The organism is Paenibacillus sp. FSL H7-0357 (assembly GCF_000758525.1).
In the GTDB taxonomy this organism is placed as follows: domain Bacteria; phylum Bacillota; class Bacilli; order Paenibacillales; family Paenibacillaceae; genus Paenibacillus_AQ.
In genome coordinates, this window is record NZ_CP009241.1 from 519,044 (window position 1) to 576,714 (window position 57,671).

At 51.3% G+C, this 57,671-nt stretch carries 52 protein-coding genes and 3 pseudogenes (2 of these 55 running past the window's edge); 36 read left to right on the forward strand and 19 right to left on the reverse strand.

Annotated features, from left to right (window positions below):
• From H70357_RS02300 to H70357_RS37010, 4 genes and pseudogenes are all read right to left on the reverse strand, one after another.
• Positions 1 to 508, reverse strand: partial view of a hypothetical protein gene (locus tag H70357_RS02300; protein WP_038585307.1) — the 5' portion only. Its footprint begins 41 nt before the window's first position; 508 of the gene's 549 nt are visible here — the first part of the coding sequence; its start codon is at positions 506 to 508; its stop codon lies beyond the left edge, outside the window.
• Between the two features lie 67 nt (positions 509 to 575).
• Positions 576 to 1,133, reverse strand: coding sequence for a DUF4367 domain-containing protein (locus tag H70357_RS02305; protein ID WP_197073645.1), 558 nt, complete (start codon positions 1,131 to 1,133; stop codon positions 576 to 578).
• A gap of 27 nt (positions 1,134 to 1,160) precedes the next feature.
• Complete coding sequence (locus H70357_RS02310; RefSeq protein ID WP_038585310.1) at positions 1,161 to 1,682, reverse strand: hypothetical protein; 522 nt, start codon at positions 1,680 to 1,682, stop codon at positions 1,161 to 1,163.
• 426 nt (positions 1,683 to 2,108) lie between these two features.
• Positions 2,109 to 2,237 (reverse strand): annotated as a pseudogene (locus tag H70357_RS37010) (hypothetical protein); the annotation flags it as partial.
• Between the two features lie 165 nt (positions 2,238 to 2,402).
• Here H70357_RS37010 and H70357_RS35620 point away from each other — a divergent pair.
• The 10 genes from H70357_RS35620 (at position 2,403) to H70357_RS02360 (ending at position 12,592) form a co-directional block, all read left to right on the forward strand.
• Positions 2,403 to 2,576, forward strand: coding sequence for an alpha/beta hydrolase (locus H70357_RS35620; RefSeq protein WP_197073646.1), 174 nt, complete (start codon positions 2,403 to 2,405; stop codon positions 2,574 to 2,576).
• A 503-nt stretch (positions 2,577 to 3,079) separates the two neighbouring features.
• Positions 3,080 to 4,612: an HD domain-containing phosphohydrolase gene (locus tag H70357_RS02320; RefSeq protein ID WP_052092416.1), complete on the forward strand. Its 1,533-nt coding sequence runs from the start codon at positions 3,080 to 3,082 to the stop codon at positions 4,610 to 4,612.
• A 215-nt stretch (positions 4,613 to 4,827) separates the two neighbouring features.
• On the forward strand, positions 4,828 to 5,211 hold the full coding sequence (locus H70357_RS02325) for a NusG domain II-containing protein (RefSeq protein ID WP_038585316.1): 384 nt from the start codon (positions 4,828 to 4,830) through the stop codon (positions 5,209 to 5,211).
• The gene (locus H70357_RS02330; protein ID WP_038585320.1) at positions 5,195 to 5,758 is read left to right on the forward strand and encodes a Gx transporter family protein; all 564 of its coding nucleotides are present in this window, start codon (positions 5,195 to 5,197) and stop codon (positions 5,756 to 5,758) included. The genes H70357_RS02325 and H70357_RS02330 overlap by 17 nt, the downstream gene beginning before the upstream one ends.
• 18 nt (positions 5,759 to 5,776) lie before the next feature.
• Positions 5,777 to 6,643, forward strand: a complete 867-nt coding sequence (locus H70357_RS02335) for an ATP-binding cassette domain-containing protein (protein ID WP_038585323.1) — start codon at positions 5,777 to 5,779, stop codon at positions 6,641 to 6,643.
• The gene (locus tag H70357_RS02340) at positions 6,619 to 7,518 is read left to right on the forward strand and encodes an energy-coupling factor transporter ATPase (RefSeq protein ID WP_038585325.1); all 900 of its coding nucleotides are present in this window, start codon (positions 6,619 to 6,621) and stop codon (positions 7,516 to 7,518) included. Before H70357_RS02335 ends, H70357_RS02340 begins: the two co-directional genes overlap by 25 nt.
• Complete coding sequence (locus tag H70357_RS02345; protein ID WP_038585328.1) at positions 7,511 to 8,302, forward strand: energy-coupling factor transporter transmembrane component T family protein; 792 nt, start codon at positions 7,511 to 7,513, stop codon at positions 8,300 to 8,302. The genes H70357_RS02340 and H70357_RS02345 overlap by 8 nt, the downstream gene beginning before the upstream one ends.
• An 18-nt stretch (positions 8,303 to 8,320) precedes the next feature.
• Complete coding sequence (locus H70357_RS02350; protein ID WP_038585331.1) at positions 8,321 to 10,246, forward strand: peptidase U32 family protein; 1,926 nt, start codon at positions 8,321 to 8,323, stop codon at positions 10,244 to 10,246.
• Positions 10,247 to 10,390: 144 nt separating this feature from the next.
• Complete coding sequence (locus H70357_RS02355; RefSeq protein ID WP_038585334.1) at positions 10,391 to 11,689, forward strand: aspartate aminotransferase family protein; 1,299 nt, start codon at positions 10,391 to 10,393, stop codon at positions 11,687 to 11,689.
• Between the two features lie 18 nt (positions 11,690 to 11,707).
• Positions 11,708 to 12,592: a UbiA-like polyprenyltransferase gene (locus H70357_RS02360; protein WP_038585336.1), complete on the forward strand. Its 885-nt coding sequence runs from the start codon at positions 11,708 to 11,710 to the stop codon at positions 12,590 to 12,592.
• Between the two features lie 992 nt (positions 12,593 to 13,584).
• Here H70357_RS02360 and H70357_RS02365 read toward each other — a convergent pair.
• The 4 genes from H70357_RS02365 to H70357_RS02380 form a co-directional block, all read right to left on the reverse strand.
• On the reverse strand, positions 13,585 to 14,565 hold the full coding sequence (locus H70357_RS02365) for a polyprenyl synthetase family protein (RefSeq protein WP_038585338.1): 981 nt from the start codon (positions 14,563 to 14,565) through the stop codon (positions 13,585 to 13,587).
• A gap of 17 nt (positions 14,566 to 14,582) precedes the next feature.
• Positions 14,583 to 15,035: a hypothetical protein gene (locus H70357_RS02370; protein WP_052091770.1), complete on the reverse strand. Its 453-nt coding sequence runs from the start codon at positions 15,033 to 15,035 to the stop codon at positions 14,583 to 14,585.
• A 244-nt stretch (positions 15,036 to 15,279) separates the two neighbouring features.
• A complete protein-coding gene (locus H70357_RS02375) occupies positions 15,280 to 17,160 on the reverse strand; it encodes an FAD-dependent oxidoreductase (RefSeq protein ID WP_038585341.1) in 1,881 nt (626 codons plus the stop codon).
• A gap of 49 nt (positions 17,161 to 17,209) precedes the next feature.
• Positions 17,210 to 18,118 carry a hypothetical protein gene (locus H70357_RS02380; RefSeq protein ID WP_038585344.1) on the reverse strand — a complete coding sequence of 303 codons (909 nt, stop codon included), beginning with the start codon at positions 18,116 to 18,118 and terminating at the stop codon, positions 17,210 to 17,212.
• Between the two features lie 446 nt (positions 18,119 to 18,564).
• Here H70357_RS02380 and H70357_RS02385 point away from each other — a divergent pair, with 446 nt between their 5' ends.
• The 3 genes from H70357_RS02385 (at position 18,565) to H70357_RS02395 (ending at position 21,886) form a co-directional block, all read left to right on the forward strand.
• Positions 18,565 to 18,768 carry a CsbD family protein gene (locus H70357_RS02385; RefSeq protein WP_038585347.1) on the forward strand — a complete coding sequence of 68 codons (204 nt, stop codon included), beginning with the start codon at positions 18,565 to 18,567 and terminating at the stop codon, positions 18,766 to 18,768.
• 327 nt (positions 18,769 to 19,095) lie between these two features.
• Positions 19,096 to 20,493 (forward strand): ATP-binding protein, encoded by a 1,398-nt coding sequence (locus H70357_RS02390; protein WP_038585350.1) that lies wholly within the window; start codon positions 19,096 to 19,098, stop codon positions 20,491 to 20,493.
• Positions 20,494 to 20,611: 118 nt separating this feature from the next.
• Positions 20,612 to 21,886 carry an MFS transporter gene (locus tag H70357_RS02395; RefSeq protein ID WP_081965654.1) on the forward strand — a complete coding sequence of 425 codons (1,275 nt, stop codon included), beginning with the start codon at positions 20,612 to 20,614 and terminating at the stop codon, positions 21,884 to 21,886.
• Between the two features lie 194 nt (positions 21,887 to 22,080).
• Here the strand turns inward: H70357_RS02395 and tnpB are convergent.
• Positions 22,081 to 23,168: pseudogene (gene tnpB / locus H70357_RS02400) on the reverse strand (IS200/IS605 family element RNA-guided endonuclease TnpB).
• A gap of 154 nt (positions 23,169 to 23,322) precedes the next feature.
• Here tnpB and H70357_RS02405 point away from each other — a divergent pair.
• Both H70357_RS02405 and H70357_RS02410 read left to right on the forward strand, forming a co-directional pair.
• On the forward strand, positions 23,323 to 23,985 hold the full coding sequence (locus H70357_RS02405) for an oxidoreductase (protein ID WP_038585354.1): 663 nt from the start codon (positions 23,323 to 23,325) through the stop codon (positions 23,983 to 23,985).
• Positions 23,986 to 24,086: 101 nt separating this feature from the next.
• Complete coding sequence (locus H70357_RS02410) at positions 24,087 to 24,467, forward strand: RidA family protein (RefSeq protein WP_038585356.1); 381 nt, start codon at positions 24,087 to 24,089, stop codon at positions 24,465 to 24,467.
• Positions 24,468 to 24,612: 145 nt separating this feature from the next.
• Here H70357_RS02410 and H70357_RS02415 read toward each other — a convergent pair.
• Positions 24,613 to 25,260 (reverse strand): annotated as a pseudogene (locus H70357_RS02415) (tryptophan-rich sensory protein); the annotation flags it as partial.
• A 186-nt stretch (positions 25,261 to 25,446) separates the two neighbouring features.
• Here H70357_RS02415 and H70357_RS02420 point away from each other — a divergent pair.
• The 4 genes from H70357_RS02420 to H70357_RS02435 all read left to right on the forward strand — a co-directional run bounded on the left by H70357_RS02420 (position 25,447) and on the right by H70357_RS02435 (position 33,404).
• Complete coding sequence (locus H70357_RS02420; RefSeq protein ID WP_038585359.1) at positions 25,447 to 27,921, forward strand: glycoside hydrolase family 31 protein; 2,475 nt, start codon at positions 25,447 to 25,449, stop codon at positions 27,919 to 27,921.
• Positions 27,922 to 28,247: 326 nt separating this feature from the next.
• Entirely contained in the window at positions 28,248 to 31,337 is a 3,090-nt protein-coding gene (locus H70357_RS02425; RefSeq protein WP_038585361.1) for a DEAD/DEAH box helicase, read from the forward strand.
• A 33-nt stretch (positions 31,338 to 31,370) separates the two neighbouring features.
• The gene (locus tag H70357_RS34100) at positions 31,371 to 32,162 is read left to right on the forward strand and encodes a hypothetical protein (protein WP_052091772.1); all 792 of its coding nucleotides are present in this window, start codon (positions 31,371 to 31,373) and stop codon (positions 32,160 to 32,162) included.
• Between the two features lie 120 nt (positions 32,163 to 32,282).
• Complete coding sequence (locus H70357_RS02435) at positions 32,283 to 33,404, forward strand: WD40/YVTN/BNR-like repeat-containing protein (protein WP_038585365.1); 1,122 nt, start codon at positions 32,283 to 32,285, stop codon at positions 33,402 to 33,404.
• A 93-nt stretch (positions 33,405 to 33,497) separates the two neighbouring features.
• Here H70357_RS02435 and H70357_RS02440 read toward each other — a convergent pair whose 3' ends face one another.
• Together H70357_RS02440 and H70357_RS02445 are read right to left on the reverse strand one after the other, a co-directional pair.
• Complete coding sequence (locus H70357_RS02440) at positions 33,498 to 34,202, reverse strand: GTP pyrophosphokinase (RefSeq protein ID WP_038598433.1); 705 nt, start codon at positions 34,200 to 34,202, stop codon at positions 33,498 to 33,500.
• Between the two features lie 293 nt (positions 34,203 to 34,495).
• Entirely contained in the window at positions 34,496 to 34,870 is a 375-nt protein-coding gene (locus H70357_RS02445) for a hypothetical protein (protein WP_231578367.1), read from the reverse strand.
• A gap of 201 nt (positions 34,871 to 35,071) precedes the next feature.
• Between H70357_RS02445 and H70357_RS02450 the strand changes: the two genes are divergently transcribed.
• From H70357_RS02450 to H70357_RS02465, 4 genes are all read left to right on the forward strand, one after another.
• Entirely contained in the window at positions 35,072 to 35,845 is a 774-nt protein-coding gene (locus tag H70357_RS02450; RefSeq protein WP_038585371.1) for a zinc ribbon domain-containing protein, read from the forward strand.
• 35 nt (positions 35,846 to 35,880) lie between these two features.
• On the forward strand, positions 35,881 to 36,765 hold the full coding sequence (locus H70357_RS02455) for a TrmB family transcriptional regulator (RefSeq protein WP_231578368.1): 885 nt from the start codon (positions 35,881 to 35,883) through the stop codon (positions 36,763 to 36,765).
• Between the two features lie 63 nt (positions 36,766 to 36,828).
• Positions 36,829 to 37,134 (forward strand): hypothetical protein, encoded by a 306-nt coding sequence (locus H70357_RS02460; RefSeq protein ID WP_038585374.1) that lies wholly within the window; start codon positions 36,829 to 36,831, stop codon positions 37,132 to 37,134.
• Positions 37,135 to 37,179: 45 nt separating this feature from the next.
• A complete protein-coding gene (locus H70357_RS02465) occupies positions 37,180 to 37,773 on the forward strand; it encodes a xanthine phosphoribosyltransferase (protein WP_038585377.1) in 594 nt (197 codons plus the stop codon).
• 516 nt (positions 37,774 to 38,289) lie between these two features.
• On the opposite strand, the gene H70357_RS02470 is transcribed toward H70357_RS02465, so the two are convergent.
• From H70357_RS02470 to H70357_RS02480, 3 genes are all read right to left on the reverse strand, one after another.
• Complete coding sequence (locus H70357_RS02470; RefSeq protein ID WP_038585380.1) at positions 38,290 to 39,237, reverse strand: diacylglycerol/lipid kinase family protein; 948 nt, start codon at positions 39,235 to 39,237, stop codon at positions 38,290 to 38,292.
• Between the two features lie 104 nt (positions 39,238 to 39,341).
• Positions 39,342 to 39,680 (reverse strand): DUF4870 domain-containing protein, encoded by a 339-nt coding sequence (locus H70357_RS02475; protein ID WP_038585383.1) that lies wholly within the window; start codon positions 39,678 to 39,680, stop codon positions 39,342 to 39,344.
• A gap of 141 nt (positions 39,681 to 39,821) precedes the next feature.
• Entirely contained in the window at positions 39,822 to 40,841 is a 1,020-nt protein-coding gene (locus H70357_RS02480; RefSeq protein ID WP_038585386.1) for a serine hydrolase domain-containing protein, read from the reverse strand.
• 457 nt (positions 40,842 to 41,298) lie between these two features.
• On the opposite strand from H70357_RS02480, the gene H70357_RS02485 reads away from it, so the two are divergent.
• The 7 genes from H70357_RS02485 to H70357_RS02515 all read left to right on the forward strand — a co-directional run bounded on the left by H70357_RS02485 (position 41,299) and on the right by H70357_RS02515 (position 47,414).
• Positions 41,299 to 41,487 (forward strand): hypothetical protein, encoded by a 189-nt coding sequence (locus H70357_RS02485; RefSeq protein WP_038585388.1) that lies wholly within the window; start codon positions 41,299 to 41,301, stop codon positions 41,485 to 41,487.
• Between the two features lie 396 nt (positions 41,488 to 41,883).
• On the forward strand, positions 41,884 to 42,927 hold the full coding sequence (gene coxB, locus H70357_RS02490) for a cytochrome c oxidase subunit II (RefSeq protein WP_038585390.1): 1,044 nt from the start codon (positions 41,884 to 41,886) through the stop codon (positions 42,925 to 42,927).
• A gap of 128 nt (positions 42,928 to 43,055) precedes the next feature.
• On the forward strand, positions 43,056 to 44,894 hold the full coding sequence (ctaD, locus tag H70357_RS02495) for a cytochrome c oxidase subunit I (protein WP_052092420.1): 1,839 nt from the start codon (positions 43,056 to 43,058) through the stop codon (positions 44,892 to 44,894).
• Positions 44,895 to 44,900: 6 nt separating this feature from the next.
• Positions 44,901 to 45,527, forward strand: coding sequence for a cytochrome (ubi)quinol oxidase subunit III (locus H70357_RS02500; protein ID WP_038585391.1), 627 nt, complete (start codon positions 44,901 to 44,903; stop codon positions 45,525 to 45,527).
• Positions 45,528 to 45,529: 2 nt separating this feature from the next.
• Entirely contained in the window at positions 45,530 to 45,853 is a 324-nt protein-coding gene (locus H70357_RS02505; RefSeq protein WP_038585393.1) for a cytochrome C oxidase subunit IV family protein, read from the forward strand.
• A 14-nt stretch (positions 45,854 to 45,867) separates the two neighbouring features.
• Positions 45,868 to 46,794 carry a cytochrome c oxidase assembly factor CtaG gene (gene ctaG, locus H70357_RS02510; protein ID WP_052091774.1) on the forward strand — a complete coding sequence of 309 codons (927 nt, stop codon included), beginning with the start codon at positions 45,868 to 45,870 and terminating at the stop codon, positions 46,792 to 46,794.
• Positions 46,795 to 46,949: 155 nt separating this feature from the next.
• Positions 46,950 to 47,414, forward strand: coding sequence for a DUF420 domain-containing protein (locus tag H70357_RS02515; protein WP_038585395.1), 465 nt, complete (start codon positions 46,950 to 46,952; stop codon positions 47,412 to 47,414).
• Positions 47,415 to 47,504: 90 nt separating this feature from the next.
• On the opposite strand, the gene H70357_RS02520 is transcribed toward H70357_RS02515, so the two are convergent.
• The 3 genes from H70357_RS02520 to H70357_RS02530 are packed head-to-tail and all read right to left on the reverse strand — an operon-like array spanning position 47,505 to position 51,576.
• A complete protein-coding gene (locus tag H70357_RS02520; RefSeq protein ID WP_038585397.1) occupies positions 47,505 to 49,094 on the reverse strand; it encodes a methyl-accepting chemotaxis protein in 1,590 nt (529 codons plus the stop codon).
• Between the two features lie 29 nt (positions 49,095 to 49,123).
• Entirely contained in the window at positions 49,124 to 51,118 is a 1,995-nt protein-coding gene (locus tag H70357_RS02525) for a chemotaxis protein CheA (RefSeq protein WP_038585399.1), read from the reverse strand.
• A 29-nt stretch (positions 51,119 to 51,147) separates the two neighbouring features.
• Positions 51,148 to 51,576, reverse strand: coding sequence for a chemotaxis protein CheW (locus H70357_RS02530; protein ID WP_038585402.1), 429 nt, complete (start codon positions 51,574 to 51,576; stop codon positions 51,148 to 51,150).
• 204 nt (positions 51,577 to 51,780) lie between these two features.
• Here H70357_RS02530 and H70357_RS02535 point away from each other — a divergent pair, with 204 nt between their 5' ends.
• Positions 51,781 to 52,746: a tyrosine-type recombinase/integrase gene (locus H70357_RS02535; protein WP_038585405.1), complete on the forward strand. Its 966-nt coding sequence runs from the start codon at positions 51,781 to 51,783 to the stop codon at positions 52,744 to 52,746.
• A gap of 376 nt (positions 52,747 to 53,122) precedes the next feature.
• Here the strand turns inward: H70357_RS02535 and H70357_RS02540 are convergent, their stop codons facing one another.
• Complete coding sequence (locus tag H70357_RS02540; RefSeq protein WP_038585408.1) at positions 53,123 to 53,905, reverse strand: MBL fold metallo-hydrolase; 783 nt, start codon at positions 53,903 to 53,905, stop codon at positions 53,123 to 53,125.
• Between the two features lie 228 nt (positions 53,906 to 54,133).
• Here H70357_RS02540 and H70357_RS02545 point away from each other — a divergent pair, with 228 nt between their 5' ends.
• The 5 genes in view from H70357_RS02545 to H70357_RS02565 are tightly spaced (at most 17 nt apart) and all read left to right on the forward strand, a layout consistent with a single transcriptional unit that may run on beyond the window.
• Entirely contained in the window at positions 54,134 to 54,862 is a 729-nt protein-coding gene (locus tag H70357_RS02545) for a hypothetical protein (protein WP_038585411.1), read from the forward strand.
• 17 nt (positions 54,863 to 54,879) lie between these two features.
• Positions 54,880 to 55,275: a GntR family transcriptional regulator gene (locus H70357_RS02550; protein ID WP_038585414.1), complete on the forward strand. Its 396-nt coding sequence runs from the start codon at positions 54,880 to 54,882 to the stop codon at positions 55,273 to 55,275.
• A gap of 16 nt (positions 55,276 to 55,291) precedes the next feature.
• Positions 55,292 to 56,221: an ATP-binding cassette domain-containing protein gene (locus tag H70357_RS02555; protein ID WP_038585416.1), complete on the forward strand. Its 930-nt coding sequence runs from the start codon at positions 55,292 to 55,294 to the stop codon at positions 56,219 to 56,221.
• Between the two features lie 3 nt (positions 56,222 to 56,224).
• Positions 56,225 to 57,127, forward strand: a complete 903-nt coding sequence (locus tag H70357_RS02560) for an ABC transporter ATP-binding protein (protein WP_038585420.1) — start codon at positions 56,225 to 56,227, stop codon at positions 57,125 to 57,127.
• Positions 57,120 to 57,671: the 5' portion of an ABC transporter permease gene (locus H70357_RS02565; RefSeq protein ID WP_038585422.1), read on the forward strand. The gene runs 738 nt beyond the window's last position; 552 of the gene's 1,290 nt are visible here — the first part of the coding sequence; it begins with the start codon at positions 57,120 to 57,122; its stop codon lies off the right edge, out of view. Before H70357_RS02560 ends, H70357_RS02565 begins: the two co-directional genes overlap by 8 nt.

Genomic DNA, 57,671 nt, shown 5'->3' on the forward strand with positions numbered 1-57,671 from the left:
CGAATTGTTTGTCTTTGGTGTATTTATTTGTTATTTGAGCTTCATAAGTGTACGAGAGCCCATTATGACGAGCGTAAATTAATAATGAATCATTAATTTCTGTATAGAGAAGCTCGAGACCATTTACAGTTTTTGTGTTCATGTTATTAGCAAATTCTACTTCAATGTCGCTTACAGAAAGTGTAGCTACTTTGTCGCCCTCATATGGACCATAAAGCAACTCAATGCTTTTATCATAGGCTTCTGCGTTCTCTTTTTCACCCTTATTGTCGGTGTAAGTTAGTATAACTGTATTTTGAGGGAGTTTATCGGTTTCCAATCCTTTTTTAACAATTATTTCCTTAATATCCAAATCAGCAATTTTGGGTGTTTCGGTGAGAGGACTAAGTTTCTTAACTTTTTCGTTAGCTTTCGCGAGATCAGCATCTCCAGATGAGGAACATCCTAAAATTGAAGCCAGTGTAAGTACCAAAAAAATGAATGCTATTGTTTTGCTTTTTTTAATCATATGCCCTCCTTAGAGTCAATAAAGATTTTATCAGGACCTTTATCGAGGTCCTGATAAAATCTTAAACTTATTTAATTGAATTTACAAAATCCCAAAGTTGTGACTCATCAATCCCTGATTTTGCAATTACAAAATGACTTGCTCCCTTAAAGTGCCAATTAAATACCTTAATGCCTTTTTCTTTGCTTTCTAAATATTGTCCCAGTACTCCATTAATTTCAATTTGTTTTACATTTTCATCAACAAGATCAATCTCCATTTTTTTTGTAGTGTAATCTATCCAATTACTTGGTTCAGTTTGATCTCTATAACGTATGGTAACTTCTTTAACGGAATCTTCATTTAGATTTCGAAGTGATTTACTGATTTTTTCTGGTGGTGTGTTATAAATAACACTTTCTTGTTTGAAGTTATCAGGCAGAACTGATGGCAAATGAAGATCAATATTATCCATAAGTGTTTCAGCCTCTTTTAGATCAATTGTTTCGGCAGATGAAATAATTCCATGCCCACCTGATACAGGATTATTATCTGGGGTAGTTTCAGGAGATGCTAAGACTGTTCCAAATGCTGTTGTAAGTACGAGAAGTGAAATCAGAGTAATTAAATATCTCTTAATAATCATAAGCATAAACAACTCCTTTTAATTTTATTAATTAGTTGTATAAGCAAATCTATCATATCGAACATTCATCTGAGCACCATCAAGACCCGATGGATCAGCATAAACTGTCATCTCTGTATAGAGGCTCCCCATGTTTGCTGTATAATCCATATTTACAGAAATCTGTGTGCCATTAATAGTTCGTGTATACCAGTCTAAGAATCTCTTTTCCCTTAAATCTACAATTTTATAAAGTCCAAATTGAGCTCCAGTTGGATTGCTGGCTCCATTACTTGTTGTTACATTGAAAAATCTCAACGTAGTGGGTGTATTGCTATTTCCTTGCGCTGTTTCTGACCTCCAATATGAATAAGCTAAGTTAGGGTAACCTGAGCCATTGAGTGCATCCCCATAAGCTTTTTTTGTGGAATTAGGATAAAAAATACTTTGTAGATCAGCATATGCATTAGTTGAATAAAAAATTCCTGCTATTAGAAAAGTTGTTAAAAAGGCAAGCATATATGCAACTAAATTTTTCATTTTAAACTCATTTCTAATTGTTTTCATCATGCTAATTTACCTCCAATTTTTAATTTTAAAAAAACATGAATTTCCTATTTTCTTGATAATCACCTCTATTATTATATATTTGTTAAGTTTTACTATTTCTAGTATATCACAAGTATAGGAAAAATATGTCGATTCTTCGGAAGCTTTACAGGGTCTAAAGCCCTTTCTTTTCGACAAAATTCTATTTTTTGTAGGAAAAATAACATTTTTTTGTAAAATATATTATTGCAAATTGAATTTTAATAATATGTGAATTGGTATATATTTTACACAAATTCACTTGTGGAAGTAGTAAAATGTAAAAAACTAAGGCGCCTTGAATCGGGGGTTCAATTAAGGATATCAATAAACTTTTTGACATAAGACTTATTAATTGAAGAAGATGCTTTTTTTATTCTTAGTCCTAAGGTTTCTTCAGGCATTTGTTCAAAGCACCCTAAGTAGGAAATGCTTTTCTCCCAGAATCTCGGAGAGCCTTCTTAAAGTCGGAAAAGAAGCAGAGATTTCATTTCGTTCAATGTAAACGATCGATGTAAGGCTAACCTCAGCGACCTGGGCGAATTCTTCATCGTCAGCTCCTTTTTACCGGGCATATTATACGAGCTCCAGGAGAATTAAGCAGCTTTTCGAACTGAACGACGTTGGACAACGACTTCCTTCTTATAATTTATGCGCCAGAGGTACTAACTGCACGGACAACCCTGGCAGCGTCTCACGGCGATGCAGACAAATTTATTCGTGCCTTTCCACATGAGGAATGAGCTGTATGAGGCATGTAACAGCCCAAAAGAGAAATTCGTGGTTCATGGCGCAGGGCATGGACTTGCGTATGACACGGATAAGGCCGGATACATCGGCAAAGTAAGCCAGTTTGTTGCCCGTTATGTACATTAGTTCCGGATAAACCCCTAGAAAGTAGACGCGCCCGATCTCCGCAAGCTGCGGATATCGGGCGCTTATATGTTCCACATATGGCGGCGTTCCTTGCAACGGGGAACGGTACGTCCATATCTTCTCGTATATTTAATCCCCCGCCGTTTGTGAGCGAAACGGGTGTCGTAATTCCCTGTTATTTCCAGCAGCCGTATGGCGAGAATAATCCTTCCAAAACGACAAAAGCCCTACCTCTCTTTTGTCCTTGCGGCTCCGTGGCCGCGCCAGTGTGAATCGGAATGCTATGTTCGAATTTAGTCTCATAAAAAGGAAGAGTCATGCAAGAAAACGTAAGATTTTGTGTCCAAAATGCCGATAATAAATAGAAAGTAACCAATCGGCCTGACATCTTCTTGATGGGGATGTATATACACGAAAACAAATATTACTTTATTATATCACGGAGTATATAGTAATGCAAGTAGAACATAAGCAGCAGGGTAAGGCTGGAAATGGGGGAACAGATGAATATATACGGGGTGTTTTTGAAGAAGCAAATCAGAAATTATTTTTTTGGCTCCGTGATTGCCGTGCTGGCGGTGGGAAGCCTGTTGCTGCTCTCTTCGCTGGAGATAAGTGCGGTGGAGTATTCCCGCCTGCTAATCGTATTGCTGCTCTCTTTTTCAATTATGGCAATCACGGAAGTCAGTGTGTTCATGAATCAACTCAAACCGATACGGACTGCAATGAAAGAACAGCGGCCTACGCTGGCCATGCTGGAGGAAGCTTATCTCTATACCCATCGAATGCCCAGAAATGCAGTACAGCGGATTCTAGGCCCGCATCTTCTCGGGTTATCCTTGCCGGCGGCCCTAATGACCTTCTGGATGATTCACACCGGATTAATCAACCTCCCTTATTTCTATCTGCTGCTGGCCATGGTCGGGGCGACTCTGGTGGCGTGCATGCATGCGCTGATCGAATTTTTCCTGACCTGCTCGGCCATTGTTCCGCTAATTAAAGAATTCAGAAACCGGGCTTTGGATATGTATAATGTGGATTTCTCGCTGGAAGGGCATGTATTTGTAGCCATCCGCCCAAAATTTCTGATCAGCTGCATGCTGATCGGGACGTTTCCGCTGTTTCTTTTCATCATGGCAACACATATCCGCATGGACAGCCTCAACAGCAGTTCGCTTGCCGGCTTGCAGAGTTATTGGGCTTGGGCAGGGATGGTGCTGATGGTAGGTATATTATTCTCCTCCATTGCCGCCTGGCTCCTGACTAACAGCGTTCAACACCCGATCAATGAACTATACAAGGCAATGAATAACGTCAAGGACGGGCGCCTCTTGCAGGTGCAGGATGAATATTCCGATGAATTTTCCAAGCTGGTGGCCGGGTTTAATATGATGGTGCGGGGGCTTCAGGCCCGGGAACAGCAGAACAGACAGCTTCTGGACAGCTACTTCACCACGCTTGCCGTAGCTCTGGATGCGCGTGATTCCTATACTGCGGGACATTCACTGCGGGTGGCGGAGTACTCGGTCATTATTGGACAATTGGCGGGGCTGACGGGCCAAAGGCTCGATGACCTGCGGAAATCAGCTCTGCTGCATGATATCGGCAAAATCGGTGTGCCCGACAATGTCCTGTTTAAAGAGGGAAATCTTACAGATGAGGAATTTGATCAGATTAAGAGCCATCCGGTGCTTGGGGAAAATATTTTGCGGCAGATTGAGCCTGTGGAGAAGATGGCGCCCTACATAAGTGGAGTCCGCTCACATCATGAGCGTTACGACGGCAAAGGTTATCCGGATGGCCTTGTCGGAACGTCCATCCCGCTGCATGGCAGAATCATTGCTGTAGCCGATGCCTACGACGCTATGACATCGGACCGCCCCTACCGGAAAGGGATGGATCATGAGCGGGCGCTGGCTATTCTGGAACAGGGCAGAGGAAGCCAGTGGGATCCTGAAATCGCCGGGTTATTCCTGGCATACTTCGGGAAGTCGGCAAGTTCAGAAGAAACGGATGTTCCCGGAAGGGCGGGGTGAAACGGGCTGGCAGGGTGTTGCTTGCTGTTTATCCTAATATTTCTTGCGGAAGCGGATACCATCCAATTTATGGAGGTATCCGCTTCTCGTTGCGTGCCTATTTTGTGAACTGGTCTTTAAAACCGACAATTAACGACTACATTCATTGAAGGATTGAGGGTAGACCGTTATAATTATTAAGTCTGGATTTTAATTAAAAAATAAGGGAGAATTTTATGAAACGCGCAGATGTGCTGCTGGTTTCCATCGTGCTCATTGCCGCTCTCGCTTTTCTTGCACCGAGGTGGTTTTCAGACGATAAAGGCGGCCCGGGGAAAAATCTTGTGGCCAATATAATGGTGGACGGCAAGCTGTTCAAGACGGTTCAGCTTACAGAGGAAGATCAAACGGTAGAAGTCCGTACCGATCGCGGGTATAACATTTTAAAAGTGCATGATTATGGTATTGAAATGTATGACGCCGACTGTCCCGACAAGGTATGTCTAGGTTTTGGGTTTATTACCTTGCCCAAGCAGACGATCGTCTGTTTGCCGCACAGGGTATTAGTAGAAATTGCAGGCGCGTCGGGAGGAGATGAAATAGATGCCTATGTCCAGTAGTGAATCTTCAACGGCCCTGAAAAGAACGGTGATTGTAGCGCTCTTTGCCGCAGTGGCGGTTGTGCTAAGTATTATGGAAGCCCAGATTCCACTCGCAGGGATGGGGCTGATGCCCGGTGCCAAGCTGGGATTTGCCAACATTATGATTTTGACCTGCATTTATTTTTTGCGCGCACGTGACGCATTTGTACTTGTAATCCTCAAGACCTTGCTTACCGCATTTTTGCTGGGTACCTTCTCAAGTCTGCTGTTCAGCTTATTTGGCTCTTTGTTCAGCTTTGTAGTCATGTACCTGCTCGTCCGGTTTGGCGGGAAAAGACTCAGTGTCATTGGGATCAGTATTGCCGGCGGACTGGCCCACAACACAGGGCAGCTGCTCGCCGCTTCCATAGTGTTGAAATCATCGAGCACGTTCTACTACTTTCCGATGCTGCTGATTACCGGAGTGGTAACAGGGATTGTCGTCGGTTTCGCGGTGCGTTATGTGGTAGCCTCGTTATCCAAAATATCGCTGTTTGAAGAGTTCTTGGGCGGAACGGGTCACTAGCTGGGAAGGATGACTAACATGAATGAATTTAACAATGAGCTGGAAGCTGGAGCGGAACCGCCAGTGATCTCACTGGCAGGCGTATCGTTTGGATATAACCCGGAGCACCCGATCCTCCAGAATATTACACTATCTATCCAGCAGGGGGAATGGGTAAGCATCGTGGGACCGAACGGCTGCGGCAAGTCAACGCTGGTCAAGCTGCTGAATGCCCTGCTGCCTAAAAGTGCCGGAGAGATCTTCATCTGCGGCCATAAACTGCAGGAAGAGAATATTGGAACGATCCGTCAGTGCATTGGCATGGTGTTCCAGAACCCTGACAACCAGTTTATCGGGGCAACGGTAGAGGAAGACATCGTATTCGGCCTGGAGGGGCTGTGTTTACCCTACGCGGAGATGGAGGAACGGCTGAAATCCTATGCCATGAAGCTGGGGATCGGCCATCTGCTGGCCAAGCATCCCGGCGAGCTGTCGGGAGGCCAGAAGCAGCGGGTCGCTATTGCCTCCATTCTAGCCATGAAGCCAGGCATCGTCATCTTTGACGAGGCCTCTTCCATGTTGGACGAAGGAAGCCGGAACGAGCTGATGGGCATTTTGCAGGATATGCGCGCGGAAGGGAACTATACCCTTCTAATGATTACACACGATGCCGATGAAATCCTGGCCTCGGATCGCGTGCTGGCCCTGCACGGGGGTGGACTGGCGGCAGATGTAACCCCTGCGGAATTGTTCCGGAATGAAGAGCTTCTGGAGAAGTGCCACCTGCGGGAGCCGTATCCTTGGCAGCTTGCCCGTGAACTGCAGAACCTGGGGATTAAGGTGGATGTTCCCGCCAGTGAAAAGGAGCTTATAGACACATTATGGCCATACAACTACAACAAGTAAGCTACACCTACGCGGACCGGAGCCTCTGGAGGCAGACAGCGCTGCACGGGATTAATCTTAACATCCCCAGCGGATCGATGGTGGGCATTGCCGGGGCAACCGGCTCGGGAAAATCGACACTTCTGCAGCTGTTCAACGGAATTCTGAAGCCGACGGAGGGGGCGGTCAGTGTCCTTGATGTAACTATCCGTGCCGGCGAGAAATCTCCGAAGCTGCTTCCGCTGCGCCGCCGGGTCGGTCTGGTCTTTCAGTTTCCCGAGCAGCAGATGTTTGAGGAGACGGTAGAGAAGGATCTGTGCTTCGGCCCGCTTAACTTTGGCATGAGTCTTGAGGAAGCCAAGGAGCGCACACGCAAGGCGATGACAGACATGGGGCTGGATCTTGGACTGCTGGAGCGCAATCCGTTCCGTCTAAGCGGCGGACAGATGCGCAAGGCGGCCATCGCTTCGGTGCTGGCCATGGACCCGGATATCGTTGTGCTGGATGAACCGACAGCGACACTCGACCCGATCAGCAGGGCGGAGCTGATCGGGCTGCTGGAGCGGCTCTGCCGCGAGCAGGGCCGGACGATTATCATCGTGACGCACCGGATGGATGAGCTGCTTCCCTATGCCGACCGCTGGGTCCTGCTTAAGGAAGGCGAGCTGGCTTTTCAGGGCACTAGCCAGGAGCTTGCTGCCGATTCGGATATTCTGGAACGCTGCGGCCTGACGGTGCCGCAGTCGCTCCGCTACTGGCGGGCGGTTGCCGACCGCTTCGGTCTTGCGGGGGAGAAGCCCCGGTTGACCGCGGGCAGCCTCGCCGAGCTGATTGCTTCGCTGCCTGGAGCAGCGGAGGGCCCGGGCCTTGCAGGAAAGAGGGATAGCTATGAATGATCGGCTGCTGCTCGGGCGCAGCATTGAGACCGGCTCCTGGGTACACAAGCTGGATGCCCGGGCCAAGATCATCGGGATGATCTTATATTTAGTTGTTATTTTACTGTCGCATTCATGGATGGCGATGGCGCTGCTGGCCGTATTTTCGATAGCGGTCATGTCATCAACCCGAATATCGCTTAAATATTTCGTCAAGGCGGCGAAGCCGCTGCGTTATTTAATGTTGTTTATCTTTGTCGTTCAAGCCCTGACCGTTAAGGAAGGCGATGCGGTTTTCTCTATCGGCTCTTTTTCGCTGCATGAAGGCGGGCTGCGGCTGGCCGCGTTTTCCGTCATTCGCATGTTTTTCCTGATCACCTTCACAGCCTTGCTTACCTTCACTACAAAACCTGCGAAGCTGAACCGGGGTCTGGAGGGCATCCTGACCCCGTTCAAAAAGCTGGGGCTGTCGCCGGAACGGATTACGCTGATGATCAGCATCGCCCTGCGCTTCATTCCGACGATTCTCGACGAATCGCAGATCATCATGAAGGCGCAAGCCTCACGCGGAGCCGACCTGAAGGAGCTGCCGCTTAAGGAAAAGGGGCGGATGCTCGTCTCGCTGCTTGTGCCGGTAATCTCCAGCGCCTTCCGGCGCGCTCAGGATTTGGTCTATTCCATGGAAGCCCGCGGGTTCCGCATGGATGCGCCGCGCAGCCGGTATCACCGCCTCAGGTGGGGCTGGGCCGATACTGTTTTTGTCGCTATGTTCATCATCATGGGAGTTGCAGTAGCATTATTGTAATTTTAGGGGGAAACAAAAATGGCACGTTATTTTAATGGTAAGGAAATCGAACTGCTGGCACCGGCGGGAACGTTTGAAATTTTCAAGGAAGTGGTGCAGTCAGGATGTGACGCAGTCTATTTTGGCGGTCCTGTGCTGAACATGAGAATGATGCGTAAAGGCTACAACCTGTCTCATGAGGAGATTATTGAAGCCCTTGCGATCGCCCACAGCCTGGACAAAAAAGTATATATTACGGTAAACAACCTGTTCAGTGAGGATGATGTGGAGGAAGCCAGAGAGTATCTTCGTTTTCTCGACGGAGTTCATCCCGATGCACTGATCGTTCAAGATATGGCTGTGCTGGAGCTGATCCGCGAGATGGAGCTTACGCTTCCGGTTCACGCCTCGGTGATGATGAATGTGCACAATCTGGAGATGGTTTACGCGCTGCGTGATCTTGGGGTAAGCCGGGTGGTGACCTCGCGTGAGATGGATCTGCAGACGGCTAAGCTGCTGGGTCAGCGGAGCGGCATGGAGCTGGAGTATTTCATTCACGGCGATATGTGCTCTGTGCACGGGGCAAACTGCTACTTCAGCTCCCAGGTCTTCGGCATGAGCAGCAACCGGGGCAAATGCATGAAGCCTTGCCGCTGGGATTACCGGATCAAGAAAGACGGCTATGTCTTCCCGGCTGAATATCCGCTGGCTGTCAAAGACATGTTCATGTATGAGCATCTTCCGGAGCTGATTGAGTCAGGCATTACTTCTTTTAAAATTGAGGGCCGGATGCGCGACAAAGAGTTCATGGTGATGCTCTCGAACAGCTATGGTGAAGCCATTGACCGTTATATTGAGGATCCAATCGGTTTTGACCGTACCGTTGATACCAAGATGCTGCACCAAAACCGGAAACGTGACTTTTCCACCGCGTATGCTTTTGGCAAGCCGGGACTGGCAAACATCAACCGCCGCTATGAAGGTACAGGCAAATTTTACAGCACAGGCAAGGTATTCAGTACACCTACTGCAGAGCGGGAGCTATCGGTGGACCGGGTAATGCAGCTGCGTGAGCGGCTTGCGGAAGGCAGACGCAGTGAGCAAAGTAAACCAGAGCTTGCGGTACGCGTGAATAATATGGAGCAGGCCCGTCTGGTGCTTGAGCTGGGTGTAGATCATTTATATCTGCCAGGTGATGTATTTGAGCCGGACCGTCCGTTTACGAAGCAGGACATTAAGGAACTTGGCGCCTTAAAAGGAAAGACAAAGCTCTACCTTGGGATGCCAAGGATGATGACGGAGCTGCATTTTGATCAATACGATCATCTGCTGAGCGGGGAACGCCTGCCGATTGACGGGCTGCTGATTACGAACCTTGGAGCGATTCGCCGTTTCGCCCAGACGGGATACCCGATGATCGGGGACGCCAATCTGAATGTATACAATCATCTTTCTGCCGGGCTGTATGCCGGACTGGGATTGGCTAAGCTAACGGTTTCACCGGAAATGACGATGGAGCATTTTGCATCCTTTACCTCCGGCTGCGAGTTGCCGCTCGAAGTTGTCGTTCACGGCACACCGGCACTGATGTATATGGAGCATGATCTGTTCGAGAATACCGAGGTGATGGAGCCGATTGGTGAAGAAGACAACCTGTATGTAAGCAATGAGGTACTGGTGCTGAAGACGGATAAAGGCGAGAATCCGGTGTACCGTGACCAATACGGCCGCTGCCACCTGCTGTTCTCCAAGGAGCTTTGCTATCTGCCTATGGTGGAGGAGATGAAGGGCCTTGGCATTGCCAGCTTGCGGATTGAAGGAGCGACCTATAGTGTGGAAGAGCTGCGCGGTATTATTAAGGCTTATCAGGCAGCAATCAACGGTTCTTTGGAAAAGGAAGAGCTGCTCGGCGGTTTGAAGCCGGTGTATGCAGGTTATACCCTGGGTTCGCTGCAGTTTAATTGATATTTAAATTTTTAAGGGTTTCTGGATAGCAATTTTAACGGTAAATGCTAGAGTGATAAGTTACTTTTTTCACAAACTATTGCACTGATTTATTTTCCATATTAAGAGAGTTATAGAGAAGCAGCAGAAGGAGAGGGACCATAGATGGAACAACAGCAATTCATTGGAAGAGATGGGGTAGCCGCTAAAAGAAAGCAGTATTTCTATCCCTGCACCGCACACTTTTACCGTGATGCCCCGCAATTGGTGCGCGGAAGCATGCAGTTTGTCTATGATGAGAACGGCAAGCAATATACGGACTTTTTCGCCGGGGTATCCGTCGTGGCCTGTGGTCACTGCAACCCGGCGATTACAGCCCGCACGATCGAGCAGCTTCAGCAGCTCCAGCACACGTCCACGGTCTACCTAACACAGCCGGGTGTCGACTTGGCGGAACGGCTCGAACAGCTGCTGCCGGGGAGCTTGCGCCGGACCTTCTTCGTCAACAGCGGCTCAGAGGCCAATGAAGGGGCTTTGCTCCTGGCCCGAATGCATACCGGCCGCAAAGGGTTCATTGCCCTGGAAAGCGGGCTGCACGGCCGGACTAATCTCACGATGAGCGTCACCGGCCTCCAAATGTGGAGAACCGACAAATATCTGGATGAGGACGTAACGTTCATTACACGCCCGTATGATCCTGAACTTACGCTGGAAGAGGCCGGGGCGCGGTCGCTCCAGAACCTCGAACATGTGCTGCAGGAGAAAGGCGGCCACATTGCTGCGATGATCGTCGAACCGATTCAGGGCAATGGCGGCATGATTATGCCGGTCTCCTGGTATTTCCGCGAAGTCAAGGCGCTGCTGGACCAATACGGTGTGCTGCTTATTGATGATGAGATTCAGACCGGCTACGGCCGCACCGGAGCCATGTTCGCCATGGAGCATTTCGGTGTGGTTCCGGATATCATCAGCATGGCCAAGGCGCTGGGCAACGGGGTACCGGTGGCTGCCTTCGCGACTACGGATGAAATTGCCGCCTCGTTGAACCGGCCTTCAGCCTCCACCTTCGGAGGCAATCCTGTTTCGGCGGCTACGGCATTGGCCGTATTGGATTATATTGAGGGCGAGCGGCTGGCGGAGCGGGCGGCAGAGCTTGGAGAGCGGCTGAAGCGCAGTCTGCAGCAGTTGCAGGAGCGTTATCCGGCACTGATCTCCGACGTGCGGGGTACCGGCTTGATGCTGGGGGCGGAGCTGGCTGGCAGCGACGCCGTTCCTGCGGCAGAGCTGACGGACGATGTGCTGGAAGAGATGAAGGACCGTGGATATTTGATCGGCAAAAACGGTGTGAACCGCAATGTTCTCGCCTTTCAACCGCCGCTGATCGTTACAGCGGAGGATATTGATGGTATGATAAAAGCACTGAATGAAGTGCTGCTTCAAGCCTCACACCCTCACAGGAAATGAAGATAAAGGAAGAATGATATGGTTATATTGAATGCTTTCAAAACCACCGCGCTCAAGCTGAAAATGTTCAGCGAACTGGTTATGTTCTCGCATACACTCTTTTCGCTGCCGTTTGCAATCATCTCGATGGTGTGGGCTGCCGGGGGATGGCCCTCCGGCCATATGATGCTGTGGGGGCTTATTGCCTTAATCGGGGCACGCAACGGCGCGAACGCCTTTAACCGGCTGGTGGACCGCACCTTTGACAAACAGAACCCGCGCACGGCGCACCGCCATCTGCCGCAGCGGCTGCTTGCGGAGAAGGAAGTCATCCTGTTCATTGTCATCAACTACGCGCTGTTTATAGTCGCTGCCGGTATGCTGAACTTGCTTTGTCTGCTGCTGTCGCCAGTGGCCATTGTCCTGATCTCTACTTACTCCTACACGAAACGGTTTACCTTTCTCAGCCATCTGTACCTGGGGTTCGTCATTGCCTCGGCACCGATCGGTGCATGGTTCGCTGTGACAGGAAATATCGCTTTTACGCCGTTTGTGATTGGTACAGTCGTGATGCTCTGGATTGCCGGCTTTGACATCATTTACGGCACTCAGGATATCGACTTTGACCGGCGGCACGGGTTGTGGTCGATCCCCAGCTTCTTCGGACTCGAAAATGCACTGCGGATCTCCAAAGGCCTGCATTTCATTATGATCCTGCTGCTGCTGTTCCTCTATCTCTGGCGTGATCTGGGCTGGATGTATCTTGTGGGCATCGGTATTGCTACGCTGCTCCTGATGGCGGAGCATAAGATCATCAAGCCGTCGAACCGGAAGCTGATGAAGGTGGCTTCTTATAATTTGAATCAGGTGATCAGTATGGTGATATTGCTGTGTACGCTGATTGATTATTTTTACGTTAGCTAGGGGTATGGAGGCGGCGGGCGATTAGGAGAGGCTGCACTCCGGGGAATGTTTGGACTTCCGGCCACTGTTATGTTTGGATTTCCTGATTTTGTTCCGCTGTCTGCGGTAGAAATCCAAACATAAAGGCGGGCGCTGGCGCTCCTCCAGTTCCAAACTTCCCCTCCGCTCCGCATCCTAATCCGCCTTGGCACCCCGTAAGGCTAACACAAAAAAAACAACATGCCTACCCAGCGGGGGGTGGCAGAAGAGCGCGGAAAGCTTAGGCTGACGCGCTTTTTTTGCGTGGGGAAGGAGGATTCAAAGCAGACAGCTTTCCTTTATTCCTGTATCCGGACTAAGGAGACGCTATTCACCTGATCTTAGCTCATTTTCTTTGCACGCGGACTGGAGAGACCTTGATCCTGCAGGAAGCAGCAAAATGGGCTTCGAAAATGCAATATAACTGCACTACGGTCCGATAGAGCACGGATGTTGAGTTAATTCTCGAAATAACGACGCTGGAGTCCGATAGCTAATCACAGCACCACTTTGGATAAAAATGTCCTATCCAGCCCCTGTCTACAACAAAGGGAAGAAGTTGAATATAGGCGAGTGTCACTGCTAAATATGCTCACGCACGCTCATGGACCACAGTACGCTCAGCACCACGCTCACGCACGCTCATAGACGCTCAGGTAGACTCACCGCATGGCTCATGGATGCTCAATGCTCACGCACGCACACTCATGCACGCTCATGGACGCTCACATATGCTCACGCACACACACGTACGCTCAGCACACACGCTGTGCTGCGTTTACTTTTCAGCATAGCAAAAAGGCCAGGTATCCTAATCCAGACCCAGTTTGAGTATGTGAGGATGCGAAGAATAGTATGACAGTTGAATACATACAAAAGAGAGCCCGCTGTGGGGCTCTCTTTTGTATGTGGAACATAGTATTTAGGGTAATGGCTTACTCCATTCAGCATCCATTGGATCTCTAAGCCGGACTTCAGCGGTCACGTCCCGCGAAGTACTGCAGCAGCGTCTCCAGGTCGGCATTCGCCGGATAGCCGGAAAGTTGCTGCACTATGGCTGAGGCCTGATCCAGGTAATTCTGGCTGACGTCCTCGGTACGGGATAAGGCATCGCTGCGGTTGATCAGCTCCAGTACCTCGGCGACTTCCTTCCCGGATGATCCGGGGCCGATCCTACGGATGAGAGGGGCCAGCTCAGGGTCCTGCAGTGCAAAGAGGGTGGGCAGGGTTACCTGACCGTTGCGCAGGTCGCTTCCGGCCGGTTTACCAAGCACCTCGGCAGATTGGGTGAAGTCCAAGAGATCATCCTGGATCTGAAACGACATTCCGAGCGCTTCACCGAAGGCATAGAGAAGATTCGCCACTTCTTCAGTGCTTTCAGCGGACAGTGCGCCTACCCTGAGGCAGGTGGCCATCAGCAGCGCTGTTTTGTTACGCGATTTCTCCAGGTACTGCTCAAACGTCAGATCATAATCGTAGGCATGCTCCATTTGCTGGTATTCACCCAGGCATAATTGAGCGGTGGCTACGGAGGATAGATCATGGACGTAGCGGTTTTTGTCACCTGTGTATTTGCTTAAGAGCTCAATTACGCGGGCGGACATATAGTTTCCGATATGCACAGCGGATAATACACCGGTTTTGGTATGAAGCGCTGCCCCGCCCCGCCGAAGCTCTGCATCGTCAATGATATCATCATGAATTAAAGAGGCCGCGTGAATAAACTCGGCAGCAGCGGATAATTGCAGCGCTCTGCGGCCTGGGGACTTGCGTCCGAACCGGCTGCCCACAATGACCATCAGCGGACGCAGGCGTTTCCCGCCTGAGCCGATCAGCTCAAGAATACTCTGGGCCAGCTGTGACTTTTTGGGCACATCCCGGTCACGGGCTACAAGGTTTTCAATTTCGCGGTTAATTTCATTAATGTCTATATTCAAGGCTTCATGCAGCTTCATAGTAAGATTCCCACCTGTCAAATGGCTTTGCTTGTGCGGTTCTGCTGCCTTTGCTCTTGGAGAAGGAATTCTTCAATTCCTGCAACCGGATTTTGATCCGTGAAGTCTCCATTTGCACGCCGTATCTGCATTTTTTTGATCGAGGGAGCCAAATATGCAACCAGATCCAGCTCGCGGCATTTCACCGCAAACTGAAGGTAGAAGCTGTATAAGTAGTCTCCATCCAAAATGTTGCGGGTCAGGTCGGGATGATGTGGGACACAATCCATATGGCGCCCTGCCGCCATGGTAAGAATCGTGTAAATACCTAGCAAATGGACTTTGCGGTTATATTCCAGATCATGGCGTTCCAGTACCGGGAGCAGCTGCTCACATTCTGCCGGAGAGAGATGCAACTGAATTCCGGCAATCGGTGACATTTCAGTCTGTAATAGCCGGAAGGTATCTTCAATGAGTTGTTTGTTCACCATATTCTCTCCTTCTTGTCGGTTTTGCCGGAAGAAACCATAACCTTGATTATCCCTACAAAACCATTATTTAAAACAAAGACAGGCGTTTGCTTGAATCATTGCCTGCTTGCTGGAAGCTCAAATACAAATTAGGACGTGAAAGATGCTTTCACCTGTGTAAATAAGGAGAGTAATGTGTCCTAGGGACACATTACTCTTATGAACATCATATTCAACTGCAGCGGTATTTCATTCCTGCCTAACGTCAGTCGGTATACAGATACCATCGCCGGACGAGCGGTATCCTTTTCCACTGCTTTTTGAGCCAAGGAAGAACGTAGTAATCCAGACCGAAGATGCTGCCGGATCCGCCGATTGTGGCGATTGCCGCACCAACATACCAGAGCATTTCCGTCGACGCCATCTTCGTCGACCAGATCATGACGGCCATACCGATGGTAGCGATCGAAGCAATTGCTGTGAACAGACCTACGATAAGCATAATACCAAAGACGATTTCGGCACAAACCATACCGATTTGGAACCATTTAGCCAGGAACGTATAAGTTCCGTCATTGTTGTAGAACATTAAATCCATGAACCAGTTCGTAATATCATATACGAAGCCTGGAACCGGCAAAGCTTCAACCGCTTCTTTGGCTGTCGTAACTGCAGAAGCAGCCGACTGTGCATCCACTGTATCTTTTACAGCATCTACGGCAACGCTGGCCGATGATGCAGCGTCTGTAGCGAATGGAGCTGCAGGAATCAGGAAAATCTTATCCGGATCTTCCCATATCTTCTTCATCTTGTCGATACCTTCATACAGCCACATGCCCCCGAGAAGCATGCGGAGCGGAACGAGCCAGAAGTTTGGCGAACGTTTGGAGAAGTGGCCGCCGAGGAAGCTCTTGCGGTTTTCCACATGGAAGAACTCATGCATCATATAAGTCCAGACTTTGTTGAAACCAACAACCTGGGACAGGTAGAACATATTGATAAAGTGTTTGGAGAGCATAGCCATAAAGCCGGTGAGCATAAACAGCTTGCCTGGGAGGCCGACGTTGGCCACACCGTAGCGGCTGCCTATGGAAACCATTGTACCGTGGAAACCTGGTTTGTAGGCCTTCTTGGCAGTTCCTTTGATGTCGGCGGTAATGTTGCCGGCAATAACTGGAGCTGCTTGTTCGGCGTTCTCAACCATTTGCGGTACAGGACGTGTTTCGCCTTCAGGGATGAAGAAGATGTTATCCCCTACAACGTATACGTTCTTGTGGTCTACACTTTCAAGGTTTTCGTTCGTTACAATCCGCTTGCGTCCTTGTTGCTGAACTTCAAGGTTGCCAACGATTTCAGAGCCTTCAACACCGGCTGTCCAGACAATGGTCTGTGCATCCACGATGTTTTTCTCACCGAGAGCCACACTGCCTTTGCCTACCTCGGTGATCTTGGCGCCTGTAACGATTTCTACATTCATCTTGCGAAGGCGGGCTTCTGCTTTCTGGATCAGCTTATCCGGCAGGATAGGCAGAATCTTAGGAGCCATATCGGCTACAATCAGCCGCACTTCAGAAGGGTCGATGTAGAACTCTTTGCACAATTCTTCGCGTTGTTCGGCCATTTCCCCAACCAGCTCGACACCCGTAAAGCCGGCGCCGATAATAACGAAGGTCAGCATGGAACGGCGTACAGCCGCATTCTTCTCTTGAGCCGCTTTGGTATACATGTCGCGGATTTGACGTTTGAGCGCAACCGCGTCGTCATAGGACCAGAAGGAGAAGGTATTCTCTTCAGCTCCCGGTATCCCGAAGAAAGTAGGTTTGCTGCCTGTGCCGATTACCAGGTAATCATAAGCATAGGTAGCTTTGTCGGATTTAAGCTTCTTGTTCTTGAAATCAATGTTGCTGATCTCATCAAGAACTACATCTACTTTAAGACCTGCAAAGATTTTCTTCAGATCAATCTTAATTGAATCCTCGGGCGCGCGGTTCGCTGAAACCTCATGCAGCTCAGTCAATAGAGTGTGATAGGGATTCCGGTCGATCAGTTTGATTTCTACATCTTTGTCGTTCTTAAATTTCTTTGCCAGTTTCTTAGCCGTGAGTACGCCGCCGTAGCCGCCGCCCAAAATGACTATTTTCTTCAAGAGAAACTCACCTCATTCGTCTGATTAGCTGCAAGAGGAGTGCGAATTATTATTTCGCGCCTTCGAGTGCTTTTTCTGCCAGTGTAAAGTATTCGCCTACGTGGATGGATACGCCGGAAATGGCATCTGTTTTACCTTCGGCATCCAAAGTAGGAGCAGCACCTTTGTTTTCAAGGAAATACTTTTCAGCCAATGCGATTTCTTCATGCCATTCAGCAGAAGCACCGCCGGCTTTCATGCCGTATTTGCCGTCTACAGAGAATTGTTTCTTATCGTCGCCTGCAGCATTCAAACCGCTGAATTTAACAGCAACAACATTTCCGTTTGCAACAGTCAGGTCAACTGTGGATTTCCAGCCGGATTCTTTATCCATTTCGCCTTCTGCATGATATCCGCCGTCTTTGTAAGCACCAGCTTCGGCAGGACCGGCAGCAAGTGCAGCTTGAGCAGCAGCGACAAAGTCATTTACATGTACGGATACACCGGAGATTGCATCTGTATGTCCTTCAGCATCAACAGTGATTGCTGCAGGATCTTGTTTTTCGATCAGGTAAGCTTCGGCTTTAACTGCTTGCTCATGCCATTCGGATTGAGCGCCGCCCTTTTCAACCAAACCGTATTTACCATCTTCAGAAACTTTTTTCTTCAGATCGCCTGCGTTTTTAACGTTAAAAGCATTCCAATCAGCTTTGGTAATTTTTCCGCCTTCTACAGTCAGCAGGGCGTAAGTTTGCCAGCCGGTTTCTGCATCTGCTTCAATAGTTCCGAAGTAAGTACCGTCCTTGTATTTTCCAGTCTCTGTTCCAGCAGTGTTGCTGCCGGAGTTGGTAGCTGGTGCGGTAGTTTCTACAGGAGCATTTGTTGGTGCAGCGTTGTTAGCATCATTGTTGTTGCCACAACCCGCGAGCAGAGTACCGAGTACAAGAGCGCTCGACAAGATTACAGAAGCTTTTTTCATTTGATATGACCTCCAAAAATAGTTTAAAATATATATATTAAAATGTAAAACATTTTAATAGTCGTTGGAAGTGACAAAAATCACTTTATAAATGACATATGTCACGTGTACCCAAGGCTTTAGACCCTAATTGTAGCATTACCTTGACATATATCGGTCAGCATTAGAAAAAAATTTAGACATCTTGTTTCTACTTCGATGGCATTTTAGCACAAGGGAGGAAAATATCATGTGAAAATAATCACTTAACGAACAAAAAATTAATTTACATTTGGATTATATCAATTTTTAAAATATATTGATACCCATTTTAAAAGACTATTATGTGACAAAATACGACTTCATTCTGCAGACTGTCCAGATTCATATCCGGGGAGCACGGTTAAGTATTTACTAGACATGAGCTTCTAAACGATACCTAAATAAGGCTAAGGAGATGACATGTAATGGATAACAATGTGGTTAAAGGAAAATGGCTGCAGCTTAAAGGTGAAGCCAAAAAGCAGTGGGGCAAGCTTACTGACGATGATCTTGACGTAATTGACGGCGAGAAGGATAAATTGGTCGGTAAATTGCAGGAACGTTACGGACATACCAAGGATGCCGCAGAGGCGGAATATAACAGCTGGGAGAAGTCGTTCCGCAGCTAGCGGAAAATCAGGCCTCGTCACAGGGTAATCCCATATTCATGAAGAGGCGGTGTCTTATGGACGATTCAGGATGCAGAGATGTGGACACAAGCCGAATATGACCTGGAAGAGCCTACTATAGAGCTGGAAGAGAGCTGAAAGACAGGAGCGCAAATCGCATTTGATTTGCGCTCCTGTTCATTTGCGGTCTTCTTTAATTGTAAGAAACTAGCTTCGCGCACTGTCCGGATATACAGCAATAGAGCTATAGTTTCATGAATTCAATTCGCCACTGTGATAGTATAGATAAGATGTTTGCTATTACGTAAATGATGTAGGAGTGAAGCTATGGAGTATTTGAAAATATTTTTTATGAACACAGCCCTTCTCATAACATTGGCTTATCTGGCGAATTTAATATATAAACACACAATTACATATGCTCCGGAACGGGTTAAAAAGGTTAGTTGGGTGCTGCTGGCTATCTTTGCCGGCTGGATCAGCTCCTTCTTCGGGTACAGACTGGAAGAGCACGTTATCTTTGATTTGCGGTTTGTGCCGCTCATTATTTCTACTCTGGCTTACCCGCATCCCTTCATCCTTATTATTATTGGTGTAGGAACCGGGCTCACGAGGTTAACCTTCGGCATTAATGAAGCAGCAGTGGTAGGAGTGCTGAATTTATCTATCCTGGGTTTCGTCTGCGCGGGCCTGAGCTTCTGGATACGGCGTACCACTACTTCCATGATGAACAAAGGGTTAGTCACTATTATCGTAGTTAACCTAATGAACGTAATCAATATCACCATTTTTGGAGTTATACCTGCCCGGGAATATATAACGGATATTATGCCGGTTACGTTGCCCGCCGGGCTGGGTCTAAGCATACTGTTCGCGCTAATTATCCGTGACTTCCAATTAGAGCTGATGCGTAACGGACAGGTTGTCAGAGCGAATGAGCTGCTCTCTGCCCAGACGGAGGAGCTGCATAAGAATAAGATCGTATTAGAGAAAAGAGCTGAGCAGCTGATGATGGCCTCCCAGTACAAGTCGGAGTTTCTGGCTAATATGTCGCATGAGCTTAGAACACCGCTGAACAGTATCATTAATCTTTCACAATTAATAGAAGAAAATGAGGCATCGCTGACTCCGGAGGAAATGGCCGAATATGCCGGGATCATTCACCGTTCGGGGGAGGATTTGCTGACGCTGATCAATGATATTCTGGACATGTCGAAGGTAGAAGCAGGCAAGCTTGATATTCTTAAGGAAGATTTGAATGTCAGTGAAATCCCTGAACTGCTCGCTGTGCAGTTCAGTGTATCAGCCAGACAAAAGGGGCTGGAGTTCAACATCGCACTGCATGATGACGTGCCGCTGGTCATTCATTCAGACCCCCAGCGGGTGCAGCAGATTCTCCGAAACCTGCTCTCCAATGCCATTAAGTTCACAGTGTCAGGGCATGTCTCCTTAAACATCCGCACACTGGAGCGTAAGGAGGGGGCGCTCGAGCGGCGCTGGATTGTTTTTGACGTGGAAGACAGCGGCATCGGAATAGCCGCAGAGAAGCATGATATCATCTTCGAAGCCTTTCAACAGGCGGATCAGACTATTGGAAGGAAATATGGCGGAACAGGGCTGGGACTGTCCATCAGCAATGATTTGGCCAGGCTGCTTGGCGGATTCATCACTTTACAGAGCCAGGAGGATCAGGGCAGTCAATTCTCCCTTTATTTGCCTTTGTAAGGCTCCGCGCTGCGGTGGATTTCTGCTCCAATTTAATTTGTGATTTTGGTGTATTGACAGGATGATGATGCGGAGTAGAATGAAGCAAACGCCGCATCTAAGGAGTGTTAATACCCCCATGAACATCATGAGAAACAGGCTGCCCGGTATTCGTCCAAAGCGTATCCGCAAAGCCTCGGTACAACGCAAAAATCTGCAGATCGCTACATTCGAGGGGATACCGTCTACTATCTTCCAGGTGCTGCTGCAAGGTCAGTTTCTGACCGGCTTTCTATTATATTTAGGAGCTACCTCCAGCCAGATTGGTTTTGTGCTGGCGCTTACTACCCTGGTCAATGTTGCGCAAATAGGTGTAGCCTTTCTGATCCAGAAGCTGCCAAGCCGCAAGTGGGCTATGGTAACTTTTATCGGCTTGCACAGATTGCTGTGGGGTTCAACCGGACTTGTACCGTTCATCTTTCCTAAAGAGCATTGGGTTATTGCATTTATAGTGTTATATACAATCGCTTTCATTGCTAACACGGCGGGTGGTGTGCTGTGGAGCTCAGTCATCAGCGATCTCGTCCCTGCTCGTGTGAGAGGCCGATATTTTGGCATCCGCAACACCTTCCTGAACGCTTTGGGGAGCCTTGTGATGTATGGCGGCGGGATTGTTCTTGACCGTTATCCCGGCGGGCACGGCTTCCTAATTTTATATATCGTGGTATGGATATTCTCTATTTCGAACATCATCGTCTTCTTCTTCTATCCGGATGTGCCTTTTGAGAAATCAGAGGAGAAGGACTTTCTGCCGATGTTCAGGAAACCGCTACATGATACGCTGTTTATGAAGTCAACCTTATTTCTGTCCGCCTGGCTGCTGCTGCAGAACCTTACGGTTCCGCTTTATTCCTATGTGATGCTGCAGCTTCTCCATATCAATTATGAGACCTTGTCGCTGCTGAATGTGTCGCAGACCCTCTTCATGATGGCCAGCTTCTACGTGTGGGGCAATTTGAATGCAAAATACAGCAATAAGCGCCTGCTGCTCTGGACGCTGCCGATTATCGCGACATCCTCGCTGCTGTGGGGAATGCTCTCCGTTCTCCCGATGCTGCCGGTTCTGTTTGCGGCCCATATCGTATTCGGCATGGGGGTAGGCGGCTTCAACCAGCTGGCCTTTAACTTCATTATCGGGGATACGCCGAAAAAGGAACGGCCAATGTATATGGCAATGTATGCGGCGCTTACAGGTCTGGCTGCTTTTTTCGGGCCGCTGATCGGGGGCAGAATTTACGAATGGATCGCTGAATGGCCCCGCTGGACGCAGGTCTATGGCATGCAGCTGGTTGTCGGGGTGCTGATGATCGTCCTGGCGCTGCTGCTGGGACGCCGTATTCTCAGAGATGAATAGACTTATCATTTGAATCTCCACCACTTAGCTGACTTGAAGGGGTGGATTCTTGCGAACAGAGGAGCAACCTCCTCTTATGGGCAAGCGATCCCTGCGTTCTCGCAGTTCTACGTTTTTTTCGCAGCAAAAATCGAACATCAAAGATTTTTGCGTATGCAAAATATTTACGAGCCAAATATTTTTATAGGTAATAGCTATACCGCTACCTGTTTGATATTATGAGCCGCATTTTCATCCCGATCATGGTGTGTTCCGCAAGCTACACATGTCCATTCTCGAATCGAGAGGTTCTTCACTTCGGGATGGATCATGCCGCATACGTGGCACTGCTGACTGGTCGGCTCGAAGGTGTCGGCAACCCGGAGGGTTCGTCCATACCAGGATGCTTTATACGTGAGTTGTCGCACCCATTCGCCCCAGGACGCATCAGCGATGGACTTGGAGAGTTTGGGATTTTGAATCATATTCGCCACACGCAGATGTTCGATGCTGATCGTTTGGCACTCACGGATCAGCTTCGTTGTCATCTTGTGGAGAAAATCGTTCCGGGAATTTGCAATGTGTTCGTGAATACGGGCAATGTGTTTCTTGGCTTTCTTCCAGTTGGAGCCCCCTGGTGTGCGTCTCGCCAAACGCCGCTGCCACAGCGCAAGCTTTTTCTCATATTGACGGTAAAACCTGGGGTTGGCAAAATGCTCGCCGCTTGAGCACACAGCGTATTCCTTAAGCCCCAAGTCAATGCCGATATGTGCATCTGCTTGTGGGAGTGGGATCTTTTCTACCTCGTAAACCAGGGGACAAAATACTTATCGCTGGCGTTTTGCCGTACCGTAGCGGACAATATACGACCCTCCAGCTTCCGAGAGTTGGCGAAACGCATCCAGCCGAGCTTGGGAAGCTTCAATCGGTTGCCTTCAATGGCGATATTTCCGTTCGTGAATTTCGTGGTGTAGCTTTGTACTGGATGCTTCCGGCTTTTGAAGCGAGGCGCTTGATTTTGCTTTTTGAAAAAGCGGTCAAAGCTATCTGCCACATGCCGAACGGCGGACTGTAAAGCAATACTATCGACTTCTTTGAGCCAGTCATATTGTGTTTTTAGGACGGGGAGCTGTGTCGCACAGGTCTGATAGGACAAACCTTTGCCTGTCTCGGCATAGGTTTGATTCCACTCTTCCAGGAAATGATTGAACACAAAGCGGCAGCAGCCAAACATTCGACGAATGAGTTGCTGTTGCCCGGTATTCGGGTAGATGCGGTATTTATAGGCTTGATGAACGATCATGTGCGACACCCCCATTTGTAGTATTTTCTTACAGTATGGCACGTATGTTCGCTGAATAGTTGAAAACCGCCGATTCCTCTCCGCCTATAGAGGTCGGAGTCTTTTCGGCTTTTGAAGATAAACATTTGCAGTGCCACAGCAAAGGAGGGATTACGTGACTAGAATAGCCGTAGTGCTGGGAGCGACCGGTTTGGTAGGCAAGGCAGTTACCGAGGAACTGCTAACCGGGGATTGGGATGAGGTCCGGGTGCTGGTCCGCCGCCCGCTGGAGCTGCAGCATCCCAAGCTGAAGCAAACCAGTATTGACTGGGAAAAGCTTGGGCAATATAAGGAACAATTCAGCGGGGCCTATGCAGTCTTCTGCTGCCTGGGCACCACGATAAAAAAAGCAGGCTCACAGGAGCAATTTGAACGTGTGGATTTGCAGTATCCGCTTGCGGCCGCTGCAATTGCCAAACAATGCGGTGTGAGGCAGTTTCTGGCGGTTTCCTCTATGGGGGCCAGCGCCAAATCCCGCAATTTCTACAGCCGTACCAAGGGCCGGACGGAAGAGGGGTTAATCGCCGCCGGGTTTCATGGCCTGCACCTGTTCCGGCCCTCATTGCTGCTGGGAGAACGTCAGGAATTCAGGCTGGGAGAACGTGCCGCTGCTGTGCTGATGAAGGCACTTGATTTTGCGATGGTCGGCAAAGCAGCGAAGTACCGGGCTATTCCCGGTGCCAAAGTGGCGAAAGCAATGGTGAATATTGCATTTGCCAACACAGGCGGCGTACATGTTTATCCCAATGATGTGATACATGTTATTGGTCGCCGCTAGAAGGGAAGTTTGCATTAAACAGAGTGCAGCACGTACAATGGGACATAAATTCATATGTACATCATGACATTAATGTCGTGTACCCACAGGAGGAGCGTATCATGAGTAAAAAACAGGTTGCTACAACCAAAGCCCCAGGAGCCATCGGGCCATATAGTCAGGCGATTGTAGCCGGAAACTGGGTATATACTTCAGGACAGCTTGGCCTGAATCCGGAAACAGGAGAACTTGCGGAAAGTGTACAAGAGCAGGCACGCCAGTCGCTAAGCAACGTTCAGGCCATTTTGGAAGAGGCCGGGGCATCGCTGAATCATGTTGTGAAAACGACTGTGTATCTCAAGGATATGAATGACTTTGCAGCTGTGAATGAAGTGTACAGCAGTTTCTTTACAGAACCCTATCCTGCCCGCAGTGCGGTTGAAGTTGCACGCCTGCCGAAGGATGGTCTTGTGGAGATCGAAGCGGTAGCGCGCAAGAAATAATGGGCCTTATAGTTGTTAATTAGATAAGCTAACTGAACGAAATCAAATGGATTCAAAAACCCGTTGCCGGTACAATCAGGCAACGGGTTTTTTTGACCAGTGAATGGGCTGTAAACAGCCTGTTGTTGAAACTCCGGGAACCGCGTTAATATCTGCTCCGGCGGCGCGAAGTAAACATCAGCCAAATGCTGTAGAGCAGCAGCAGGCCTGCCGCCACTGAAGCGGTCACGAATACATTTCCGGTGTCTCTGTGCTCAAGGGCAATCGCGATGAACGCCCAGACGAAGACCAGTGGATAAATGCTATCCCGGTGAGGGAAACTGACCATTACAGCAAGCAGTACGCCTACGCAGAGCATGATAACCGCCCAGGGGGGATCACTGAGTCCGAATCCGTCCCAGTTGTTCTTCTCCAGCACGACGCTGACATTTACAATTGTGGCAACCGAGATCCAGCCGAGATAAATACTGAAGGGCAGCTTGATCAGCCATTTTTCGCCTGTGGTCGGATCGGTGACGCTGCGGGTTTTACGATAGATGACGATTAGTGTAATCAGCATGAGCACCATGGCAACCAGCGACAGCTCGATGTAAAGATAATGCCAGAGGAACAGCCAGCCCATATTAAAGACGCAGCTCAGCACAAACCAAATGCCCAAAGAGTTAACCGAATCCCGTGACCCGGTGCTCTCGCGGAATTGATATACGATAAAACCGGCGAGCAGGAGATAGATCAGCGACCAGATGGAAAAAGCATAACCGGCCGGTGTGAAATAGGTATGATACTTAAGTAAATTGTATAACGGTGAAGTCTGAGTCTACATAGAATATACCCGCTTTATCAGCGGTTAAGACTATATTACCCAAAAAAATGACCTGCAGGTCATAAGGTTGCGGATAGCCGTCCGCACAAGCGGGGTAATAGAAGTAGAATAGGAAACTTTAACAAGGCGGCAACAGCCGGAGGGGGATAAGAGGCGATGGAGAGCAGCGAAGCAATACGTCCCGAAAAAATGGGTCCGCTTGTTATGAAGGAAACCTGGAATACCCCTGGGAGCATTGAATCCTGGGAACGTTCAGAGAATATTTATATCGTCCGCGGGGAGCGCGGCGGGATTGCATTTGTTTTTTTGAATGATGAAATGTTCCGGATGAAGGTGTTTCGCAGCAGCGTTCCGGATCTGACAACATCTGCGGCAGTGCTGGCGGAGAGCTGTGTGCCGCATTTGTTCCCGGTAGAAGAGACAGAGGATGCACTGATCTTCACTACCAGTGCGATTCGGCTGATCCTTGAGAAAACCTCTTTTCTTCTCCGTGTGGAAAATATAGAGGGCAAGGTTATCATGCAGCAGAACCTGACAAGCTGGAATCCGCGCGGGGCCAGTCATGCCGAGTATGATATGCAGCCGGATTCGCATTTTTACGGGCTGGGGGAGAAATCCAGCTTTCTCGACAAACGCGGGGAGCGTTATACGAACTGGAACACCGATGTGTTTGCGCCACATTTGCCGGAGATAGAAGCCCTGTATGAGTCCATTCCGCTGATTATTCATATGCATGGCGACCTCTCCTACGGATTATTTCTCGACAATACGGGCCGGAGCGATTTTGATATGCGGTCCCATGGGGTTGCTTTTACGATCGGCTGCTCCACTGGAGCTTATGATATCTACTTTATCAATGGTCCCGAAATGAAGGATGTTGTAACAAGATACACTTCGCTGACCGGACGGATTGCGCTTCCGCCTAAATGGGCGATCGGCTACCACCAGTCGCGTTATAGCTATATGAACCAGCAGGAGGTGCTGCAGCTTGCCCGGACCTTCCGTGAGAAGAAGATTCCCTGCGACGTCATTTATCTGGATATTCATTACATGGATGAATACCGTGTCTTCACCTTTGATCCTGTAAACTTTCCCGAGCCGGAAAAGATGATATCGGAGCTAAAGGAGCTCGGTGTGCGGATCGTACCGATTGTTGATCCCGGCGTCAAGAAAGATCCCAATTACGAGGTGTACAAGCAAGGGGTTCTCGAAAAGCATTTCTGCCGCAGGCTGGAAGGCGATATATTCTTCGGCGAGGTGTGGCCGGGCATCAGCGCCTTCCCTGATTTCAGCGACAGCCGGACGGCTGAATGGTGGGGCGATCTGCATAAATACTATACCGACCTCGGCATTGACGGAATCTGGAATGATATGAACGAGCCGGCGGTGTTTAATGAGAGCAAAACGATGGATCTGGATGTGATGCATTTCAACAACGGGCATCCGATCACACATGAGGAATACCATAACCTGTATGGGATGATGATGTCTAAAGCAACCTATGAAGGCTTGGCGGAGCATATGGGGGGAGAGCGCCCCTTTGTGCTGACCCGGGCCGGTTATGCCGGGATACAGCGTTACGCCGCGGTATGGACGGGGGATAACCGCAGCTTCTGGGAGCATATGGCGATGGCGATACCTATGGTGCTTAATATGGGACTCTCGGGACTGGCCTTCTCCGGGCCGGATATCGGCGGCTTCGCCCACCATACCTCCGCGCAGCTTCTGGTGCGCTGGACACAGATGGGTGTTTTCTTCCCCTATTGCCGCAACCATTCCTCCATCGGTACCCTGCGCCAGGAGCCATGGTCGTTCGGTGAGGAGGTCGAAGGGATTCTCCGCGAATTCATCGGCCTGCGCTACCGCTGGATGCCTCATATCTATAACCTTTTTCATGAGGCGGAAACCTGTGGGCTTCCTGTGATCCGGCCGCTGATTCTGGAGTATCCGCGCGACCCCTATGTGACCAACCTGTGCGATCAATTTTTGCTCGGGGAAAATGTGCTGATCGCCCCTGTCTACCGCCCGGATACGGAGCATCGCTCGGTGTATCTGCCTGAAGGGTGCTGGCTGGATTATTGGGATGGTGAAGTTCATGAGGGCGGACGCCATATCCTCGCCGATGCACCGCTAAACATCATGCCGATGTATGTGAAGGCCGGAAGTTTTGTCGCCGAAGGTCCGCTCAAACAATACGCACTCGAAGAAACAGAGGAAACGGTGGTGTTTCACTTGTATGGTGCGGAAGCCAAGGAAGGATTCTCGGCTGCTTTTACCCTGTATGAAGATGACGGGCACAGCTTCGGGTACAGAAGAGGGCAATATTCGCAAATCGACGTACAGGCCGCCGGGGAAGCAGGGATATTGCGGATAAGCTGGTCTTATGCAGTCCGTGAATTTACGCCCCGCAGGGAGATGCTGCGCTTCGCGCTCTGTTATCCGTCTTTCTTCACCCAATCGGTGGAAGGACTCTCCGAAATCAGTCTGGAGCAGCTTAAGGAAGGACGGCGGGGCTGGGCACGCAATGGCAAGAGCGGTGCGGTGATTATTCAAGTGGACGATGACCCGGAAGGCGGGGAGCTGCGGATGGAGGTAGCGGAGCAGCAACCGGAACACTTTAGAGCCCTTTGATACGACTTGAACCCGCCCGCTGGCGGGTTTTTTTCAATTACGGACAGTGCCGGAATATAAAATCTGCAGAAAATATACAGAAACGTTTTTAAATCAGGACTTTTTCGTATAAGATGAAGGGATGAAGAAAAAAACATGGGGGATTATGTATTTCTTCCGTTAGGGTTCACATCTGTTAATTCAGCTTAAAAATATATTTCTCGCGGAGAAGGATTCAGCCTTCTGCAAGGTTAGAAACGGATTCCGTCGTTTAGGGCGGCAAAGCCGTTTCTTCTAGCGGAACCGGCTGGCGCTTTCTGTTTGCATAAAAAGACAGGAGATCACCAATGATTAAGCATCTGTATGCAATATGGTTAGGGGACGTATTATTCTGCTTCTCCGGCGAAACTTCAGAGCCGAAAGTTGACGCATGGACACGTGTGGTCAAACGGCTGGAGCTTCGGGGAGGAGGACGTCCTTTTGCGGGTGCTGCGCTGCGGCTGGCGGAAGTGAAGTATCCGGCCGCTGCCTCTGCGGAAGGGAGGACAACGCGGCGCGGACTGCCGGGGCGCACGCTGGAAGGGCTTGCCCTGGCCCCGAAGGACGCCTTTGAGCTGCTGCTGGCCTGGGACGAGGAAATGTGCCGTGCACAGGGAGTGGAGCCTGGCGGTGAACTGCGCTATTGGGCGGCTGCAGCCCGTTTTGCCCTTGAACTGATGGGCACAGGCGGGATTGTGCCCGGCGCAATGCCGCCGAGGCCTATAGGCTCGCGCCGCCGCGGGGGGGAGCAAGCCGCTGCGGCCTGCTGGTCTCCGGCCTTTCGGCAGGAGGCTGATAAGGAGTTCTTTCTGCAGATGGCAGCTTCCATGCCGGTGCTGGCACTGGGAACCCATGTTGCGGAGGAGGGGGACTTGTCGTCGCGTGAAGAAGCGGGAGCGTACGTGCTGTATTCTTTTCTGCAGGCTGTAATGACTGCCGAGATCAAAAAGGTCATTGCGGGAATGGAAAGCGAGCTTGGGCCATTCAAAGCGAATTATCGCCGTGGATATTCACCGCTGACCGAGCTGTGGTGGAACAGCCTGCTCACCGGCAGCCGTGATATCCCGGTCCAGGGGACTCCGGCCGAGGTGGCGGACCTCCTTGCCGCCGTAAACGGTGCGGCTGAGAATGAGATTCCGAACTCCGGGGCGGAGGAGGTCCACAGCGGCCAGCTTAGTCTGGGTCTGCGTCTGGAGCCGCCTGCGAACGAAGGCGATGCCTGGAATTTAACCTTCTGGGCGGAGAACCGGGAAGAAGGAGAATTCTGGATTCCTGCGGCGGCGATCTGGAGCAGCAGGGAACGGGAGTTCACTTTATGGGGCAAGCGCTACCGCAATATTCAGCAGCAGCTGCTGGCTGCACTCGGCCGGGCCGCGAAAATATCGCCGGATATTGAGCGTGCGCTAGCCGGACCGGCACCGGATGGAGTTCAACTGGAGCCGGACCGCGTCTATTTCTTTCTGAAGGAGAGCGTGCAGCAGCTGCGGGAGCGGGGAATTACGGTGCAGATGCCATCCCGCTGGAGCCGTGAAGGCCGGCGGCGGATCGGGATGAAGATGAAGATGCAGCCGCCTGCTGGCAGCATCGATGGTTCAACCCAGCCTTCCCTTGGCATGGAAGAGCTGATTTCCTTCCGCATTGAGGCCTCGCTGGGCGATAACACGATCAGCGAGGAAGAGCTGAATGCGCTGGTGGAGGCCGGAGTGCCTTTTGTGCGCTTCCGGGGAGAATGGATTGAAGTCGATCCGAAGGAGATCCGCCAGGTTCTGCGATATATGAAACGCAACGAAAGCGGAGAAATGTCGGCGGCGGACTGGATGCGTCTGGAGGCCGAGGACGGTGATGAGCGGCTCTGGAAGGGAATGTCGGTGACCGGCATGGAAACCTCCGGCATGCTCGCTTCGCTCATGCATGGCGATGTTCTGCGGGGCCTTCCGCTGCGCTCTGTGCCGCCGGGTCTTCATGGAACGCTTAGACCTTATCAGGAGCGCGGCTTTCAATGGCTGGCTGCGCTCAGCGGGCTCGGCTTTGGGGTATGCCTTGCCGATGACATGGGCCTTGGCAAGACGGTGCAGGTCATCACCTGTCTGCTGGACCGTGCCCTGACTGCTCCGCCGGAGGAGAAGCGTGAGCCGGTGCTGATTCTCTGCCCGACCTCGCTGCTTGGCAACTGGCAGCGGGAGCTGCAGCGTTTCGCACCATCGCTGAGTGTGCATATTCACCACGGGGGAAGACGGGTTCGCGGGGAAGGCTTCATTGACTTGGCCACCAGCCATGAAATCGTGCTGACCACTTATCATCTCGCAGGCCGGGACAGCGAGGATCTCGCTGGCGTCCGTTGGTCGACTGTTGTGCTGGATGAAGCGCAGTATATCAAGAATCACCGCACCAAGCAGGCACAGAGTGTGATGAAGCTGTCAGCACCGCATCGCATTGCGATGACAGGCACACCAGTGGAGAACCGGCTTGGCGAGCTGTGGTCCATTTTTCACTTTTTGAATCCGGGGTATCTGGGGACTTATCATTCATTCCGCCAGCGGTATGTATCCGGTGAAGGCGGAGAGCGGCTGCGCGAGCTGCACCGCCTCGTCTCGCCCTTCCTGCTGCGGCGGCTCAAGAGTGATCCGGACATTTCCAAGGATCTGCCGGAGAAGCTGGAGCTGAAATCTTATTGTCCGCTTACAGAAACGCAGGCTGCGCTGTATCAGGGTGTAGTGGATGAAATGCTCGGTGTCATCGGGGAACGCTCCGGCATGGCCCGCCGGGGGCTGGTATTGTCTTCATTGACCAAGCTGAAGCAAATATGCGACCATCCGCAGCTGTACCGCAAAGAGGAGGGCCGGACTCAACGCAGTGAGCATTCCGGCAAAATGGATGTGATGTTCGAGGTGCTGGACAGCATTGCCGAGCTTGGGGAATCCGCACTTATTTTCACCCAGTATGTAGCGATGGGCGAGCTGCTGGTCAGCAGGCTGGCGAAACGTTACGGCTCACCGCCGCTGTTCCTGCATGGCGGTATCCCCAAACGGGAGCGCGATGAGATGGTGCATGCCTTTCAGGAGGGGGAAGGGCCGGCGTTTTTCGTACTATCGCTCAAAGCCGGCGGTGTGGGTCTGAACCTCACACGGGCCAACCATGTCATACATTATGACCGCTGGTGGAATCCGGCGGTGGAGAATCAGGCGACCGACCGGGCGTTCCGGATCGGCCAGCATAAGAATGTGCAGGTTCATAAGCTGATCTGCCAGGGAACGCTGGAAGAACGGATTGATGAACTGATCGAGCGTAAAAAAAGCCTGTCGGAGCAGGTTGTCGGTTCCGGAGAAAACTGGCTGACAGAGATGTCCAATCATGAGCTTAAGGAGCTTATCGAGCTTCAGGGGCAGGACTGGATGTAGAGGAACAAGCTTGGCATAAAGGAGGAATGGGCAATGAGTGAACTGCTGGAACTGCGACTGGAAATTGAGCCTGGGGTGGTTAAGGCGACGGGAACACAGCTATCGGCCAAAGCGCCGGGGGGGCAAACCAAGCGAAAGGCCGCTGCTGCTGCTGCTGCTGCCGCCCAAGGGCAAGCGCCAACGACGGTTCTCTCTTTGGAAATTCCGCGCTGGTCTGATGAAGTGAAACAGGAAGTGCTGATCCGGCTTGCGGAGCACCCGGGTGAGCTGTATGGTCTGCTGCAGGGCAACCTGAGTGGAGGCCTGGCGGCGATGAAGCTTCTGCCCGGCGATGAAGAACTGGCGTTGGCCGGACAGAAGCTTTCAGGGCCGGAACAGATGGCCCTGCTGGGGTTGGTCAAAAAGCAGCTGAAAGAGGAACCGCTGCTGGCGTTTGAACTGCGCGGTTTGGACAAAGAGACGCTGCTGGCCGGAGTTTTTGCCCTTTGGGCGGAAGAGGAAGCGGAGGACAGCGAGGATGCCGGCCCGGCCCCGTCCGGCCTGCTTGCAGCCGAACTGGCCCGGCTGGAGCGCAAAGGGCCGGCTGTCCCGACGGGAGAATGGCTGGCCGAAGCGGCTGCTGAAGGCTCGCTCCACCAGCCGGGTCCCATGTTTCATGAAATCGCAGCCCGGCCGTTTCCGGCTTCACCGGCGGTTGCGAAGCCGACCGAAAACTGGGGTACCCTGCTCGACAAGACACCCCGTGCCGGTGAGGGGCTTGTGCTCATCATGCAGCGTGTCGCAGAAGCCGCGGCCCGCAGGGCGGCAGGGCTGGGTAAGCTGTAAGGCTGCTCTGGTTGCTCTTAATTAACAATATTTTCACTGCGGAATGAACTGATCGTAACCTAATGTTCCTGCTGAGGTCTTATGATAACAGGACAAACAGGGAATGAGGGAGAGCTTAAATTGAGAGTTTATAAAATTCTGGCTTCTCTGTTCATAGCAGGAACGCTTCTAATTTCTGCCTCAACCATAGGGGCGGCACCGGCGCAAAGCTCCAGCATCACCCTGAAGGGATATCCGGACAATTTCCAAATGACAGGCGTGAAAGAGGGCTGGGGAATCACGCTGGGCGGAATGTGGCATACAGCGGACGGTGCGTTAAGCTGGAAGCATCCGCTTAGCAATACGGTGCCCATGCCCGGTAATGCTGTCCAGCTTGGCAAACTGGCGCATTACTTTGCGGGTGACACTGAGGCGTGGATTCTAAGCGCCTATGGCCCGCACAAGCCTACAACCCTTTTTCATACGCTAGACAAGGGAAAGTCCTGGAAGACTTTTCGCCTTCCGGTGAAGAAAAGCTGGGAGCAAGGATACGCCAGCGGGTTTATGCATTTTCCCGATAAGCAGGGCGGGTATATTCTGCTATGTTCCGAACCGGCACTTGGTATGATGGAGAAGTCGTTATACCGCACGGTGGATGGAGGGACAAGCTGGAGCAGAGTGGGCGATCTTACCGCAAGCATTGCTGCCTATCCAACGGGCATAACCTTCCGGGATAGCGATAACGGCTGGATAACCTCCAGTAATCACGGACAGAAGTCCATTCTTACCTTTAGAACTGCTGATGGGGGCAAGAGCTGGAAGCCGGAGAAACTCGTCTCCCCGCCAGCGCTTTCGGGGTATGCGTATAGCAACAGCTACCCTCCTGTCTTTTCCGGCAAGGATAAGAAGGATGGGGTGCTGCCGCTGGAAATTGTCCTGAACGGTGTTAAAAGCATGGTCTTTTACACCAGCAATAATGGCGGAGAGACTTGGAAGCATGGCCCCGGCATTCAAGGGGTTGAAGCGTCAAGGACAGCTTGGCTGAATGCCCGTTCAGGCTGGGCGCTGCAGGCAGGCGGCAAGCTGCTTGCTACAGACGATGGCGGCGTTAGCTGGAAGCAAGCTGCCAAAGGTTCAGCGTTCGATAAGGCAACGGAGATACAGTTCTCTACGTCTCGAACCGGCTGGATTTCCGGGCCGGAAATCCTTTGGAGCACGGCAGACGGGGGCCACACTTGGAGAAACCTGCTGCTTCCTTCTTGAGAATAATAGAAAGGCAGTGCCGCAACAGCTCAGCTGTAGGGCACTGCCTTCTTTTATTACCTTTTCAGCTACGGTCCGTAAACAGAAATGGCATTACTCCCCGGACGGGGGTTCACCCGCACTGCTTCCCTCGGATAACTCAAGAATCTCCCGGCGCAGGCGGAGCATTTTTTGATCCAGCTCATCGGCGGCACGTGCGGCTTCTTTCAGTTCCTCGGCGACATGCGACGGAAGCTGTTTATCGAATTTGTAGTAGAGGATATGCTCCATACTGGCCCAGAAATCCATGGCAAGTGTACGCAGCTGGATTTCCGCTTTTACCCAGTGGGTTCCTTCCAGCAGCACAAGCGGTATCGACACAATCAGATGCAGACTTTGATAGCCGTTGGGCTTGGGATGTGCAATATAATCTTTGATCTCCAGCACACGGATGTCCTCCCGCGCACACAGATGATCGACCAGACGATAAATATCCTTCACAAAAGCACAGACAATCCGCATGCCTGCAATATCATGAATGTGCTGCTCCATATTTTCCAGGGTAAACTCATGCCCTTTGCGTTCCATCTTCTGCAGGATGCTCTTCGGCTCTTTGATCCGCGACTTGACATGCTCAATCGGACTGAAGCCGTCGCGCACCTGCCATTCCGTTTTGATCACATCAATTTTATTCTCAAGCTCATTCAGGGCATGGCGGTACAGCGCCGGCAAAGCTTTGAAATCCTCGATCTGTTTGGCGAAATCCCCATTAACCTGCCACTTCTTCAGATCCTTGACATGCACCTGCAGCTGATTCAGTGTAACCTGTGTACTATCATATTCTTCCACTGAGACTCTCCCAAGTTTAGTTATTTGTGACTGGATAAAATGAACCCATGAATAAAGATATGTTATACATTCCGGGACCAGTCTATATCCCTATTTTAACCGATGTACTGCCCCAGAAGCAAAAAAAACCCAGACCCCCCTGTAGTGCCGAAGAGTCCAGGCTGTTTGCAACTATAATCCGGCCAACCCAAAATAGCGCAACATTCTTCCCGCAGCAGCGTATTAGCACACATAAGGGATAGAAAGTACGGCGCTTAGGTTGATTATTTGTTCGTAGGGGAGCCTCCGTCATAACCTTTATCGTGATACCCGGTATTTTCCAGTTTGGGGAGTATACCCAGCTGCTCAATGGTCTGCTGCGTCTCTATGCTGCCAAAACGGTGCAGGGTCTGGTACAGTCTGACGGTCTCATCGTCAAATTGCCGGGCAGCTTCATCGTGATCGGCAGACTTATAAGGCACAAAGGCGCGCCGGAAGGCGTAATCATCCCCGCGTTCGAGTTCGTTAAGGAGATCCTGGAGAAGGGTAAGCTCTTCAGCGTTAAGCAGCACTTCAAATTCATTGGAGTCATTGCGCACGTCCTGAATAAGGCTGTGGTTTACGGATACGAAATAGCGTTTTTTCTCTTCGTCCGGCAAGATTGATCCCTCCATTGTTGGTAAGCTTGTCCATGGTTATTTTTTACTATTATACACAGAACGACAAATAATGAATCTAATCGAGACATTTGGTATGATAGAAGCACGTTACCGCTATTGAACGGAGCGTTAAGGGTTTATTTGGAATGATATTTGGCTGCAAATCGGCCCTGTTCTCACTCTGGAGAAGGAGGAACTACAATGAATTTTCTGCAACGCATTAAAGACGGTGCCAGCCGGGTGAGTGAAAAAGCGCAAAGCTCGGTGGAGATCGGCAAGCTTAACGGGCATATTTCCGATATCGAACATGAGATGGAAATTGAATTTATGAAAATGGGAAAGCTGTTCTACGACGGATATCGCTCGAAGGATTTGTCCCTGGCCGAAGGCAAGATGGTGGAGCATTCCCGGGCCTGCCTGAAGCTTCAGGAACAGATTGAGGAGCTGCGCTTCCGGATTGCCGAGCTGAAGAATGAAAAGCTCTGCACCTGCGGGAATGTTGTAGCTCTGGACGCCAATTTCTGTCCGAAATGCGGACGTAAGCTGGAGGAACCGGCTTCAAGAAAAGAAGCGGTGCCCGTCACAGTGCACAGCATTCATGAGGATGAAGAGGAAGATCAATATTATGGCGAGGAGGAGCTGACGGAAGCGGAGAAAGAGCTGGCGATGAGATCGGAGCAGCGTACGGTGTATACCGAAGTGCTTCCGGTAGACGATGAACTGCCGCAGGAGGAATATGGCGGAGCGGTGCAGGATACCGAACGCAGCCGCCGTGAAGCCGATGAGCTTGAACGGGAGCGGGAAAGACAGCTTGAGCTTGACCGGCGTATCCGTGACTGGAAAGCCGGTGAGCCTGCGGAAGAAGCTGCATCCAGTGAAGGCGGCGTGCGGGATATCGTCAAATGTCAGATCTGCAGGGCGGATTTGCCCAAGGGTTCCATGTGGTGCCCGCGTTGCGGATCAGAACAAATCTAGTCAGCATTTACAGTCAGCTTAGGGGGACAACATAGATGGAACAGTTGCTGCTGCATCTGCGCAATTTGGGTTTCACAGAGATGGAATCCAAAATTATGGTCGAGCTGGCCAGCAAAGGCCAGGCTTCGGGTTATGAAGTGGCAAAGCAGCTCGGAGTATCAAGATCCAACGTATATGCGGCGCTTCAGCGTCTGACTCAGCAAGGTTATGTAAGATGCGGTGAAGGGGAACCGGCGCGTTACAGTGTGCTGGACCCGGAAGAGCTCGCGACCATGATCTCCGGACGGGTATCGGCTTCACTGGCTTATATGGAAAGTGAAATGCCGCGCGGCGGCCCGGTCAATCCCTCTTTCTACAATGTGGAGGGTGACCGGAATGTGATGGAGGAACTGATCCGCCAACTGAATCTTGCTGAGCAGGAAATCGTAGTAGATGTATGGCGTGAGGAGGCTTCGCTGCTGCGTAATGAGCTGGAGCAGGCAGAGCTGCGGGGAGTGAAGCTGTTGTGGGCCTTTGACGGCGGCAACGAGGTTCCCGCACCTTATCCGGTATGGCCGCCGCTGGGCGGCAAGCCGCGCCGGAGCAGCGGGCGGAAGTTTTCCTTTGTGATCGACAGGAACTGGTGCATGCTCGGCATGCGGTATGAGGACGGAACGGCGCAGGCGGTCGTAACCGAACATCAGGTGCTGGTGGAACTGCTGCTGAACCACTTTACGCAGGAGATGGTGCTCTTCGAGCTGGAAGAGGATATGGGCCCCGAGCTAACAAGAAGGTACGGGGAACGCTACAGCCACATTTACGGTAAATATGTACTGCATGACCAGGAGCATGAACAACTGGGCGAACAGGAGCAACCGGACGAACAAGAGGAACATGAGGAATTGGAAGAATTGGAAGAGCAGCAAGAGCCAGGCCATTAGGAAACGTGTTTGGGTAAGGGTCAAGCTGCTCGCAAGCCGAAATTAAGCTGGGGAGGTGAAAGCGTGGAGTGTATTATTCATTTTGATGTGCAGCATCCGGAAGGGATCAAGTCACTCAGAGGTCTCTTGTTTCTGGAAGAGGGTAAAGTCCCGGGAGAAAATGAACTGATTGGCATGTTCAAGGACATGAAGTTCAACGTTCGGCTGGAAGACCGTGAGAAGCTGATTTTTAAACCTGTGAATCCGGGAGAGAAGTACTCGGAAATCCGCATCACGAGCTTTGACAGCGGCAAGGCGAATAGCAAAGAGGACAACGAACTGAAGTCGATTGTCGGCAATTTGCTGCCGCAGAAGCCGTCTGGCCTGTAAAAACTAAGACAGGGTCCATTTGAGATGGAGAGGAAGGAGCACAGAATGGAGTTATTGAGACAGAAGGTTATCAATGAAGGTATTGTTCTCGGTCAAGGTGTGCTCAAGGTCGATTCTTTTCTGAATCACCAGATGGACCCGTTTCTGATGCGTGAGGTCGGCCGCGAGTTTACCCGCCGTTTTGCCGGAGAAAAGGTGACGAAGGTGCTGACCATCGAATCCTCGGGGATCGCCCCCGGCATTATGACGGCGCTGGAGCTTGAGGTTCCGCTCATTTTTGCACGCAAGCAGAAATCATTGACCCTGACCGAAGATATTTATGTGGAGAAGGTCTACTCTTTTACGAAAAAAGAAAGCAATGATATCACAGTTTCCAAAAAGTTCATTGCTCCCGGTGAACGCGTGCTGATCGTCGATGATTTCCTTGCCAACGGTGAAGCGGCCTTCGGGCTGGCCCGGATCGTCGAACAGGCGGGAGGCAGCGTAGCCGGAATCGGCATCGTGATCGAAAAAGCCTTCCAGCCCGGCAACAAGCTGCTGAAGGAAGCCGGCTACCGTGTGGAATCGCTGGTACGGATTGCTTCGCTTGACGATGGCTTGATCTCCTTCGTGGAGGAAGCCGGCGGCCTGCCGGGCTGACCCCGCAGTATTATAGCTCATAAAGACCCCATGCTCCAGCTTTGCGGAGTATGGGGTCTTTATGCTGTGGCTATAGGGATTACTGCGCAGTAATTGCAATTTGTACAACTAAATGTTCCTTATTTGCTCGGCATTCCGTTTTAGTTGTATTTTGTACAGTAGATATCCGTCTTAATGCCGAAAATGGACCAGAAACCGGAATTTAGATGTACAGAGTGCAGTTAAGTGCTGAACGGAAGCGGAACCAGCCCGTTTAGTTGTACAAACTGCAATTATCTCCCGCGACCCCAAAGGGCAGCAGCATAGCCACAGCTGGGAAACAAAGTATAAGCAGAATGGAGCTGCGTTTGCGGGCTAGCCGCAGGCCGCCGAAGCGTGGCCACGCAGGCCATTCATTCGCAAGCGCGATGGAACTCGCGCTCGGGAACCCCAGTCAGCCGCGTCCCATACGCCGCTGACTGGGTACGGGCCGGCCGCGTCCTACGCGACGCTGACTGGGTACGGGCCCGCCGTGTCCTACACGCTTGCCTGGCAAGGGCCCGCCGCGCCTTGTTCGCGGACCGCCGCCAGCGGCGAGAGCACGCGCAGCGCGCCCGGCTCGCAGCGCACGGCCAGCGGCGCCGTGCCGAGGGCCTCGCCGTCGCCGATGGCATGGCGGGCCTGCGCGAAGTGGACAGCTACGCTGTGCCCGCGCAGCATCGTCACGAAGGGCAGCGCAACATGCGTGCCCTTCAGCAGCGTCGGGAACAGCCGCAGCACCTGCATGCGGCTGCAGCCGTGCACGACGCAGACGTCGAGCAGGCCGTCATCGGCCTCCGCCTGCGGGCAGATCAGCAGCCCGCCGCCATAGCTTGGCAGGTTGCAGATCGAGACAAGCCAGGCTTTATCGAAAGCCTGCTCCTTCCCGTCGCAGGTTACGCTCACCCGGCAGGGCTTGAAGGTCATCAGCGTATGCAGAATGCCGATGATATAGGCCAGCTGTCCGGCGCCGATGGCGTTGCACAGCCGTTTGTAGAAGCTGTTGTTCACATTTACGGCTACCTGTGCATCGAAGCCGCTGGCTACGGCGGTCAGGGTGAGGCCGCCCGCCCCCGAGAGCAGATCGGCTTCGAGGCAGCGGTCCTGCAGCGCAGCCTCCAGCGCGGCCTCTGTGGCCAGCGGGATGCCGAAGCCGCGTGCCGTGTCATTGCCGGAGCCGGCGGGAATGACGGCCAGCGGCACGCCTCTGCGCCGCAGCGCGCCCAGCACGCTATGGATCGTGCCGTCGCCGCCGATGACGATGGCGGCGCGCCAGTCGTCGCGCCGGGCGAGCGCCCCAAGCACCTGGGTTTCGGCGCGGTCGGCGTTTTGCGTGAACAAGGGCTCATGAGGGATGCCGCGTGAATGCAGCATCCCTTCGACCGTGTGCCATGTCCGCTGGCCTGCTCCGCCGCCGGAACGGGGATTTATGATCAATAAGTACATGTATGTTCCTCCAGCCTGTAGATTCCTCTATGTCCTGATTCCATTGTACGGAGTGGACGTTCAAAAGGGAATCTTAAAAATAAGGATAAACAGCAGGAGGCAGGCTACAACTGACGGAGCTGGCTTTCAGCGATCTCCCCTGCCCAGGGAAGCTTATACCATCTTCCGCCCAAAGCATGGTAGATCATGAGAAGCCATACGGCGAAGCTGCAAAGGGAAATTAAAGCGGCGACGAGAGCGCCGAGCAGCGGAATGAAGCCGCTGAGGACATGGACAATCATCAGTGTCCCGAAGGCGATCAGCGACTGCAACGCATGAAAGAGCACGAAGCGGCTGCGTTTCTCCAGGGCCAGAAAAACGATGCCCCCAATAAAGGGGAAGAAGTAGCATAGGGCGGCGGCAATATGGTCAGGCAGTCCGGTGGAAGATCTGAAAGGGGACAAAAGGCTCACTCTCCTTGTACTTGGAGAAGAAGGCGGCTAACCGGTTCCCTCTTCTCTATGAGCCTATGATTTGTCCCGGCAAAGTATGTGGACCGGGAAGGGGTTCAAGTGAAAAAGCATTCTTCCTTTCCGTTAGACATGCTAAAGCTCCATCGCCGGTATAATGTATTGTTCAACCAGTCTGCGGGGGTGCTTCCACCGGCTGACCGCGCTCTCGGCGGTGAATATAACGGCGGCGTCCAGCTTCGGCAGCAGCAATAGCTGCTGGCCCCCGTGTCCATGAGCCAGCACGTAGGGCTGGCTGCTCATCATGCCGTTCCAGAATTGATACCCGTAATTACCGTAGGCCGGATATCCGGGGGTCTGGGCTGTGAACGCATCTTCCAGCCAATTCTGCGGGATCATCTGCTGTCCTTTGTAAAGGCCGCCGCCCAGCAGGACCATACCGACTTTAGCCAGATCACGCGAGGTCAGGTATAAGCCGATATGGCCCATGCTGTGCCCTTCAGGACTGGGCAGCCAGGCGGTGTGGTGAATGTCCAGCGGTCCAAACAGATGCTCTCTGGCATAGCTGTAAGCGTCCAGCCCTGAGAATCCGCTCAGCATAACCGAAATTAGATGCGAGTCGCTGCTGCGGTATTGAAACTGCCCAATATTTTCATGATCAATGGGCAGGCTAAGAGCGTAAGAAGTCCAGCGTCGGCTGCGCTGCAGATTACGTACGAGCGGTTCTCCGAGCTTCTTGCCGGTAATCCACCTGAAGCCGGAGGTCATGGTCAGCAGGTGGCGCAGCGTAATTTCCGAAAGCTGCGGAGAGCAGCGGGGCGGCAGATATCTCTGAAGCGCTTCGGCTACAAAGGAGTGGACTCCCGGAATATGGCCTTTGCCGATGGCAATGCCGATAAGAAGAGAGAGGAAGCTTTTGGTGGCCGAACGAAGATCATTCAGCATTCCGGCATGATATCCCCCGTAATACCGTTCAAATATCAGTTGCCCGTGGCGGACGACAAGCATACTATGCATTTTGGGATATTCTTTCGTAACTGCCTGATGGGCCTTCTCCAGTCGAAGAGGGCAGGTTCCGGTGTCATCCGGACGGGCTGCTGCTATAACGGGTGCCGGGTTGTTAGGTGTGTGTAGTAAAGACAGCTGCTGGCTCATAGCAATCCCCTTTCCAAGCTGCCTGCTGCAGTCTAAGATGCGGCGGCGGATACGTTATTTTAACCAAAAGTCTGCAAGCCTCACCTGCTGCGGTAGAGAAGAGTAAAAAAATATTTTACGTACGTAAATTTTACAAGGAAAGGTGGAAGTTGGACTGGAATATGATACAATATAACGATAAGGCCCGAAAGGAGTGATTCAGCAAGTGGCTCTTCGGGTAAGTAAAGTGTCAAGGTGTTCCGCATTTGGTGCATCTTACTCTCAGCCCAAATCACGACGAACCTGCTTCACCGGCAAGGCGGACCTCCATATTTATGGGATGAACGTTTAGGCGGATAATGCAAGCCACGTATGTGTTACGGTTTCTTGACTTGCATTTCGAGGTTACGGCGGACTTTTCATCATGCATTCTCTACAACGGAGCATTCATTTTCAATGTTTTGGGAGGGAACTGATCATGGCAAGTAAAGGTCATAACGAAGTGAAGGAAAGTCTACGGGAAATGACACGCATTTTCCGGCCCAAAGATCCCAAGAAATTTGTGAAGGAGTATGTCCGGAAGTATCGGATCACAGGAGGCTATGAAGAAGAGCTGACTATGGTCGTGGAGCATGAGTTGGGAAGAATAAACTCATCCGTCTCCTAATTTACAGACAGGAATACTTCCTGCTATTTGACGACATCAAATTTGGAATTACATCCATGAGGATTCTCATAAACCGTGCCCGGGCGGCTTGCTGCCGCAGGAAGCGGTTTTTTTTGTGCGCATATTTATTGCGAAGTCATAAATCACAAAATAGTCAAATGAATTAATAGACACAAATAGATATGTATGCGCTTTAAAGAAAAAATGATAAAAGATTCATTTTTTGTAAGCGCTCTTAAATACAGTAAGGACAAGCTTTTGCTGTTTGAAAAAATGCTTTGTGAACTTGCTGTGAACGATTGACAAAAGACCCCCATAAACTTATATTAATAGTGATTGTTATAATTGACAGGAAAATCCTCTAATCTACGAAATCGGGAAAAGCGGGGTAGATCAATGATGAAAACGTGGCAGGCTGGTAAACGGCTTCTTCCCATGACGGCAACGCTTGGACTCATTCTCGCAGGATGCGGGCGGCAGGACTTGTCGGTGCTCAGACCGCAGGGACCTGCAGCGGAAAGCTCGTTCGGACTCATGAAGCTGTCGATTACCATCATGATTGTCGTGCTGCTGATCGTCTTTGCCATTGCGGCCTACGTGCTTATCCGTTACCGCAGGAAACCGGGCCAGCATGAGATCCCTGAACAGGTGGAAGGCAGCTTCAAGCTTGAAGTGCTGTGGACGGTCATCCCGCTGATCCTTGTAATTGTGCTGGCGGTTCCGACCGTGCAGGCGGTGTTTGCCGCAGGAGATGATCATTCGGATGATAAGAATGCAGTTAAGGTCAAGGTGACCGGCCACCAATACTGGTGGGAATTCGAATACCCCGATTACGGTGTGACAACGGCGCAGGATCTGGTGATTCCTGCGGGCGTGGATATCGCCTTTGAGCTGACTACAAAGGATGTGCTGCACTCCTTCTGGGTACCTTCTCTCTCCGGAAAAATCGATACCAACCCGGACGGGTCAACGAACCATTTCAGCTTCAGTGCGCCAAATGAAGGCGTTTACCGCGGCAAATGCGCAGAGCTGTGTGGTCCTTCCCACGGATTTATGGAATTTAAAGTGAAGTCGGTCAGCAAGGATGCGTTCACGGCATGGATTGCTTCCATGAAAGCCCCGGCAGTGATGCCTGAAGATCCGGCGCTTGCGGAAAAGTTCAAGTCCGCGTGCCTGACCTGCCACGCAGTGGGTGATATGGTAGGCAGCAACGGTCCGTCCCTCACCGGGATCGGGTCCCGCGAGTCGGTGGCTGGTATCCTGCTGAACGACGACACAGGTGTCGACGGAGCGCCGATCCTGGAGAATCTTAAGACCTGGCTGCATGATCCGCAAAGCGTCAAGCCGGGCAACCGGATGCCTGACCCCAAGGAATTGGGACTCAGTGATGAAGAGATTGACGGAATTGCCGAATATCTGGCCGGCTACACGCTGGAATAAAGCCTATTGCCCAAAGCAGAAGCAGCATATTTGAAAAGGGGGTACGTACCTTGGCTCAAGCAGCGCAATCCTTGAATCCTTCCCAGCCCTTGAGGCATGGCCACAGCGTCAAACGGCATACCGGGATCATGGACTGGATCACCACCGTCGATCATAAGAAGATTGCAATTTTGTACCTTTGGGCCGGAGGGATCTTTTTTGGCATCGGCGGGCTGGAGGCCATTCTGATCCGCATCCAGCTGATCAAGCCGATGAATACCTTTCTGGATGCCCAGACCTTTAACGAATTGATTACGATGCACGGGACAACGATGATTTTTCTCGGGGTCATGCCGGTCATCTTCGCGTTGATGAATGCGGTTATCCCGCTGCAGATCGGTGCGCGCGACGTAGCTTTTCCTTTTCTGAATGCGCTTGGCTTCTGGACGTTTCTGTTCGGCGGCATTCTGCTTAATCTCAGCTGGATTATGGGGGGAGCGCCCGATGCCGGCTGGACCGCTTATACCCCACTATCCTCCAGCTCCTACAGCACCACCCACGGGGTGGATTTCTACACGATCGGCTTGCAGATTGCCGGGTTAGGCACACTAATCGGCGGCATTAACTTCCTGGCTACGATCATTACGATGCGGGCTCCGGGAATGTCATTTATGCGGATGCCGATGTTCGCCTGGGCCACCTTTATCACTTCCGCTATTATCCTGTTCGCTTTTCCCGCAGTTACAGTAGGGCTTGTGCTGCTCACCTTCGACCGGATTCTCGGCGCCAATTTCTTCGAGACCAGCGGCGGCGGCAATCCGGTGCTCTGGCAGCATATTTTTTGGATCTTTGGTCATCCCGAAGTGTATATTCTGATTCTTCCGGCCTTCGGCATCATCTCCGAGGTCATCCCGACGTTCTCGCGTAAGCGGCTGTTCGGGTACAGCTCCATGGTCTTCGCGACGATCCTGATCGCCTTCCTTGGCTTCATGGTCTGGGCGCATCATATGTTCACCACCGGCCTCGGACCGGTAGCGAACGCCTTGTTCTCTGTATCCACGATGCTGATCGCCGTTCCGACAGGAATTAAAATTTTCAATTGGCTGTTCACGATGTGGGGCGGGCAAGTACGCTTTACCACTCCGAATTTATTCGCGGTCGGCTTTATTCCAACCTTCACCATGGGCGGGGTTACAGGTGTCATGCTGGCTTCTGCTCCTGCCGATTTTCAGTTTCATGACACGTATTTTGTCGTTGCCCATTTCCACTATGTAATTGTCGGCGGCCTGGTGCTCGGCTTATTCGCGGGCCTGCATTATTGGTGGCCTAAAATGTTCGGAAGAATGCTCAGCGAACACCTGGGCAAATGGACCTTCTGGACCTTTATCATCGGGTTTCACATGACCTTTTTTGTACAGCATTTTCTGGGGCTTATGGGGATGCAGCGCCGCGTATTTACGTATTTGCCGAATCAGCAATTCGACCTGCTAAATTTGATCAGTACGATCGGGGCAGGGCTTATGGGTGTGGGGATGCTGTTTTTCCTGGCCAATGTCTTCATCACTTCCAGAAAGCCGGCAGATGCGGCGGATGATCCGTGGGAAGACGGGCGGACGCTGGAATGGACCATTTCCTCACCGCCTCCGGAATACAATTTCAAGCAAACGCCGCTGGTGCGCGGTCTGGATGCTTTCTGGAAGGAAAAAACAGCCGGGCACAAGGGCATGACGCCATCCGAACCGGTAGGCTCCATTCATATGCCTTCAGCGACGGTGCACCCGTTCCTGATGTCGGTTGGTATCTTTATTGCCGGACTTGGCTTTATGTTCAGCCGTGATGATTTTGGCAACAGCTTTATGAGTTTTCTCTTTAATAACTATATCGTTACGGCGCTGGGTCTTCTGATAACCTTCGGGTCGATGCTGATGCGCTCGCTCTTTGATGATCATGGCTGGCATATCGAACCCGAAGAGCTGGAAGGAAGGTGAACCGACATGACAACGGCACATGCTGAAGCTTCAAAAGGCACTCTCCCGCACGAACCGGAAAAGGCAACGGCGGAAGGCCGCAACAAAGTGCTGGCCTTCTGGTTGTTCCTTGGTGGAGAAGCGGTGCTTTTCGGCACCTTGTTCGCTACGTTCCTGGCGCTGCGAAACCAGACGAATGACGGTCCGTCTGCGAACGAATTGTTCCATCTGCCGCTGGTTGCCGCCGCAACCTTCCTGCTGCTGGTGAGCAGCCTGACGAGCGTATTCGCCATTCAGGCGATGCACCGGAACCAGCCTGCCTTGCTGCGGAACTGGCTGCTGGTTACTGTAGTGCTTGGCGCGGCCTTTCTCGGGCTGGAAATCTACGAATTCAGCGAGTATATAAGACACGAGAAATTCGGGATGACTACCAGTGCATTCAGCTCGGCGTTCTATACACTGGTCGGGTTCCACGGTGCTCACGTTGCTTTCGGGATTGTGTGGATCGCTGTGCTGATCGGGCAGCTGAGCTATAAAGGGCTGACGGTGGTTACGGCACCAAAAATTTATGTGTCCGCGATGTACTGGCATTTTATCGATGTGGTATGGGTGTTTATCTTCACGGTTGTTTACCTGCTCGGAAAGGTGGGTTAGCTATGGCGACAGAACAGCGTTCTCCGGATAGCGCGGTGAAGCACCGCCACCGGCAGGAAGGGCCGCAGCGGCATATCGTGGTGTTTATCTTCTCTGTTATTCTGACGCTGATTGCCTTCGCAGCTGTTGCGGCCGGAGGAGTCAACGCGACCTTTGCCGTGATTCTGCTGCTGGTCATGGCCGTTCTGCAGGTTTTTCTGCAGATGGGCTTCTGGATGCATCTGAAGGACAAGGGACATTTGATACCGATTCTATTTATGCTGGGCGGCTTTTTTATCGCCGGAACCTGCATTATCATGGCACTGTATTGGGTTTGGTGGGATTAAGGAGGCTTCTGATCATGCTGGGATTACAATATTTCAGCTTTGAGGATTTGTGGAGTCCGCTTTTTCTGGCGGTCCTGCTGCTGCTGACGGCTGGATATTTCGTATTGATCGGTCCGCTTGCCGGTCGGTTCTCCGGTGCTTCGGCAGTTCCTATATGGCGCAGGGGGCTGTTTCTTAGCGGAATGTTGGCTCTTTACCTTGCGCAGGGCGGTCCGGTCAGCCTGCTGGGCCATATCTTCTTTTCCTTCCATATGGTCAGTATGGCGCTGTCCTATCTGGTGGCAGTGCCGCTGATTATGCTCGGGATTCCGGATTGGGTCTGGCGTACTTTTCTTAAGGTGAACCCACTGCGGCGTTTTGCCTTTCTGGCACAGCCGGTGGTGGCGGCCCTTCTGTTCAACGGACTGTTCTCGCTCTACCATATTCCAGTGGTTCATGATTACGTGATGCTGCATTTTACAGTTCACCGGCTCTATTACGGCCTGCTTTTTCTGACCTCTGTGCTCATGTGGTGGAATCTGATAAATCCTCTGCCGGAGTACCGGAAACTTGGCGGCCTGGGTCAGGTAGGCTTTATCTTCCTGAATATGGTGCTGCTGACACCGGCCTGCGGGCTGATTATTTTTGCGGGGTCTCCATTATATGCCACGTACAGTGATCCCGACACCTGGGCACGGGCGATGGGCTACTGTGTATCGGGAAATCCCGCTTCATTGCTGCAGACGTTCGGCGGTCCGGCGTTCTTCGGATGGCTGTCGCCCAAGGTCGATCAGCAGGTGGGGGGCATCGCCATGAAGTTCATTCAGGAATTTATTTTTGCCTCGATGCTTGCTTATGTGTTCTATCATTGGTATAAAAAAGAGAACGGGCAAGACGATGCGGAGGTTTCCGCGCCATCCGCCGAACCGGGGGATGGCTATTTGAAATACAAGGAAGGCTGAGTCACACGCCTGACTTATCCTTGTATTTCTAAAAGCAACGGATACCTGAGAGCGATACAGAGTATTGCTGGCATCGGAAGCATACGCTCTGCAAAGAACAATGTAGCGGCTTCTTCTTGCTCGTGCATAGCTGGCGAGCGCCGAGGGGGATAATCATGGATATTTTCACATTGTTTCCAACGATCAGCACATCTTTCATCGTAATCAGCGCGTTGCTGGTGGCGATTGGCTGGAGACAAATCATTAAGGGCAAGCGCGAAGCGCACAAGAAGACAATGATTGCCGCCGCTGTTGCTGCCATCTTGTTTTTCATTGTGTACGTGTCCAGAACGGCATTCGTAGGCAACACATCCTGGGGTGGACCGGCCGATTTGTCGACGCTCTACCACATCTTTCTGATTTTCCATATCGTGCTGGCGACGGTAGCCGCCGTATTCGGCATCACTACGCTGACGCTGGGCTTCAAGGCTCAATTTGCCAAACACCGGAAATGGGGAAGAGTGACTGCTGTCATCTGGTTTATTACTGCTATTACGGGTGTCGCTGTGTATGTGCTGCTGTACATCTTTTATCCGGGCGGGCACACAAAGCCGGTCTGGCAAATTATTTTAGGTGCCTGATCTGACACTGTAAAAGTACCAAAAGACCTGTGAGGCCTGCGGTTCCGCTTTGGAACTTGCAGGTTCACAGGTCTTTTGTTCAAATATAGGCTACAGGCGGAAGGAGGAGACGGTGCTCTGCAGCTCCTCGGCCAGGCTGGCCAGAGATTGGGCGGAAGATGCAGACTCCTCGCTGCTTGCGGCAGACTGTTGGGTGGTGGCAGAAATATTCTCGACAGCGGCCAGCACATTGGTCGACTGTGCCGCTTGCTCTTCACTGGCAGCAGCGATCTCGGAAATTTTCTGGCCGGCGTTATTCACCATCGTGACGATCTTATGAAAAGAGACGCCGGTTTTCTGCGACAATTCGGCACTTTCCTGTACGGCGCTTACACTGTAGCGTGTGTTCGCCTGCATGCCCTTGATGATGCCTGTAATCTGCTTGGTGGCCTCGCCGCTGCGTTCGGCAAGCTTCCGCACCTCATCGGCAACCACGGCGAAGCCGCGTCCCTGCTCTCCGGCCCTTGCGGCTTCAATAGCTGCGTTAAGCGCGAGCAGATTTGTCTGATCAGCGATATCCTCGATGACATCGATAATGTCCCCGACCTTTTGGGAGTCCTCCTCCAGCCGGGCCATCTGCCCGCTGACAGACTGCATGCTCTCCATAGATTCCTGAATGATGCTGTTGCCATCTTCGGCAATCAGCACAGTTTCATCCGAGATGACCGAGGCCTGTTCGGTGTTCTGCGCTACGGAGTGGATGGCGCTGGAGAGCTCTTTAAATAATTCGCTGATCGTCCCGGCATCATTCGCAGTGCTTGTGCTGCCGCTGGCTATCTCCTGTGTACTGGCGGAAATCTCTTCTGCGGCGGCGGACAGGCTTTGGGAATGCGTAAGGATGGACCCGACAGTCCGGCGAAGATTGCTGACCATCTCATTGACCTTAAACGCCAGCATGCCGATTTCATCTTTGGTGTCGATCTCCGTCTGGCTACGTAAGTCGCCATCAGCTACCTTGGAGAGGATCTGGACTACCTTAGCCAGCGGCTTCGAGATGATTCGGGAGATCATATAGCCGAGCAGGATGCACAGCATCACGGCAGCTACAACGACAGCAAGCGTAATAGTCCGCGAGGAGTTGTACAGGGATGCTCCATCCTGTTTGGCCTGATCCGCTTCTTTGATATTGATGCTGATCAGATTGTTGATGATTTGCTTTAGGGCATCCGCTTCATTGGCCAGAGTGGTGCTGCGGAGCGTGTCCAGCAGTTCGTCGTCCCGCTGGGCAAGGGATGCGCTGATCAGGGATTCATAAGTATTCAAATATTCGTTCCAGGCAGCTTCGAATGGAGCGATCGCCTGGATGGAGTCTTCGCTGAGCTTTGTTTTGCGGAAGGCTGCGATGCTATCCAGCACATTCTGCTTTTCAGTTTCATAGTCTTCCACGCGCTGCTGCCGTTCCGCAGGCGTTTCTTTAATATACAGATCCCGGGCGATGCCGCGCATACTGGTGAAGCTGTTCTGGGAGCTTTGAAGAGAGGAGACGGGCACCAGATTGTTCGTATACATATCATCAAGACTGTCATTGATTGAACCCAGATTGTTCAGACCATAAAGACCCACGAAGGCCAAAATGACAGCAACCACCAAAAAGGATGAGATTAACTTCACGCTTGTTTTTAAATTATAAAACCATTTCATACCCGATTCCCCCAGTGATCATGAATTTGTTAAACCAAAGAACCTGCGTTGAAAAACAGACTTGCGGTGTCGATGATGAGTGCGATTTTGCCGTTTCCCAGGATGGTGGCCCCTGAAGTGCTGTCTGACTTGCCTATGTATGAGCCCAGCGTTTTAATTACAATGTCCTGATTACCGACAAGCGTATCCACTGCCAGCGCCAGCCGTTTCTCCCCGCGCCCCAGAATGATCAGCGGGATCGAAGATGCAGTTGTCTCCGCTCTTGGAATCCCCAGGCAATCATGCAGCCAGACCACCGGGACGAGCTGGTTGCGTGCTGTAATAACCGGTTGGCCCCGAACGGTCTTGATCTCACCGTAAGCGGTGCGGATAATTTCGGCCACACTGCTCATGGGAATGACAAAGGTCGCATTGCCGGCATTTACCAGAAGCCCCCGAATGATAGCCAGGGTAAAGGGCAGGCGGATACGGAACCGGGTGCCTTGCCCTTTGGTGGTCTCAATATCAATCATTCCGTTAATCCGTTCAATATCATTGCGGACAATATCCATCCCTACCCCGCGGCCGGAGATATCGCTTACTTGAGCGGCAGTAGAAAAGCCGGGTCTGAAAATAAGGCGCAGCGCTTCATCCTCATTCATGTAACGGGCCTCTTCGGCTGTGATGATGCTCTTATTGATGGCGGATTGGAGGATGGCCTCGGCATCGATTCCAGCCCCGTCGTCCTCAATGACGAGGATGACCTGATTATCCTCATGGGAGGCGGCAACCCGGACGGTGCCTGTTTCACTTTTGCCCGCGCTACGCCGGATTTCCGGGGTTTCTATGCCGTGATCCAGCGCATTCCGCAGAAGATGGATAAGCGGGTCGCCGAGTTCCTCAATTAGTGTCCGGTCCAGCTCTGTTTCCTTGCCTTCAATGACCAGCTCGATCTGCTTGTTCAGTGAGTATGACAAATCTCTGACCATGCGCGGCAGCCGGTTGAACAGCTGCTCTATAGGCAGCATCCGTACCTTGATCATATTCTCCTGCAGTTCACGGGTGATCGTCGACAGATGATCGGCCAACTGTCCCAGCTCCTCTGTCAGGCCATTGGCTCCGTATTGCCCGTGAAATCTGCGGTTCAGGAGATGGAACCGGGTTTGATCAATTACCAATTCACCCGCCAGGTTCATCAGCTTTTCCAGCCGCTCAATATGTACGCGAATGGTTTGGGGCTTTATCTTGTCAGCAGTAGCCGGCAGTGCCTCCAGCGGGTCCGGGAGGCCCCGGCTCTCCGGTTCCGGCTGAGTCGAATTTTTTTCTGCAGCAGGGTTAAGTGAGATGTCCTTCACTTCTTCTATGTAGATACTCTCAACATCCATAATGGAGGAGATCTGCTGCCGGAGTTCCTCGATATTCCTCTTGGGGGACAGCATCCAGGATGCACCATCGACCCTGCTGTCATGGGCTTCAATCTCTTCCAGCTCCGGCTTCATTCTAAGGACCGTGGCGAGGTCCCGCAGCTTGGCGTCAATAAGATGTAGACGTGGCAGCTTCATTTCACAGGCCGGGGAGAGCCATACATGAAGCCAGAAAAGCTGTAGCGGAGTTTCGGTTTTGTTTGGCTGTACAGCCGGACCTCGGTCATGTCCATGCAGTCCCTGCGCACCAAATGTCTTGAGCCTCTGAATCAGCTCGGATACGTCTGTCGTCTCATGGTCTGCAGCGGCGATTTCACTTTGCAGCGCGCGCATTCCATCCAGTGCCTGGAAGAACAGGCGGATAAGCTCATCCGTTACTTGCCGTTCCCCGTTCCTCATTTGGTGAAGCAGATGCTCAAGATGGTGTGCGACCTCCTTCAGCCTGTTGTAACCCATGGACGCCGAGGAGCCTTTGAGGGTATGGGCTGCCCGGAAGAATTGCTGTATTCCGTCTTCCGTCTCCCCTATCTGCTCCAGCCGGAGAACTTCATCTTCGATCAGTTGCAGCTGCTCCTCCAGTTCTTCAAGAAAAATTCCCCGATATTCTGATAAGTCAACCATAATTCACCTTCTCTCCGTGTAGCCTCCGGTTATTCGCGCAGCAGTATCTCATCCAGCTTCAGAATTCCGACCAGACCCGAAGAAGAGAAGCCTATTCCGGTGAAGAAGGAACCGCTGATTCCGGAGACACTGTCTGGTGCGGGCTGAATATCATTGAACGTAGTCACTTTATTCACGTTGTCAACAATGACACCAATGGATTCCTCCAGGTGATGAACCACCAGGATGCGTGTATGCTTAGTCTCGGCAATTTCCGCCATATCCAGCAGCACCCTCAGGCTTAGCACCGGCACAATTTTCCCTCTCAGATTGATAATGCCCTTAACGTAGTAGTGGCCGTTTGGAATATCCGTAATTTCCTGCATTCTTATAATTTCATGAACATCGGAGATGGGGATGGCATAATGCTCGTTGTCCACCCCGAATTCGACATATTGTTTCTGTGTGGCAGACTCCATATTTTACCTCCGTTTTCTCAAATAAGTGATTAAGCAGCCGCTCCTCAGGCGCTGGGTTCCTTCCTCCTTTTCTTAACAATTCATTAGCATGTTACTCCTGATGTGTCTCTGGTCCTTCTCGACGTGAGGAAATGAGACAAAAAACCGGAAAGATGTCGTACAATATCACTTATGCGACATTTTTAATCATAGAGGAGCAATGAAATGACAATAAAACAAGCAGAATTGAGCAACGCCCAGTTAGGTTTGGTTTACTCTGGGGAGGGCAATTTCAGTGACGATCAGATTGTTCAGATGTTTGTGGCAACCTGCTGTGCCAATGCAAATACACGTCGTAATTATAGGCGGGCGATTGCTGATTTCCGTAAATTCATAGTTGGCACATCCTTGCAGGAGGTTACCTGGAGGGAGATTGAGGCGTATAAATTCTTTCTGACCCAGGGAGGTTACAGCTATCCTAAGCAACTGGCGCCGGCAAGTATTGCCGCGTTCCTCGCACCTTTGAAATCATTTTATAAATGGGGCAGTGATCAGCATATTGGCATCTTTGCAGCTAATCCGACCTCAAGTGTGCGGATTCCCAAAATTACGATTACCAGCCGAAAAAATTTCTTAACCAAAAGAGAGGTGGGGGATTTGCTGGGGGAGCTCCAGACGCAGGGCCTGCGCAATTACCTGATTGGGCTGACGCTGGTGATGCTGGGGCTTCGTGTATCTGAGCTGACGGCGATGAAATGGGGGGATTTCCACACAGATCCGCTGGAAACCTCTCTCTGGCTGACCATCGCGAATGCTAAAGGTGGCAAACGCAGAGAGATCAAGGTACCGCCGACCCTTTGGCAGCTGTACTCCCAATTATCCAGCGCCATTGCCGGGAAAGGTGATCCTGCCCCGGAGCTTCTGATGTTCCCGTTATCATCAAGACAAGTAGAGCGGATTATCAAGACAGCCGGAGAGGCGAGCTCTATTGAGAAAAAGCTTACTCCACATTGGCTGCGCCACACCAATGCCACACTTGCGTTGCTGCAGGGCGCCTCACTACAGCAGGTGCAGGAATCGCTGGGGCATTCCCACATCAATACTACTCAGCGGTATCTCCATACCGTGCAGCAAATTCAAAAGGCTGCCCCTGATTTTGTAGAGGACAGCCTGCGGATTTTTATTCAATAAGACAAAGTTTTACAAAATACGCTAGTATTTCTGGGAAGTTCCTATACAGCAGTATGGATATGCCCTATAATGAATGCATAATCGCTTCGTAATGCGCAAGTACGCAGAAGCCTATTTTTTTCGGGAAAAATGTCGCATAAGTGATATTGTACGACAAAATATGGCACGATATACATAAATCTTGAATTTTAAATTGTAGTATTTAATGGGATTACTGAGAGACTGTGCCTGCGCCATGCGAATGGATGCTTGGGACAGTCCCTCTTTGCCTTAACAGGATTGGGCGTGAGCGTCTTCTGAGTCTGAACTCCTTCACAAGCCGCGAGATTGGGCAATATAACGGAACTGTAGTCCGCATGATCACAGACGTTCCGTATCAGAACTGCACACTAAAGCCGTTAAATGTGTGAATCCCCGTGCCGAAATGATCCAGTTCATGTTCCCGCAGAAACTTAACCGCCAGCTTCACTTCCTCCAGAATCTCCGCTTCTAGACCCAGTGTATTATGTGAACCGTAAACTTTGTTGATTCCGTCTAATGCAGCCATTCTCTCCAGGGAATTGACCAAATCTGCAGGACTTGTTGAAGGATAAAAAGCATACACAGGCGTCTCATCATATAGCAGATCACCCGTAAACAAATAACCGCGGTCTTTATCGACAAAGCATACATGACCCGGAGAATGCCCGGGAGTGTGGTACACCTTAAGTGTTCTGCCGCCCAGAGAGATGAGGTCCCCATCGCTTAATAAGCCGGCTGGCTCGCCCTGAAAAGGCTTGTAAGCGTCCGGGTCAAAGCCCTCCGGCACAGGCCGGGTCAGATCTCTGCCGATGTCCCTGCGGATTTGCTCAATAGACAAACCCTGAATGCCATGGACCAGCCAGTCCTTATCCGCTTCATGGACATAAATACTGCTGAATAGTCCATGGCCGCCGATATGGTCCGTATGTACATGAGTGGTGAGCACTTCAATCGGCAGGCGGGTCAGTTGATCCGTTATTTCTTTGATATTGCCGATGCCAAGACCGGTATCAATCAGTGCAGCTTTTTCCTCCCCCAGCAGCAGAAAGGAATGCACCTTCTCCCAATGCCCGTATTCGCTGATTGCGAATGTGGCTTCATCCATTTGCTGAACAGTAAACCATGGGTCACTAATCATATGAACCTCCCCGATACTGAGTATTTTCTCTCGAGTAGCCTACAAATCTCCGCTGATTCCTACTTTATAGCCGATTGAAATTTATTACAAATGATTCTTGACAATGGAAAATACAGGTCATATACTGTGTATATAGATATATACAGTAAGCACAGAGAGATACACACTGAACCGTGTCTATCCGCTGCAGCCTACCGCAGGAGAAACAACAAAGCGAGGTAAAAGGTAATGACAATATTTAGAGACGCCTGGGTGCTGGTCCGTGCAGATTTCCGCGGTGACAAGCTGAACATAGTGAGGGTCCTGCTGTTTTCCATTATCTTTATGGGATATATGGCCGCTATGACTGGAATGGTCACGGAAGACGCGCTGAGCGGAAGTGACGGAAGGCTGATGTCCGACTTCCTGCTGATTTCAATGATTCCCATGCTGGGCTTCACGTTCTCGCGGCGTACCATGAAATATTTAAGTGAAGACTCCTACACCCGGATGTTGGCTTATATGCGGAGTTTGCCTGTTCCGGCTGCGGTGATCCTCTGCAAAAGAAAGCTGGATGCAATGTTCTCATTTTGTCTGAATGGCGTATTGTTCTTCGGTTTAATGTACGCCATTAGTGACAATATACGCAGCCAGCTGTCAGGGACTTCATACGTTGCGTTTGCATTTACCTGGATCGGTTATGGCCTGATGATGACTGGCATCTATATTGTTGTGGAGTTTCTGGTTAGCGGCAAAGCGTACTTTTGGATCACCCTGACTTTGATGCTGCTGTCTTTCGGGGTTGCGCTGCTGATTCAATGGGGGGATGGAAATTTGTTTCTGTACAGCGTCTCCTGCTCGAAGGAATGGGGGCTGTTATCTCCGCTGATGTGGGGAACGCTGCTGCTGGGCACGGTATCCGTGCAATTATTTTCCAAATTGACGATACACCGGCTTAAAAGCCGCGATCTCGTATGAGAGGGCGGAGGTAACTTATGTGGATACCGATACAGATTAACGAGAACAGTGCCGAGCCGCTGTACCATCAGATCGAAACCCAGCTCCGGTCGCTGATCATCAGCGGAGGCATCACGGAAGGGACACTGCTTCCCTCCATACGTGAATTTGCCGGAGATCTGAAATGCAGCGTGATCACCGTCCGCCGGGTCTATCAGGATCTGGAGAATGAGGGGCTGCTGCGGACAAGACAGGGAACCGGAACCTTTGTCTCCCATGTGGGTGACGGGGCGATGGAAGAATACAAACGGGATGCCGTCCGTAAAGCTCTGGAAAGTGCGGTGGATGTTGGCCTGTCGGTCCAATGCAGTGAAGAGGAACTGACGGGAATATTTGTGGAGATTGTAAAAGACAAATACAACAAACAGGAATGAAAGGTGGGTTCATCTCATGGTACAGCAGGCCATAGAGCTGCGGAATGTAAGCAAGAAGCGGCGCAGCAGGACAATAGGGCCGCTTAATCTGAATCTCCCGCAAGGCTATATTACCGCACTGGTGGGCCAGAACGGCTCCGGCAAAAGCACGTTACTTCATATGCTGCTGCAGCTGACCTTTCCGGAGGAAGGCGAGATCCTCTGGTTTGAAGAGCAGCACAAGGCAGGTCTGCCGCTTGAACTACGCCAGAGCATTGCCTATGTGCCGGAAACCCCGCTAACGGAGGAGAATTACTGGACCTCAGATGAGGCCGCCGAATTCCGCCGGCATTGGTACCCTTCCTGGGATCATGGCTACTTTCAGGAGCTGCAGGATAAATTTGAAGTGCCGAGGGGAGCCAAGCTGGGCAAGATGTCCAAAGGTGAACGCCGTAAATTCGAGATTGCCGCTGCGCTGGCTTCCCGGCCCCGGCTGCTGCTGCTGGATGAGCCCTCCTCGGGTCTCGACCCCTTCGCCTGGAAGAGTATGATTGAGTCGATCCGCAAGTATATGGATGAGAGCGATGCGACCGTTGTTATCTCCACCCATATCGTCGAGGAGGTTCGGCGGCTGGCTGATTTTATTGTGCTGATGCATCGGGGGCAGCTGCTCGGAATGGCGGAGAAGGACAGCCTGTTTGGTTCATGGAGCGAGGTGTGGGTGAGCGTGCAGGATGAGGAAGAGCTTAGGGAGCTGGCGGCTGAATTGCCGGGGGCTCAGCAGTTTGCACTGGAGACACCGGGAGTCGCTTCATTTATAACCCAGCAATTTAATCAGAATGAGAAACGCATTCAGGACTTGGGCGTAAAGGTTATCAAGAGCCGCAGTCTGGAGCTGGATGAGATTTTAAGCTTATGGACACAAGGACATCGTCCGATCCTGATCGACCAGAAGAGAGGGGACTAACGAATGGAAGCTTTGAAGCTTGAACAGGTAGTCAAGCAGTATGGAGACAAAACCGCAGTAAACAAAATCAATCTAAAAGTGGAGCAAGGTGAGATTTACGGTCTGCTCGGAGCCAATGGCGCCGGCAAAACAACAACAATGCGCATGGTGCTTGGCCTGATCTATCCCGACGAGGGCAAGATCCTCTACAACGGCAAGTCCTATAGCAATGAACTGCAGCATCTGATGGGCTATCTGCCGGAAGAACGCGGACTGTACCCGAAGGTGAAGGTGAGCGACCAGATTATTTATCTGGCCCGCCTGCGCGGCATGGCAGCAGCCGATGCGGACAAGAGCCTGCGTTATTGGCTGGACCGCTTTGAAGTCCCGGAATATTACAATAAGAAGATTGAAGAGCTCTCCAAGGGGAATCAGCAGAAAATGGGCTTTATCGCCGCGGTTGTCCATAAACCGCAAATCCTGATTCTCGATGAAGCTTTCAGCGGGCTTGATCCCGTCAATGTGGAGCTGCTGAAGGATACCGTTCGCGAAATGCGGGATCAGGGCACCAGCATCCTGTTCTCTACACACCGGATGGAGCATGTTGAGGAGCTATGCCGCAACATTACTATTCTTGACCGTTCCAATACAGTGGTCCAGGGAGATATCCGCGAGATTAAGAAAGGCTACCCGCGCGAGGAGGTTATACTCCGCACAGTGGACGAAGTGGCTGGCCTGGAAAGTATCGCCGGTGTAACTGCCGTCCAGCGGCAGGAACGGGGATATGTTCTTTCGATCCGCGAAATCGGTGCGGCCCAGCGCATTTTGCAGCATGCTGTTGCACAGGGCGAGGTAGAGCATTTTGAGATCAAGGAACCGACGCTAAACCAAATCTTTATTAGAGCGGTAGGTGAATCCAATGAATAAGATGGGGACGATTATCGGTTTTACATTCAAGAATAAAGTAAGAACCAAGGCCTTTCTGATTACTACGCTGATTCTGGTGGTTCTGCTGAGCATCGGGATGAACATTCCGTATATGGTGAAGCTGTTCCAGGGAGACGACGGGTCCGCAAAGAGCCAAGTGCAGATCGGAGTCGTGGCAGAGGATGGCAACCGCGTGGCTGAGCTCCTCCAGGCCTATAGTCCGCCTGAGGGCGTGACCCCGGTAACGATCAGTCCATATGCTACTGCCGATGATGCGGCGCTCAAGAAAGGTCTGGACGAGGAAAACATCGAGGGCTATATCACATTGGGTGCACAGAGCGGTGAAGGCATTCCCGCGGTTACCTACTACAGCAAGAACGGTGAGATTGATTCGGATGTGCAAAGCTATCTGCAGAATGCACTGCAGCAAGCCAATACTCAGCTGATTGTAGGCGATAAGCTGACTGCGGAACAGGTGGCTGCGATGTACACCCCGGTATCTATCGGTACCCAGCAGATCAGCTCGGAAGGAGCCGGAAATGAA

Coding starts and splice junctions, on each gene's coding strand:
- H70357_RS02305 (WP_197073645.1), bottom strand. CDS start 1,133: ATGATTATTAAGAGATATTTAATTACTCTGATTTCACTTCTCGTACTT.
- H70357_RS02310 (WP_038585310.1), bottom strand. CDS start 1,682: ATGATGAAAACAATTAGAAATGAGTTTAAAATGAAAAATTTAGTTGCA.
- H70357_RS35620 (WP_197073646.1), top strand. CDS start 2,403: ATGCAGACAAATTTATTCGTGCCTTTCCACATGAGGAATGAGCTGTAT.
- H70357_RS02320 (WP_052092416.1), top strand. CDS start 3,080: ATGAATATATACGGGGTGTTTTTGAAGAAGCAAATCAGAAATTATTTT.
- H70357_RS02325 (WP_038585316.1), top strand. CDS start 4,828: ATGAAACGCGCAGATGTGCTGCTGGTTTCCATCGTGCTCATTGCCGCT.
- H70357_RS02330 (WP_038585320.1), top strand. CDS start 5,195: ATGCCTATGTCCAGTAGTGAATCTTCAACGGCCCTGAAAAGAACGGTG.
- H70357_RS02335 (WP_038585323.1), top strand. CDS start 5,777: ATGAATGAATTTAACAATGAGCTGGAAGCTGGAGCGGAACCGCCAGTG.
- H70357_RS02340 (WP_038585325.1), top strand. CDS start 6,619: ATGGCCATACAACTACAACAAGTAAGCTACACCTACGCGGACCGGAGC.
- H70357_RS02345 (WP_038585328.1), top strand. CDS start 7,511: ATGAATGATCGGCTGCTGCTCGGGCGCAGCATTGAGACCGGCTCCTGG.
- H70357_RS02350 (WP_038585331.1), top strand. CDS start 8,321: ATGGCACGTTATTTTAATGGTAAGGAAATCGAACTGCTGGCACCGGCG.
- H70357_RS02355 (WP_038585334.1), top strand. CDS start 10,391: ATGGAACAACAGCAATTCATTGGAAGAGATGGGGTAGCCGCTAAAAGA.
- H70357_RS02360 (WP_038585336.1), top strand. CDS start 11,708: ATGGTTATATTGAATGCTTTCAAAACCACCGCGCTCAAGCTGAAAATG.
- H70357_RS02365 (WP_038585338.1), bottom strand. CDS start 14,565: ATGAAGCTGCATGAAGCCTTGAATATAGACATTAATGAAATTAACCGC.
- H70357_RS02370 (WP_052091770.1), bottom strand. CDS start 15,035: ATGGTGAACAAACAACTCATTGAAGATACCTTCCGGCTATTACAGACT.
- H70357_RS02380 (WP_038585344.1), bottom strand. CDS start 18,118: ATGAAAAAAGCTTCTGTAATCTTGTCGAGCGCTCTTGTACTCGGTACT.
- H70357_RS02385 (WP_038585347.1), top strand. CDS start 18,565: ATGGATAACAATGTGGTTAAAGGAAAATGGCTGCAGCTTAAAGGTGAA.
- H70357_RS02390 (WP_038585350.1), top strand. CDS start 19,096: ATGGAGTATTTGAAAATATTTTTTATGAACACAGCCCTTCTCATAACA.
- H70357_RS02395 (WP_081965654.1), top strand. CDS start 20,612: ATGAACATCATGAGAAACAGGCTGCCCGGTATTCGTCCAAAGCGTATC.
- H70357_RS02410 (WP_038585356.1), top strand. CDS start 24,087: ATGAGTAAAAAACAGGTTGCTACAACCAAAGCCCCAGGAGCCATCGGG.
- H70357_RS02420 (WP_038585359.1), top strand. CDS start 25,447: ATGGAGAGCAGCGAAGCAATACGTCCCGAAAAAATGGGTCCGCTTGTT.
- H70357_RS02425 (WP_038585361.1), top strand. CDS start 28,248: ATGATTAAGCATCTGTATGCAATATGGTTAGGGGACGTATTATTCTGC.
- H70357_RS34100 (WP_052091772.1), top strand. CDS start 31,371: ATGAGTGAACTGCTGGAACTGCGACTGGAAATTGAGCCTGGGGTGGTT.
- H70357_RS02450 (WP_038585371.1), top strand. CDS start 35,072: ATGAATTTTCTGCAACGCATTAAAGACGGTGCCAGCCGGGTGAGTGAA.
- H70357_RS02455 (WP_231578368.1), top strand. CDS start 35,881: ATGGAACAGTTGCTGCTGCATCTGCGCAATTTGGGTTTCACAGAGATG.
- H70357_RS02465 (WP_038585377.1), top strand. CDS start 37,180: ATGGAGTTATTGAGACAGAAGGTTATCAATGAAGGTATTGTTCTCGGT.
- H70357_RS02470 (WP_038585380.1), bottom strand. CDS start 39,237: ATGTACTTATTGATCATAAATCCCCGTTCCGGCGGCGGAGCAGGCCAG.
- H70357_RS02480 (WP_038585386.1), bottom strand. CDS start 40,841: ATGAGCCAGCAGCTGTCTTTACTACACACACCTAACAACCCGGCACCC.
- H70357_RS02485 (WP_038585388.1), top strand. CDS start 41,299: ATGGCAAGTAAAGGTCATAACGAAGTGAAGGAAAGTCTACGGGAAATG.
- coxB (WP_038585390.1), top strand. CDS start 41,884: ATGATGAAAACGTGGCAGGCTGGTAAACGGCTTCTTCCCATGACGGCA.
- ctaD (WP_052092420.1), top strand. CDS start 43,056: ATGGACTGGATCACCACCGTCGATCATAAGAAGATTGCAATTTTGTAC.
- H70357_RS02500 (WP_038585391.1), top strand. CDS start 44,901: ATGACAACGGCACATGCTGAAGCTTCAAAAGGCACTCTCCCGCACGAA.
- H70357_RS02505 (WP_038585393.1), top strand. CDS start 45,530: ATGGCGACAGAACAGCGTTCTCCGGATAGCGCGGTGAAGCACCGCCAC.
- ctaG (WP_052091774.1), top strand. CDS start 45,868: ATGCTGGGATTACAATATTTCAGCTTTGAGGATTTGTGGAGTCCGCTT.
- H70357_RS02515 (WP_038585395.1), top strand. CDS start 46,950: ATGGATATTTTCACATTGTTTCCAACGATCAGCACATCTTTCATCGTA.
- H70357_RS02520 (WP_038585397.1), bottom strand. CDS start 49,094: ATGAAATGGTTTTATAATTTAAAAACAAGCGTGAAGTTAATCTCATCC.
- H70357_RS02525 (WP_038585399.1), bottom strand. CDS start 51,118: ATGGTTGACTTATCAGAATATCGGGGAATTTTTCTTGAAGAACTGGAG.
- H70357_RS02530 (WP_038585402.1), bottom strand. CDS start 51,576: ATGGAGTCTGCCACACAGAAACAATATGTCGAATTCGGGGTGGACAAC.
- H70357_RS02535 (WP_038585405.1), top strand. CDS start 51,781: ATGACAATAAAACAAGCAGAATTGAGCAACGCCCAGTTAGGTTTGGTT.
- H70357_RS02540 (WP_038585408.1), bottom strand. CDS start 53,905: ATGATTAGTGACCCATGGTTTACTGTTCAGCAAATGGATGAAGCCACA.
- H70357_RS02545 (WP_038585411.1), top strand. CDS start 54,134: ATGACAATATTTAGAGACGCCTGGGTGCTGGTCCGTGCAGATTTCCGC.
- H70357_RS02550 (WP_038585414.1), top strand. CDS start 54,880: ATGTGGATACCGATACAGATTAACGAGAACAGTGCCGAGCCGCTGTAC.
- H70357_RS02555 (WP_038585416.1), top strand. CDS start 55,292: ATGGTACAGCAGGCCATAGAGCTGCGGAATGTAAGCAAGAAGCGGCGC.
- H70357_RS02560 (WP_038585420.1), top strand. CDS start 56,225: ATGGAAGCTTTGAAGCTTGAACAGGTAGTCAAGCAGTATGGAGACAAA.